The sequence below is a fragment of the Burkholderia sp. Ed8 genome (genome assembly GCF_040761425.1).
GTDB classification, from domain to species: domain Bacteria; phylum Pseudomonadota; class Gammaproteobacteria; order Burkholderiales; family Burkholderiaceae; genus Burkholderia; species Burkholderia seminalis.
On sequence record NZ_CP142886.1, the window covers coordinates 680356 to 737733 of the forward strand.

Sequence of the window (57378 nt, forward strand, 5' to 3'; positions counted from 1 at the left end):
CTCGGGCAAGCAGACGATCCCGTTCTCGTACATCAACGAGCGCGGCCGCACGACGATCCGCGAGCACGTGTTCGAGGGGATCATCCCGAATCTCGAGCGCCGCTACCGCGAGACCGATTCGGTCGCGGTGCGCGAAGAGCTGTCGAAGTACCAGAACAACCAGCCGTGCCCGTCGTGCGACGGCACGCGGCTGCGCCGCGAGGCGCGCCACGTGCGGATCGGCACCGGCGACTACGCGCGCGGCATCTATGAAATCAGCGGCTGGCCGCTGCGCGACGCGCTCGGCTATTTCGACGGCCTGACGCTCGAAGGCGCGAAGCGCGAGATCGCCGACAAGGTGATCAAGGAAATCGTCGCGCGCCTGACGTTCCTGAACAACGTCGGCCTCGACTACCTGTCGCTCGAGCGCAGCGCCGAGACCCTGTCGGGCGGCGAGGCGCAGCGCATCCGGCTCGCGTCGCAGATCGGCTCGGGCCTGACGGGCGTGATGTACGTGCTCGACGAGCCGTCGATCGGCCTGCACCAGCGCGACAACGACCGCCTGATCGCGACGCTCAAGCACCTGCGCGATCTCGGCAACTCGGTGATCGTCGTCGAGCACGACGAGGACATGATCCGCACGGCCGACTACGTCGTCGACATGGGCCCCGGCGCGGGCGAGCACGGCGGCGTGATCGTGGCCGAAGGCACGCCGAAGCAGGTGCAGTCGAACCCGCAGTCGCTGACGGGCCAGTACCTGGTCGGCAAGCGCACGATCGAGTATCCGGACGAGCGGCTCGCGCCCGATCCCGAACGGATGCTGCGCATCGTCGACGCGCACGGCAACAACCTGAAGCACGTCGATCTCGACCTGCCGGTCGGCCTGCTGACCTGTATCACCGGCGTGTCGGGCTCCGGCAAGTCGACGCTGATCAACGACACGCTGTATCACGCGGTCGCCCGCCACCTGTACGGCTCGTCGGCCGAGCCGGCGCCGCACGAGGCGATCGAGGGGCTCGAGCACTTCGACAAGGTGATCAACGTCGACCAGTCGCCGATCGGACGCACGCCGCGCTCGAACCCGGCCACGTACACGGGCCTGTTCACGCCGATCCGCGAGCTGTTCTCGGGCGTGCCGACCTCGAAGGAGCGCGGCTACGATCCGGGCCGCTTCTCGTTCAACGTGAAGGGCGGCCGCTGCGAGTCGTGCCAGGGCGACGGCGTACTGAAGGTCGAGATGCACTTCCTGCCGGACGTCTACGTGCCGTGCGACGTGTGTCACGGCAAGCGCTACAACCGCGAAACGCTCGAAGTGCAGTACAAGGGCAAGAACATCAGCGAAGTGCTCGACATGACGGTCGAGCACGCGTACGAGTTCTTCAGCGCGGTGCCGGTCATCGCGCGCAAGCTGAAGACGCTGCTCGACGTCGGCCTCGGCTACATCCGTCTCGGCCAGTCGGCCACGACGCTGTCGGGCGGCGAGGCGCAGCGCGTGAAGCTGTCGCTCGAGCTGTCGAAGCGCGACACGGGCCGCACGCTGTACATCCTCGACGAACCGACCACCGGCCTGCACTTCCACGACATCGCGCTGCTGCTGGAAGTGATCCACCGGCTGCGCGACCAGGGCAACACGGTCGTGATCATCGAGCACAACCTCGACGTGATCAAGACGGCCGACTGGGTGATCGACCTCGGCCCCGAAGGCGGTGCCGGCGGCGGCCAGATCATCGCGCAGGGCACGCCCGAGCAGGTCGCGAAAACCAAGGCGAGCTTCACCGGCAAGTACCTCGCGCCGCTGCTCAAGCGCCCGACCCGCAAGGTCGCGGCCGGCTGACGCCGGCCCCCTTCCCGCGCGCGGCCGCCCGGCCGCGCGCGCGTCCCGGCGCCCCGCGCAACCCGCTTCCCCTCGTTTTCCCTTCTGCGTTTACACCACGCGCCAAACCGTCCCGTTGCGGACCATAATGGCAGCTATACTTTACGGTCGTAAGGTTCGCCACCCGCACCAATCCGGTGCGGAACCGGGCGAACACGGCTCTGCCTCGCATTCCGCGGCATGACACACGAACGACAGGAATCCACAATGGAGAAGCAACCCGACTCGTCTCGCGATACGCACAATCGCGAACCGCACCTGCGCAGCGTGCGGCTGACGAGTGACTTCAGCCTGCCGAAGCTGTCGGCACTCGAGATCGGCAGCTATGCGTTCGCGATCCTTTCCATGTGGCTCGTGATCGAGCTCAAGCTGCTCGGCGGGCTGCTGGCCGGCCTGCTCGTCTACCAGCTGATCCACACGATCGCGCCCGCGATCGAACGCCACACCACGAGCATGCGCGCGCGCTGGGTCGCCGTCGTGCTGCTGTCGATCGCGATCGTCGGCGCGTTGACGGGCCTGACGATCGGCATCATCGAACACTTCGAGCGCACGGTGCCGAACCTGCAAAGCCTGCTCGATCAACTGATGCAGATCGTCGAGCAGACCCGCGCGCGCACGCCGGCCTGGATCGCGAACCTGCTGCCCGTCGACGTCGAGCAGATGAAGACCAAGGCCGCCGTGCTGATGCACTCGCACATGGACCAGCTCCAGCAGAGCGGCAAGAGCGTCGCGCGCGGCTTCGGCCACGTGCTGTTCGGGATGATCATCGGCGCGATGATCGCGATCGGCGTCGAGCACGGCAAGGTGCGCCGGCCGCTGTCGACCGCGCTCGTCACGCGCGTGTCGCGCTTCGCCGATGCATTCCGCCGGATCGTGTTCGCGCAGATCAAGATCTCGGCGATCAACGCGGCGTTCACGGGCATCTACCTGCTCGTCGCGCTGCCGATCTTCCACCAGCGGCTGCCGTTGTCGAAGACACTCGTGCTCGTCACGTTCATCGTCGGCCTGCTGCCCGTGATCGGCAACCTGATCTCGAACACGCTGATCGTCGCCGTGTCGCTGTCGGTCAGCATGGGCACGGCGATCGCATCGCTCGCGTTCCTGGTGGTCATCCACAAGCTCGAATACTTCCTGAACGCGAAGATCATCGGCGGCCAGATCGAGTCGCGCGCGTGGGAGCTGCTGCTCGCGATGCTGATCATGGAAGCCGCGTTCGGGCTGCCCGGCGTGATCGCCGCGCCGATCTTCTACGCGTATCTGAAGCGCGAGCTGTACCTGCTGCGGCTGATCTGACGCAGCGCCGCCCGCTCGGGCAACAAAAAACGCCGCACCCCGGAAAGGGTGCGGCGTTTTCGTTTCGAGGCCGTCCGGTGCCCGGCCGATCAGCGGAACACGACCGTCTTCGTCCCGTTCAGCACGATCCGGTGCTCGACGTGCCACTTCACCGCACGCGCGAGCGTCACGCACTCGACGTCGCGGCCGATCGCGGTCAGCTGGTCGGGCGTCATGCTGTGGTCGACGCGCTCGACTTCCTGCTCGATGATCGGGCCTTCGTCGAGATCGGTCGTCACGTAGTGCGCGGTCGCGCCGATCAGCTTCACGCCGCGGTCGAACGCCTGGTAGTACGGCTTCGCGCCCTTGAAGCTCGGCAGGAACGAATGGTGGATGTTGATCGCACGCCCGGCGAGCTGCTCGCACATGTTCGGCGACAGGATCTGCATGTAGCGCGCGAGCACGACGAGATCGGCCTGGTGCTCGTCGATCACTTCCAGCACGCGCGCTTCCTGCGCGGCCTTCGCGGCATCGGACGAACCGCCGATCAGCGGGAAGTGATGGAACGGGATGTTGTAGCTCGCGGCGAGCTGGTAGAACTCCTTGTGGTTCGACACGATCGCCGGGATCTCGATCGGCAGCTGGCCGGTGCGATAGCGGAACAGCAGGTCGTTCAGGCAATGGCCGATCTTCGACACCATGATCACGACGCGCGGCTTCACGGCCGCGTCGTGCAGCTCCCAGCGCATCGAGAACTGCTCGGCGAGCGGCGCGAATTCCTTGCGCAGCGTGTCGAGCGCCGTCGCGGCATCCGTGCCGTCGCCGTCCTGCTCGAAGTGCACGCGCATGAAGAACTCGCTGGTGCGGCTGTCGCCGAACTGCGCCGAATCGAGGATGTTGTTGCTGCGCTCGAACAGGAAGCCCGAGACCGCGTGGACGATGCCGTGCCGGTCGGGGCACGACAGTTTCAAGATAAAGCTGTGATCGGTCGGCATGACCGCTACTCCCTTTGTTTCCGTATTCGTCAAATTGCCCGTTCGCCCCGCCTGACCGCGCGCCGCGGCGTGCGTCATGCGGCCGGTACGAACAGCGCGTCGATGCCGGCCGCGTCGGCCGCCGGGATCCAGCGGTGGCGCAGCAGCGTGTCGAGCGTCGCGAGGCTCGCATCCATCGTCGCGCGGCCTTCGCGCAGCCAGCCGATCACCTCGGGCACGCCGGCCAGCAGGTGTTCGGCCACTTCGCCGTCCTGGTTGCGCGGCGCGAAGTCGGGCGGCAGCGGCAGGTCGTACACGAAGATCAGTTCGGACTGGGTGCCTTCCGGCAGCGAGTTCAGCACCTGCACCGCGCGGCCCGCGATCGCGCGCGCGGCCAGTTCGGGCGGAATGCCGGCTTCTTCCCAGCACTCCTTCGCGAGCGTCTCGTGAACGCCCAGCCCCCAGCCGATGCCGCCCGCGACGACGTTGTCGAGCATGCCGGGGTCGGTGGCCTTGGTCGCGCTGCGGCGGCCGAGCCACATCTGCGGCACGGCCGCGGCGCGCGGCGCGCCCGGCGCAACCGCATATTCTACGATGCCGTTCAGATGCACCGCATAGGTCTGCGTGCCGAAGAAGCGCGACGCGGCGCGCTCGATGTACGCGAGCGGCGGGTCGTCGAAGCGGTTGCGGATCGCGTAGATCTCGTCGCGCCAGCCGGGAATCGCGCCGTCGGCCGCCAGTGCGCCGATCGCGCTTGCGAGCGCCATGCTGCGCGCGTCGACCGAGTCGTAGCGCGCCGACAGCACGACGCGCTCGCCGGTCAGCTCGAACACGTCGGGCCAGCGCGCGAGCTTCGCGACGTCCTGACGGCGCACCCAGCCGACCGCCTGGCCGGCGATCTCGAAACGCAGGTGCGCGGCCGGATCGAAACGGCGCGCGGCCGCGATGCACGGAAACGTCATCGCGATCAGTCCTTAAGCGCGACGCGGATGCCGATCGCGATGAACGTCGCGCCGGCAATGCGGTCGAGCCACACGCCGGCCTTCGGGCGGCGCTTCAGCCACGTGCCGATCATGCCCGCGCCGACGCCGAACAGCGAGAAGACCACGGCCGTCTGCAGCATGAACAGCGCGCCGAGCTCGAACATCTGCAGCGTCACGCCCTGCGCGCCGTGCGGATCGACGAACTGCGGCAGGAACACGACGAAGAACAGCGTGACCTTCGGGTTCATCAGGTTGCCGATCACGCTCTGCCGGAAGATCGTGCCGAGCGGCTGCGGCGGACGCGCATGCGCATTCGCGAGCCCCTGGCTGCGCAGCGCCTTGATGCCGATCCACACGAGGTACGCGGCGCCCCCGAGCTTCAGGATCTGGAACGCGACGGGCGACGAACGCAGCACGGCCGCGACGCCGAGCGCCGCGAGCGTCGTGTGGAACAGGATCCCGGCGGTGAAGCCGAGCGCGGCGACGAAGCCGGCCGCGCGGCCCTGGGAGATGCCGCGCGCGAGCACCTGCAGGTTGTCGGGACCGGGCGCGAACGTGATCGCGATCGACGTGGCGAGAAACAGCATGAAATTGGGCATCGTGACCTCGCGGGATGACGGACGCAGACGCTCAGTGGCCGCCGAATTCGGTGACGGTATAGACGGGCAACCCGGCATTGCGCAGCAGCGTCGAGCCGCCGAGATCGGGCAGGTCGATGATCGCCGCGCCTTCGACGACCACCGCGCCGAGCCGCTGCAGCAGGTTGCGCCCCGCCATCATCGTGCCGCCGGTCGCGATCAGGTCGTCCATGATGATCACGCGATCGCCGGGGCGGCACGCGTCTTCGTGGATCTCGACCGTCGCGCTGCCGTATTCGAGATCGTACGATTCCGAGCGCGTCTTGTACGGCAGCTTGCCGACCTTGCGGATCGGCACGAAGCCGACGCTCAGCTCGTACGCGACGATCGGCGCGATGATGAAGCCGCGCGCGTCGAGGCCCGCGACATAGTCGAGCTTCGCGTCGACATAACGTTCGACGAACAGGTCGACGAGGATGCGCAGCGCCTTCGGGCTCTGCAGCAGCGTCGTGATGTCGCGGAACTGCACGCCCGGCTGCGGCCAGTCGGGCACCGTACGGATCTGGCTGTGGATGAAGGCGACCGGATCGAGCGGTGCGCCCGGCGACGAGTGCGGCATGAAACTCTCCGAAAAAAACGGTGCGCGAAGATCGGGCACCGTTTCGAATAAATACGGGTCAGGTTGTGAATCGCGACTCAGGCGGCGGCGGCCGGCGGATCGCGCCGATGGCGCGACAGCCGCTCCTCCGCGAGCGCGAGCGCCTCGGGCAGCCCGCGCAGCACGACGATGTCGCTCGCGCGCAGCTTGGTCTGCGGGTCGGGTTCGACGCCGCGGATGCCATGGCGGCGGATCGCCGTGACTTCCAGCCCCAGCGCATACAGCCCGAGTTCTTCCAGCGAACGCCCGACCGCGTCCGCGCGCGCGTCGACCGGCACCGATTGTAGCCGCACCTGCTCGTGGTCGTCGTCGTCCGCATCGTCCGCCCCGCGGAAATAGCCGCGCAGCAGGCTGTAACGCTCGTCGCGCATTTCCTCGACGCGCCGCACGACCTTGCGCATCGGCACGCCGACCAGCACCAGCGTGTGCGACGCGAGCATCAGGCTGCCCTCGACGATCTCGGGAATCACCTCGGTCGCGCCGGCCGCGAGCAGCTTCTCGAGATCGGCATCGTCGACGGTACGCACGATCGCCGGCAGCGTCGGCTCGAGCTCGTGCACGTGGTGCAGCACGCGCAGCGCCGACGGCGTGTTCGCATAGGTGATCGCGACGGCCGCCGCGCGGTGGATACCGGCCGCGAGCAGCGACTCGCGGCGCGCCGCGTCGCCGAATACCACCGACTCGCCGGCCGCCGCGGCCGCGCTCACGCGATCGGGGTCGAGGTCGAGCGCGACGTACGAAATGCCTTCCTGCTCGAGCATCCGCGCCAGGTTCTGCCCGGCACGGCCGTAGCCGCAGATGATCACGTGGCCGCGCTGCTTCAGGCTTTGCGTCGCGATCCGCGTCATCTGCAGCGACTGCTGCATCCATTCGGTCGACGACAGCCGCATCACGATCCGGTCGGCGTTCTGGATCAGGAACGGCGCGGCGAGCATCGACAGCAGCATCGACGCGAGGATCGCCTGCAGCAGCGTCGAATCGACGAGATGCCGGTCGAGGATCAGGTTCAGCAGCACGAAGCCGAACTCGCCGGCCTGCGCGAGGCCGATGCCGGTGCGCATCGCGACGCCCGGCGTCGCGCCGAACAGCCGCGCGAGCCCCGCGATCATCGTCGCCTTGAACAGGATCTGGCCGACGAAGAAGCCGAGCACGAGGAGCGGGTGCTCCCAGATCACGCGCGGATCGAGCAGCATCCCCGTCGTCACGAAGAACAGGCCGAGCAGCACGTCGCGGAACGGCTTGATGTCCTCTTCCACCTGGTGACGGAACGGCGTCTCGGAGATGAGCATCCCCGCGATGAACGCGCCGAGCGCGAGCGACAGGCCGAAACGGTCGGTGACGAACGCGGCGCCGAGCGTGACGAGCAGCAGGTTCAGCACGAACAGTTCCTGCGAGCGCCGCCGCGCGACGACGTTCAGCCAGCGCGTCATGAAACGCTGGCCGATGACCAGCAGCAGCGTCAGCGCGATCACGATCTTGACCGCCGCGAAGCCGAGCGTGATCGCGAGGTCCTTCGACGATTCGGCGCCGAACGCCGCGATCACGATCAGCAGCGGCACGACCGCGAGATCCTGGAACAGCAGCACGCCGAAGATGTTGCGGCCGTGCTCGGTCTCGATCTCGAGGCGCTCGGCGAGCATCTTCGACACGATCGCCGTCGACGACATCGCGAGCGCGCCGCCGAGCGCGATGCTCCCCTGCCACGTGATGTGCACCCAGCGCTCGAACAGCGCGCCGAGCACGAGCGCGAGCACGAGCGTCGCGACGACCTGCAGCAACCCGAGCCCGAACACGAGCCGCTGCATCGCCCTCAGCTTCGCGAGCGAGAATTCGAGGCCGATCGAGAACATCAGGAACACCACGCCGAATTCCGCGAGGTGCTCGGCCCGTTCGAGATCCGCGGCAACGCCGAACGAATGCGGGCCGACCAGGATGCCGACGGTCAGATAGCCGAGCATCGGCGGCAGGTTCAGCGAACGGAATACGACGACGCCCACCACCGAGGCCAGCAGCAGCAGCAGGGTCATTTCGAGCGGGGAAATCACAGGCGAAGCGTCCTCGTTCGTCGGGGCCACGGCAATGCGGGCGCGGGTGGTGGCGGTGGACAGGCGACCTCGGACGAGTCCGAGGGCCCGGCGCGGCGAACAAACGCCTTTGCTATACTCCGCGCATGATAGCGAAAATCAATGATGATCGGGCGCTCGCGCTCGCCCGCGACGTACTCGACATCGAGGCGGACGCCGTGCGCGCGCTGCGCGACCAGCTCGACGGCGGCTTCGTCCAGGCCGTCGCGCTGCTGCTCGGCTGCCGCGGCCGCGTGGTGGTGTCCGGTATCGGCAAATCGGGGCATATCGCCCGCAAGATCGCGGCCACGCTGGCCAGCACCGGTACGCCGGCCTTCTTCGTCCACCCCGCCGAAGCCAGCCACGGCGACCTCGGGATGGTCACCTCCGACGACGTCTTCATCGGCATCTCCTATTCCGGCGAGTCGGAAGAACTCGTCGCGATCCTGCCGCTCGTGAAGCGGATCGGCGCGAAGCTGATCGCGATCACGGGCCGCGCGGAGTCGAGCCTCGGGACACTCGCCGACGTGAACCTGAACGCCGCCGTCTCGAAGGAAGCGTGCCCGCTGAACCTCGCGCCCACCGCGAGCACGACCGCCGCGCTCGCGCTCGGCGATGCGCTCGCCGTCGCCGTGCTCGACGCGCGCGGCTTCGGCTCGGAGGATTTCGCGCGCTCGCACCCGGGCGGCGCGCTCGGCCGGCGCCTGCTCACCTACGTGCGCGACGTGATGCGCTCGGGCGACGACGTCCCGTCCGTCGGGCTCGACGCGACGCTGTCGGACGCGCTGTTCCAGATCACCGCGAAACGCCTCGGCATGACGGCCGTGGTCGACGCCGCCGGCAAGGTCGTCGGCATCTTCACGGACGGCGACCTGCGCCGCGTGCTCGCACGCGACGGCGATTTCCGCACGCTGCCGATCACCGACGTGATGACGCGCGACCCGCGCACGATCGCGCCGGATCATCTGGCGGTCGAGGCCGTGGAACTGATGGAGCGCCACCGGATCAACCAGATGCTGGTGGTCGATGCCGACGGCGCGCTGATCGGCGCGCTGAACATGCACGACCTGTTTTCGAAGAAGGTGATCTGATGAGCGCAGCGCTGACTGCGGCCGAACGCGCCAGCCGCGTGAAGCTGATGATTTTCGACGTCGACGGCGTGCTGACCGACGGCGGCCTGCTGTTTACCGCGGCCGGCGACACGATGAAGTCGTTCAATTCGCTCGACGGCCACGGCGTGAAGCTGCTTGGCGAAGCCGGTATCGCGACCGCGATCATCACGGGCCGCCGCTCGGAGATCGTCGCGGCGCGCGCGAAGGAAATGAAGATCGCGCACCTGTTCCAGGGCGTCGAGAACAAGCTCGCCGTGTTCGCCGACCTGATCGCCTCGCTCGACCTCGCCGCCGACGCATGCGGCTACATGGGCGACGACTGGCCCGACCTGCCGGTGATGCTGCGCTGCGGCTTCGCGACGGCCCCCGCGAATGCGCACCCCGAGGTGATCGCCCGCGCGCACTGGGTGGCCGAGGCCCGTGGCGGCCAGGGCGCCGTGCGCGAAGTCTGCGACGCGATCCTGCGCGCGCAGCGCCGCTACGACGCGCTGCTCGCGGCGGCCTGCGGAGCCTGACGGATGAATACGCATTTCCGCTGGACCCAGCTGCTGCCGCTCGGCGCGGTCGCCGCGCTCGCGGGCGTCACGTGGTGGCTGCTGCAGGCCACGCTGCCGCCGCCCGGCGAGGGCACCGTGCAGCCGAAGCGCCACACGCCCGACTATTTCGCGGACAACTTCTCGGTCACCGAGCTCGACCAGTCCGGCTCGACCCAGTACCGGCTGACGGCCGCGAAGCTGATCCACTACGAAGACACCGAAAGCAGCGACCTGACCGATCCGGCCATGCGCGCGTTCCAGCCCGGCAAGCCGGTCGTCACGACCACCGCGAAGCGCGGCACCGTCAACGGCGACGTGTCGATCGTCGATTTGTACGACGATGCCCGCATCCTGCGCGCGGCCGGCGGCGGCGATCCGCAGATGCAGGCCGATTCCCAGCATTTCCGGATCTTCGTCAATGACGATGTGATCCAGACCGAAAAGCCGGTTAAACTTCAGCGCGGCCTGTCGCTCGTCAACGCGACCGACGGCATGAAGTACAACAACGTCACCCGGGTCATCGAGCTCTACGGCAACGTGCGCGGCACGATTGCCGCCGCGGACACGTCCGGCGGCTCGAAAGGTCAACCCAAGTGACGCATCCCTCACGTGACTGCATGAACGAACCGTTCCCTCGACAGATTTCCGGCGGCGCTGCGCGCGCCGTCCGCGCCGCGCTTGCCGCGACGCTCGTGGCGCTCCCGCTGGTCGGGCTGGCGCCGCTCGCCCATGCCGAGAAGGCCGACCAGAACAAGCCGATCAACGTCGAGGCCGACAACCTGACCTATGACGACCTGAAGCAGGTCACGGTCGCGACCGGCAACGTCGTGATCACGAAGGGCACGATCATCATCAAGGGCGATCGCGTCGAAGTGCGCCAGGACCCGGAAGGCTATCAGTACGCCACCTCGTTCGGCAGCGGCAAGAAGCACGCGACGTTCCGCCAGAAGCGCGAAGGCCTCGACGAATACATCGACGGCGACGCCGAGCGCATCGACTACGACGGCAAGCAGGACCTGACCACGCTCACGACGGCCGCGACCGTGCGCCGCCTGCAGGGCACGTCGACCGTCGCCGATACCGTGCACGGCAGCGTGATCACGTACGACGGCCAGCGCGACTTCTACACCGCGAAGGGCGGCAAGGACGTGGCCGCGCCGGGCAACCCGAACGGCCGCGTGCGCGCGATGCTGTCGCCGAAGAACGGCGGCCCCGCGCCGCTGAATGGCGCGCCGGCGAAGCTGTCGCCGTCGACCACGATCCAGGGAGCGCCGGGCCAATGAACGCGCTACCGAACCGCCAGCCTGCCGGCACCACGAGCTCGCTCGTCGTCCGCAACCTGAAGAAGCGCTACGGCTCGCGCACGGTCGTCAAGGACGTGTCGCTCGACGTGAAGAGCGGCGAGGTCGTCGGCCTGCTCGGCCCGAACGGCGCCGGCAAGACCACGTCGTTCTACATGATCGTCGGCCTCGTGCCGCTCGACGCGGGCGAGATCTCGCTGAACGGCAGCTCGATCAGCCTGCTGCCGATCCACAAGCGCGCGTCGCTCGGCCTGTCGTACCTGCCGCAGGAAGCGTCCGTGTTCCGCAAGCTGACCGTCGAGGAAAACATCCGCGCGGTGCTCGAACTGCAGCACGGCGAAGACGGCAAGCGGCTGTCGAAGGACGCGATCTCGTCGCGCACCGAGGCGCTGCTCGACGAGCTGCAGATCGGCCATCTGCGCGAGAACCCCGCGCTGTCGCTGTCGGGCGGCGAACGACGCCGCGTCGAGATCGCCCGCGCGCTCGCGACCAACCCGAACTTCATCCTGCTCGACGAACCGTTCGCCGGCGTCGACCCGATCGCGGTGCTCGAGATCCAGAAGATCGTCAAGTTCCTGAAGCAACGCAACATCGGCGTGCTGATCACCGACCACAACGTCCGCGAAACGCTCGGCATCTGCGATCACGCGTACATCATCAGCGACGGCTCGGTGCTCGCCGCCGGCGCGCCGAGCGAAATCATCGAAAACGAAAGCGTGCGCCGCGTGTACCTCGGCGAACACTTCCGCATGTAACTCCCCTCGTGGCTGGCTGCACCCCGCCCGGCATCGCCGCGCGGGGCCGCGCCCTGCTTTGCATCCACGCCCCGCGGGCATGCCCGCGGCCGGGCGGCGCGCCGCGCGTAATCGCGGATGGCTCAATGCGCCTGGGTCGTGGCAAACTGCCGGTATGACTCCCTCCTTGCCATGAAAGCCAGCCTTCAACTCCGCCTGTCGCAACACCTGGCGCTGACGCCGCAGCTGCAGCAGTCGATCCGGCTCCTGCAGTTGTCCACGCTCGAATTGCAGCAGGAAGTCGCGATGGCCGTCGCGCAGAACCCGCTGCTCGAGAACGACGACGAATGGATCGCGAGCCCGCTGCGTGTCGCGGCGGACGGATCGCTGATCGCGCAGACGCCGCCCGCGCAGAACACCGAGCCGGCCTCGGCAAACGGCAGCAGCACGTCCAGCGATCGCGCGGAGCGCGACGAGCCGGCCGGTGCCGACGACTACGACGGTTACGGTTCCGGCGACGGCAACGACGGCCCGCAATGGAATCTCGACGAATTCGGCCGCGCGAGCGGCGCGTCCGACGACGACGACCTCCCGCCGCTGCAGGTGCAGGAAGCCGCGACGTCGCTGCGCGACCACCTGTCCGCGCAGTTGCGCGTCACGCAGGCCGGCCCGCGCGATCGCGCGCTCGTGATGTTCCTGATCGAGTCGCTCGACGACGACGGCTACCTGACCGCGACGCTCGACGAGGTGCTCGCCGACCTGCCGCCCGAGCTGGAGATCGACTGCGACGAACTGAACGCGGCGCTCGCGCTGCTGCACAGCTTCGACCCGCCCGGGGTCGGCGCACGCTCGGCGTCCGAATGCCTGAAGCTGCAGCTGCTGCGCCTCGATCCGTCCCCGACGCGCACGCTCGCGCTCGAGATCGTGTCGCAGCACCTCGAACTGCTCGCGGCCCGCGATTTCACACGGTTGCGCAAGCACCTGAAGGCGAGCGACGACGCGCTGCGCGACGCGCATGCGCTGATCCGCTCGCTGGAGCCGTTCCCCGGCGCCGCGTACGGCAAGGCCGAGGCCGACTACGTCGTGCCCGACATCATCGTGAAGAAGGCCGGCCAGGGGTGGCTCGCGGAACTCAATCCGGAGGTCGTGCCGCGCCTGCGGATCAACAACCTGTACGCGAACATCCTGCGCAACAGCCGCGGCGATCCGTCGGCCGGTTCGCTGAAGCAGCAGCTCCAGGAAGCGCGCTGGCTGATCAAGAATATCCAGCAGCGTTTCGACACGATCCTGCGAGTCGCGCAGGCTATTGTCGAGCGTCAGAAGAATTTCTTTGCGCACGGTGAAATTGCCATGCGCCCCTTGGTTTTGCGGGAAATAGCTGATACGCTGGGCCTACACGAGTCGACTGTCAGCCGTGTGACAACCGGGAAGTACATGCTGACCCCGTTCGGGACGCTGGAATTTAAGTACTTCTTCGGATCTCACGTTTCGACCGACACCGGTGGCGCCGCCTCGTCGACCGCCATCCGAGCCCTCATCAAGCAACTGATAGGAGCTGAAGACCCAAAATCGCCACTTTCGGACAGCCGCATTGCCGAGCTGCTGGCAGAACAGGGTTTCGTGGTCGCGCGCCGCACGGTTGCGAAATATCGCGAAGCCCTCAAGATCCCGGCAGTGAATCTGCGCAAGTCTCTTTAAGCCTGCTGCCTGCCCGGCGGCAGGCGTGTTCCGGCCACCGCGCACACGGGGAACAGGCCGGGCGACTTGTCCGCGATATGCCGCCTCGTGCGGCAGGGGCAAGTCGACCGGAGCGCCGCCTCGATGCGGCCGGGTGGTCACTCGCTTGGAGAAGCACTATGAACCTGAAGATCAGTGGACATCATCTCGAAGTCACGCCTGCCATTCGCGAATACGTGATCACCAAGCTGGACCGGGTGCTACGGCATAGCGATCAGGTGATCGATGGCACTGTGATCCTCTCGGTCGACAACCACAAGGAAAAGGACAAGCAGCAGCGCGCGGAAATCAACCTGCACCTGAAGGGCAAGGACATCTTCGTCGAAAGCGCGAACGGCAACCTGTACGCTGCGATCGATTTGCTGATCGACAAGCTGGATCGCCAGGTCGTCAAGCACATGGAGCGCCTGCAAACGCACGCGCACGACCCGATCAAGCTTCAACCGTCGATCGACCAGATCGAACTGCCGCCGCAATAACCTTACCGCAACACGCACGCCGCCCGGTTCGCCGGGCGTTTTTTTTGCGACTCCGCGCAGGGGTGCAACCGGTCGGTCCGGGCTGCGCCACGCACGCGGCTGTGCTCTATAATGTTCCGGTTATCGCCGGGGGGCGCTGGGTGCGGTAGCTGCGTTGCAGGTTGCCGATGCCACATGCCTTGATATCGCCGAACATGGAAAATCAGTCTGCCGCAGCAAGGAGACCCCAGGCCGCCCAATCGCCTGCCAACATGAATCGCCTAGCCAAAATCCTGCCCATAGAGAACGTCGTCATCGACCTCTCAGTCACCAGCAAGAAACGCGTCTTCGAACAAGCCGGGCTGATGTTCGAGAATCAGAACGGCATCGCCCGCAGCATCGTCACGGACAACCTGTTCGCGCGCGAGCGCCTCGGTTCGACCGGGCTCGGCGAAGGGGTCGCGATTCCGCACGGCCGCATCAAGGGTCTCAAGCACCCGCTCGCCGCGTTCGTCCGCCTCGCCGATGCGATCCCGTTCGAAGCGCCCGACGGCCAGCCGGTCGGCCTCCTGATCTTCCTGCTCGTCCCCGAGCAAGCCACCCAGCAGCACCTCGAGATCCTGTCGGAAATCGCGCAACTGCTATCCGATCGCGACGCGCGCGAGCGTCTGCACAACGAAACGGATATCGCCGAGTTGCATCGCCTGCTCACTCAGTGGCAACCTTGAGTTGATCCGGGCGGAATATTTTCCGGTACGCGGCGGCACACGCCGCCGTCCAGGGCCGCCCGGCGCCGGCTCGGCATGGCGACGCCCGTCGCCGCGCGCATGCACCGGCTCATTGGAGTGACGAGAGTCATGGATACGTCCAGCATCAACGCCCAGAGCATCTTCGACGACAACGCGGCCACGCTGAAACTGAGCTGGCTGACGGGGCATGAAGGCTGGGAGCGCGGCTTTTCCGCCGACACGGTCGGCAATGCGACCTCGAGCGCCGACCTCGTCGGCCACCTGAACCTGATCCACCCGAACCGGATCCAGGTGCTCGGCGAGGCCGAAATCGACTACTACCAGCGGCAGACCGACGAAGACCGCTCGCGCCACATGGCCGAGCTGATCGCGCTCGAGCCGCCGTTCCTCGTCGTCGCCGGCGGCGCCGCGGCCCCGCCCGAACTCGTGCTGCGCTGCACGCGCTCGTCCACCCCGCTGTTCACGACGCCGATGTCGGCCGCCGCCGTGATCGACAGCCTGCGGCTCTACATGTCGCGCATCCTCGCGCCGCGCGCGACGCTGCACGGCGTGTTCATCGACATCCTCGGGATGGGCGTGCTCCTGACCGGCGATTCGGGCCTCGGCAAGAGCGAACTCGGCCTCGAGCTGATCAGCCGCGGCCACGGCCTCGTCGCCGACGACGCGGTCGATTTCGTCAGACTTGGCCCCGATTTCGTCGAAGGGCGCTGCCCGCCGCTGCTGCAGAACCTGCTCGAAGTGCGCGGCCTCGGCCTGCTCGACATCAAGACGATCTTCGGCGAAACCGCCGTGCGGCGGAAAATGAAGCTGAAGCTGATCGTCCAGCTCGTACGGCGCCCCGACGGCGAATTCCAGCGCCTGCCGCTCGAAAGCCAGACCGTCGACGTGCTCGGCCTGCCGATCAGCAAGGTCACGATCCAGGTCGCGGCCGGCCGCAACCTCGCGGTGCTGGTCGAGGCGGCCGTCCGGAACACGATCCTGCAGTTGCGCGGAATCGACACCTTGCGCGATTTCATGGATCGGCAACGACTCGCGATGCAGGATCCCGACAGTCAGTTCCCCGGCAAACTGGTGTAACCCGCACGCGCCGGCCGCGCAACGCCGACGCGTCGAGCCGGTGCTATGATGAAACGTCAGGATTCACTGCTTCCCATGCGCATCGTCCTTATCACCGGCATCTCCGGCTCAGGCAAGTCCGTCGCGCTGAACGCGCTCGAAGACGCAGGCTATTACTGCGTCGACAACCTGCCGCCGCACGTGCTGCCCGAACTCGCCCGCTACCTCGGCCAGAACGGCCAGCGCCGGCTCGCGGTCGCGATCGACGCGCGCTCGAGCGCGTCGCTCGACGAAATGCCCGGCCTGATCCGCGAACTGTCGGGCGAGCACGACGTGCGCGTGCTGTTCCTCAACGCCAGCACCCAGGCGCTGATCCAGCGCTTCTCCGAAACGCGCCGCCGCCATCCGCTGTCCGGCTCGCTGTCGCACGATGCGGACGTCGGCCTGCTGTCGTCGCTCGAGGAAGCGATCGAGCGCGAGCGCGACCTCGTCGCGCCGCTCGCCGAATTCGGCCACCAGATCGATACGAGCACGCTGCGCGCGAACGTGCTGCGCACGTGGGTCAAGCGCTTCATCGAGCAGAAAGACAACGACCTGATGGTGATGTTCGAGTCGTTCGGCTTCAAGCGCGGCGTGCCGCTCGACGCCGACCTGATGTTCGACGTGCGCGCGCTGCCGAACCCGTACTACGACCACGAGTTGCGCCCGCTCACCGGGCTCGACCGGCCGGTCATCGCCTTTCTCGACGCACTGCCGATCGTCCACCAGATGATCGACGACATCCATGCGTTCCTGATGAAATGGCTGCCGCACTTCCGTGATGACAACCGCAGCTACCTGACCGTCGCCATCGGCTGCACGGGCGGCCAGCATCGCTCGGTGTTCATCGCGGAAACGCTCGCCGCGCGCCTCGCGCACGAGGCGAACGTGATCGTGCGGCATCGTGACGCGCCAGTGGATGTCGACGCGTCGTCGCGGCTCGTCTCCGAGGTCGCCCGACCCTAGCGACACCCGCTCCCTTGTCAGCGCGCCATGTCCTCCCTATCGACCACCCTGATCGACCTGCCGCTGTTTCCACTGCACACGGTACTGTTTCCGGGAGGCCTGCTCCCGCTCAAGGTGTTCGAGGCGCGCTATCTCGACATGTCCCGCGCGTGCCTGCGCGATAACTCACCGTTCGGCGTGTGCCTGCTGAAGAGCGGGCCCGAAGTCGCGCAGGACGGCGCCGTGTCGGTGCCCGAGACCATCGGCTGCATGGCGCGCATCACCGAGTGCGATACCGGTGAATTCGGGATGCTGTATCTGCAGGCGGTCGGCACGCAGCGTTTCGAGCTGCTGTCGTATCGCGTCGAAGGCAACGGGCTGCTGGTCGGCATCGCGGAGCCGCTGCCCGACGACATCCCGCTCGAAGGCGAGCAGACGCTCGCGCAGTTCGGCTCGTGCGCCGAGGTGCTCGAGCGCATCATCAACGCGCTGAAGAAGTCCGATCCGGAGAAGATGCCGTTCGGCGAACCGTTCCGCCTCGACGATCCGAGCTGGGTGTCGAACCGCCTCGCGGAACTGCTGCCGCTCGACCTGCGGGCGCGGCAGAAGCTGATGGAGTTTCCGGACGTCGGCGCACGCATCGACGCCGTGCACCACGTGCTCGACCGGCACGGCTGGCTTTAGGCGGCGCCGGCCCGGCGCATTCCCGGGCGCGCGGCGCCCTTTCCCTTTCGTTACAGCAGCGGCCCGCTCAGTGCGTCGAGCAGCTTGCGCACGGGCGCCGGGACGCCGTACGCATCGAGCCGGCTCAACGGCACCCAGGCGGTATCCGCGTCGCGCGCGGACGACGGCAATCCACCGCCGTCCGCGATATCGCTCAGCCGCGGTTCGATCTCGAGCCGGAAATGCGTGAAGGTGTGCGTGAGCGGGGCGAGCGGCACCGTGCCGCCGCCGCCGAAACCGCGCGCGAGTTCCGCGAGCGCGGCGTCGCCGTCCGCTTGCGGCAGGCTCCACAGTCCGCCCCAGATCCCGGTCGGCGGGCGGCGCTCCAGCAGCACGGCATCGCCATCGCGCAGCACGAGCATCCAGGTCCTGCGCGTCGGCACGGCCTTCTTCGGCCGCGCGGCCGGCAGTTCGCGCTGGCGGCCCGTCGATTGCGCGACGCAGTCGCCCGCGAACGGGCAGCGCGCGCAATCGGGCTTGCCGCGCACGCACAGCGTCGCGCCGAGATCCATCAGCCCCTGCGTGTAGGCACTCACGTCGGCCGCGTTCGCGGCATCGGGCAATAGCGATTCGGCGAGCGCCCACATGTCGTTCTCGACCCGCTTCTCGCCCGGAAACCCCTCGACGCCGAACACGCGCGCGAGCACGCGCTTCACGTTGCCGTCGAGAATCGTCGCACGCGCGCCGTAGGCGAACGACGCGATCGCGGCGGCCGTCGAGCGGCCGATGCCCGGCAGTTCGGCCAGCGCGTCGGGCGTCGCCGGAAACGCACCGCCGTGTTCGGCGACGACGGCCTGCGCGCAGCGATGCAGGTTGCGCGCACGCGAGTAGTAGCCGAGCCCCGCCCACAGCGCCATCACGTCGTCGGCCGGGGCGGCCGCGAGCGCCGCGACGTCGGGGTAGCGTTCGAGAAAGCGCGTGTAGTACGGAATCACGGTCGACACCTGCGTCTGCTGCAGCATGATTTCCGACAGCCAGATCCGGTACGGATCGCGGGTGTTCTGCCACGGCAGGTCGTGGCGGCCGTGCTCGCGCTGCCACGCGACCAGGCGCGTGGCGAACGTGCGGTGCAGCGGCGTGACGGGGAACGGAGCGGGGGCGATGCGGGGCGGCTTCAAGTTATCTAATCGTGAAAAAAGGTTTCAACGCTGGCAGGTCGGACAGAAATAGGTCGACCGCTGGCCCTGCACGATCTGGCGGATCGGCGTGCCGCATACGCGGCACGGCTGGCCCGCTCGGTCGTAGACGAAGCAGTCGAGCTGGAAGTAGCCGCTTTCGCCGTTGCTGCCGACAAAATCGCGCAACGTGCTGCCGCCGCGCTCGATCGCGTCGGCGAGCGTCGCGCGCACCGCGTCGGCCAGCCGCTCGTAGCGCGGCAGCGAGACCTTGCCGGCGGCCGTCGTCGGCCGGATGCCGGCGCGAAACAGGCACTCCGACGCATAGATGTTGCCGACGCCGACGACCATGTCGCCCGCGAGCAGCGCCTGCTTGACCGACACCGTGCGGCCGCGCGTGCGCGCGTGCAGCAGCGCGCCGGTGAACGCCGGCGAGAACGGCTCGACGCCGAGGCTCGCGAGAAGCGGATGCGCGTGCACGTCGCCTGCTTCGCGCGGGTGCCACAACACGGCGCCGAAGCGGCGCGGGTCGCGGAACCGCAGCACGAATTCGTCGAAGATCCAGTCGATATGGTCGTGCTTCGCGGCGACCGGCACGCCGGCCGCGGGCAGCACGCGCAGCGTGCCCGTCATGCCGAGATGGACGATGAACCAGCCGGCGTCGACCTCGAACAGCAGATACTTGCCGCGACGCTCGACGGCGAGCACCTCGCGCGCGCGCAACTGCTCGGCGAGCCCCGCCGGCACGGGCCAGCGCAGCATCTCGGTACGGACGTCGACACGCTCGACGCGGCGGCCCGCGACAAAGGGCTCGATGCCCCGGCGCGTGACTTCGACTTCTGGCAACTCTGGCATGTTTTACGGGTCTGAGGCTGGATTCACGATCGTGCGTGTATTGTAGCGAGCGCGTTACAATCGGTTGAAACATCGAACGGATTTCCATGACTCTGCCCTCGAAGCTGCTTCAGAAGCGCCCCGCCGCCGTGCGCGGCGTGCGCGCCTTCCCGGTCCGCCGTGCACTCGGCGCCGCGCTGTTTGCCGCCTGGACCCTCACCGCCTTCCCGGCCCACGCGCAGGATCCGGCATCGGACGACGCGGAGCCGCAGGGTGCGTTCGAGCATGTGATGCCGGACGAGCAGAAGAATCTCCCCGGCGTGCCGCTGACGAGCCAGATCGTCTACCAGGTGCTCGCCGCCGAGGTCGCGCTCCAGCGCAACCAGCCGGCGCCCGCCTACCAGACCTACCTCGCACTTGCCCGCGACACGCGCGATCCGCGCATGGCGCAGCGCGCGACCGAGATCGCGCTCGGCGCGCAGAGCCCGGCCGACGCGCTGTCCGCCGCGAATCTGTGGCGCCAGTACGCGCCGGATTCGAATCGGGCGTCGCAGGTCGATGCCGCGCTGCTGGTGCTCGCCGGCAAGCCGGCCGACGCGCAGCCGATGCTCGCGCGCGAGCTGGCCCGCGCGACCGGCGAGACGCGCGGCCCGGCGATCCTCGCGCTGCAGGCGCTGCTCGTGCGCGGCCCCGACCGCGTCGGCGGCCTCGCGGTGCTGAAGGACATGCTGAAGAACGACATGAACCGCCCCGAGGCCCAGCTCGCGATCGCACGGCAGCAGCTCGCGGTCGACGACAAGGACGGCGCCGCGCAGTCGCTGAAGCAGGCGCTGGCGCTGCGCCCCGACTACCTGCCGGCGGCGCTGATGCTGTCGCAGATGGGCCCGGCGGAACGCGCGGCCGGCATCGCCTCGTTCGAGAAGTATGTTCAGCAGAATCCGAAGTCGCGCGATGCGCGGCTCGCGCTGTCGCAGCTGTATCTCGCCGACGACCGCCTCGACGACGCGCAGAAGCAGTTCGAGACGATGCGCAAGCTCGACGCGAAGGATCCGACGCCGCTGATGGCGCTCGCGCTGATCAAGATCCAGCAGAAGAAGCTCGACGAAGCGACCGCCTACCTGAAGCAGTACGTGCAGCTCGGCAACAAGCAGCCGAACCTCGACGTCGGCCAGGGCTACATCTACCTCGCGCAGATCGCGATCGACCAGAACAACGACGCGCAGGCGTCGCAATGGCTCGACAAGGTCGACCAGACGAGCCAGCACTACCTGCCCGCGCAAATCACGCGCGCGCAGCTGCTGCAGAAACAGGGCAAGACCGACGAGGCGCGCAAGGTGCTCGACGACCTGCCGATCACCGATCCGCGCGACGCGGCCGTGGTCGCGCGCACCGACGCGTCGATCCTGTTCACAGCGAAACGCTATCCGGAAGCCGAGGCGCGGCTCGGCCAAGCGGTCCAGGACTTCCCCGACGATCCCGACCTGCGCTACGACTACGCGATGGCGGCCGAAAAGACCGGCCACTACACGACGATGGAAAAGCAGTTGCGCGAGCTGATCCGCACGCAGCCCGACAACCCGCAGGCGTACAACGCGCTCGGCTATTCGCTGGCCGACCGCAACCAGCGCCTGCCCGAAGCCAGCAAGCTGATCGACAAGGCGATGGCGCTCGCGCCGAACGACGCGTACATCATGGACAGCCTCGGCTGGGTGAAGTACCGGATGGGCGACACGGCCGGCGCGACGAAGGTCCTGCGGCGCGCGTACGAACTGCAGCCGAACGCCGAAATCGGCGCGCACCTCGGCGAAGTGCTGTGGAAGAGCGGCGCGCAGGACGACGCGCGTTCCGCATGGCGCGACGCGCAGAAGCTCGAACCCGACAACGAGACGCTCGTGCAGACGCTGAAGCGCCTCCAGATCAACGGCCTCTGATGCGGATGTTCCCGACGCTTTCCCTGTTCTCCCGCGCGCAGCGCACGCTGGCCGCGGTCGGCGCGGCGCTCGCGCTCGCCGGCTGCGCGAGCACGCCGCCGTCGGCCAGCGCGCCGGCGACCGGCGCGGTGCTGCAAACGGCCGCGTCGCATGCTTACCACGGCCGCTTCGCGGTGCAGTACGACGACCGTCTCGGCAAGCAGCAGCACGTGTACGGCAACTTCGACTGGCAGGAACACGGCGACGACGTGTCGCTCGAGCTGCGCAGCCCGCTCGGCCAGACGCTCGCGATCGTGAAATCGACGCCGCAGGCAGCCTCGCTCGAACTGCCGAACCGTCCGACGCAATACGCGCCGGACGTCGGCGACCTGATGCAGAAGACGCTCGGCTTCGAACTGCCGCTCGCCGGCCTGCGCTACTGGCTGCTGCCGACGGCCGCGCCCGCGACGCAGGCGGAAACCGTGCGCGACCCGGCCGACGGCACGCGCGTCAAGCAGATCCGCCAGGACGGCTGGACGATCGACTACCTTGCCTACGCGGATGCCCCGGCCACGGGCGTCAAACGCGTCAACCTCGTGCGCGCGACACCGCCGCTCGACATCAAGCTCGTGCTCGACCAGTGAGCACCGGCCCAGCCCAGACATACGCATGACCGATTCGACCCGCTCGCTGCGCAACTGCCTTGCGCCCGCGAAACTCAACCTGTTCCTGCACATCACCGGCCGTCGCCCGAACGGCTATCACGACCTGCAGAGCGTGTTCCAGCTGCTGAACTGGGGCGATACGCTGCACTTCACGCTGCGCGACGACGGTCGCGTCGCACGCGTCACCGACGTGCCCGGCGTGCCCGAGGAAAGCGATCTCGTCGTGCGCGCGGCCAACCTGCTGAAAACGCATACGGGCACCGCGCACGGCGTCGACATCGAGATCGACAAGTGCCTGCCGATGGGCGCCGGTCTCGGCGGCGGCAGCTCCGACGCGGCGACGACGCTGCTCGCGCTGAACCGCCTGTGGCAGCTCGACCTGCCGCGGGCCGAGCTGCAGTCGCTCGCGGTCAAACTCGGCGCCGACGTCCCGTTTTTTATTTTTGGAAAAAATGCGTTCGCAGAGGGTATCGGAGAAGAATTAGCTGAGGTAGAATTGCCGACTCGCTGGTTCTTGGTTGTGACGCCAAGCGTTCATGTCCCGACCGCTGAAATATTTTCAGATGAGTTGTTGACAAGAGATACGAAGCCCGTCACAATTGCTGACTTTCTTGCACAGCAAACCAGCGATGCGGGATGGCCAGATAGCTTCGGCCGGAACGACATGCAGGAAGTTGTAACAAGGAAGTACGCGGAAGTTGCGCAGGCGGTCAAATGGTTGTATGATGTGACCCCCGCGAGGATGACCGGCTCCGGAGCAAGCGTGTTTGCAGCGTTTCACAGCAAGCACGAGGCAGAAGCGGCGAAAGCCAAGCTGCCCGCCAGCTGGAAGGGCGCAGTTGCCGAGAGTCTGAACGAGCATCCGCTCTTCGCTTTCGCGTCATGAAGTTTTACTTTGCCGAACGGCCTACACGAGTTCGGTGAAGCAGTCAGTTAAGTGTAGGGGAGTCGCCAAGTTGGTCAAGGCACCGGATTTTGATTCCGGCATGCGAGGGTTCGAGTCCTTCCTCCCCTGCCAAAAATTTTCCCGCATTTCCCGCCCCAAGCCTGAAGCAGGTGCACGATGAGCAGCCACAGCCATGATGGCCTGATGGTCTTTACTGGCAACGCGAATCCCGCGCTTGCCCAGGAAGTCGTCAATATCCTTGGTATCCCCCTCGGCAAAGCAATGGTCAGCCGTTTCTCCGACGGCGAGATCCAGGTCGAGATCCAGGAAAACGTGCGTGGCAAGGACGTCTTCGTCCTGCAATCCACGTGCGCACCGGCGAACGACAACCTGATGGAACTGATGATCATGGTCGATGCGCTCAAGCGCGCATCCGCCGGCCGGATCACCGCAGCCATCCCCTACTTCGGCTACGCTCGTCAGGATCGCCGCCCGCGTTCGGCGCGGGTCGCGATCTCGGCGAAGATCGTCGCGAACATGCTGGAAATCGCCGGCGTCGAGCGGATCATCACGATGGATCTGCACGCCGACCAGATTCAGGGCTTCTTCGACATCCCCGTCGACAACATCTACGCAACGCCGATCCTGCTGGGCGACCTGCGCAAGCAGAACTACTCGGATCTGCTCGTCGTGTCGCCGGACGTCGGCGGCGTGGTGCGTGCCCGGGCACTCGCGAAGCAGCTCAACTGCGATCTCGCGATCATCGACAAGCGTCGCCCGAAGGCGAACGTCGCCGAAGTGATGAACATCATCGGTGAAGTCGAAGGCCGCACCTGCGTGATCATGGACGACATGGTCGATACGGCCGGCACGCTCTGCAAGGCCGCACAAGTGCTGAAGGACCGCGGTGCGAAGCAGGTGTTCGCGTACGCGACGCACCCCGTGCTGTCGGGCGGCGCCGCGGATCGCATCGCCGCCTCGGCACTCGACGAGCTGGTCGTCACCGACACGATCCCGCTGTCGGCCGAATCGCTGGCCTGCTCGAAGATCCGCTCGCTGACGAGCGCGAGCCTGCTGGCCGAGACGTTCTCGCGGATCCGCCGCGGCGATTCGGTGATGTCGCTGTTCGCGGAATCCTGATCGCGAATCGACGGAACAAAGCATGCGCGGAAAGCGAAGCGGCAACGCTTCGCTTTTTGCACAATCGGACGGGATAGACGAAACCCCGGCCGTTTCATCAGGGGCCGCCGTTTGACGGCCCCGTTTTACTGCCTGGTCGCGGGCAGCTATTGGAGAATCATATGAAAGTCGTCGCTTTCGAGCGCCAACAGCAAGGTACGGGTGCGAGCCGCCGCCTGCGCAACGCTGGCAAGACCACGGGTATCGTTTACGGTGGCGAAGCCGCCCCGCAAAAGATCGAACTGGATCACAACGCCCTGTGGCACGCCCTGAAGAAGGAAGCTTTCCACTCGTCGATCCTCGACCTCGAAGTGGCTGGCCAGTCGCAACAGGTTCTGCTGCGCGACGTGCAATACCACCCGTTCAAGCAACTGGTGCTGCACGTGGACTTCCAGCGCGTTGACGCGAAGAAGAAGCTGCACACGAAGGCACCGCTGCACTTCCTGAACGCGGAAGTCAGCCCGGCCGTGAAGCTGTCGAGCGCGATCGTTTCGCACGTCGCGACGGAAATCGAAATCGAGTGCCTGCCGGCCGACCTGCCGGAGTTCCTCGAAGTCGACCTGTCGAAGATCGAAGCCGGTCAATCGCTGCACGCGAAGGACATCACGCTGCCGAAGGGCGTCGCGCTGGTCGCGCACATCGACGCGGAAAACCCGGTCATCGCTTCGGCGACGGTCCCGGCTGGTGCCGTGTCGGACGCAGCCGAAGGCGAAACGCCGGCTGCCTAAGCGGCTGCCTACGTGCCCCATCGATCCGTTTCACGAAACGGTCGACGCAACCCGCCGCGGCTTGCCCGGCGGGTTTTTCTTTTTCTGCGCCCAGGCGGCCGCTGCCGCCTTCGAAACGTCATGATCAAACTGATCGTCGGCCTCGGCAATCCCGGGGCGGAATACACCGCGACGCGCCACAACGCCGGCTTCTGGCTGATCGACCAGCTCGCCCGCGAAGCCGGCACGACGCTGCGCGACGAACGCCGATTCCACGGCTTCTACGCGAAAGCGCGCCTGCACGGCGAGGAAGTCCATCTGCTCGAGCCGCAGACCTACATGAACCGCTCCGGCCAGTCGGTCGTCGCGCTCGCGCAATTCTTCAAGATCCTGCCCGACGAGATCCTCGTCGCGCACGACGAGCTCGACCTGCCACCCGGCACCGTGAAGCTGAAGCTCGGCGGCGGCAGCGGCGGCCACAACGGCCTGAAGGACATCTCCGCGCACCTGTCGTCGCAGCAGTACTGGCGGCTGCGGATCGGCATCGGCCATCCGCGCGACCTGATTCCGGAAAGCGCACGCGCCGGCGCGAAGCCCGACGTCGCGAACTTCGTGCTGAAGCCGCCGCGCCGCGAGGAGCAGGACGTGATCGACGCGTCGATCGAACGCGCGCTCGCCGTGATGCCGATGGTCGTCAAGGGCGAACTCGACCGCGCGACGATGCAACTGCATCGCAACTGATCGCCGCTCGCACCGGCCCGGTGCATCGGGCCGTCCGGCGTCGCCGGGCGGCTGCGCCCGCCCCACTACGACGCGCACATGCGGTAATCTCGACGTTTTGCCCGACAGGAGCCAAGCGGTGAGCCGTTACTGGAGCGACGTCGTTCAGCAACTCGTGCCTTACGTGCCGGGCGAGCAGCCCGCGCTCGCGCACCCCGTCAAGCTGAACACCAACGAGAATCCCTATCCGCCGTCGCCGCGCGTCGTCGCGGCGATCGCACGCGAACTCGGCACGACCGGCGACACGCTGCGTCGTTATCCCGACCCGGTCGCGCGCGCGCTGCGCGAGACGGTCGCGGCCCATCACCGCATCAAGCCCGAGCAGGTGTTCGTCGGCAACGGCTCCGACGAGGTGCTCGCGCACACGTTCCAGGCGCTGCTGAAGCACGACCGGCCGCTGCGCTTTCCGGACATTACGTACAGCTTCTATCCGACCTACGCGCGTCTGTACGGTGTCGAGACCGCGATCGTGCCGCTCGCGGACGACTTCTCGATCCGTGTCGACGACTACCTCGACGATGCCGGCGGCGTGCTGTTTCCGAACCCGAATGCGCCGACCGGGCGCGCGCTGCCGCTCGCGGATGTCGAGCGGATCGCGGCCGCGAACCCGTCATCGGTCGTCGTGATCGACGAGGCGTATGTCGATTTCGGCGCGCAGTCGGCGATTACGCTGATCAACCGTCATCCGAACCTGCTCGTCGTGCACACGACGTCGAAGGCGCGCTCGCTCGCCGGCATGCGCGTCGGCTTCGCGTTCGGCGATGCGGCGCTGATCGACGCACTGAACCGCGTGAAGGACAGCTTCAACTCCTATCCGCTCGACCGGCTCGCGCAGGTCGCCGCGCAGGCCGCGTATGAAGACACCGACTATTTCGACGCGACCTGCCGGCGCGTGGTCGACAGCCGGACGCGGCTCACGCACGCGCTCGACGCGCTCGGCTTCGACATCGTGCCGTCGGCGGCGAATTTCGTGTTCGCGCGCCATCCCGCGCACGATGCGGGCACGATCGCGGCGAAACTGAAGGAACGGGAAATTTTCGTGCGGCACTTCCGGCTGCCGAGGATCGACCAGCACCTGCGCATCACGGTCGGCACCGACGCCGAATGCGACGCGCTCGTCGCGGCGTTGCGCGAGTGGCTGGCCTGATAAGGAAGAACCGGCGCCGGGTGGCGCCGCTCTGAACGCAGGACGCGCGCTCGCCCATCAACGGGCGCGCGTCACTGCCGGATCACGATGCGTCGTCGCCCTTCACGGCGATCAGCGCGTGATACTTCTCCATCAATTGCGCGTGCGATTCGTCATGCTGCGGATCGCGCGGAATGCATTCGACCGGACACACCTGCTGGCACTGCGGTTCGTCGAAATGGCCGACGCACTCGGTGCACTTGTTCGGGTCGATCACGTAGATGTCCGGGCCCATCGAAATCGCGCCGTTCGGGCACTCGGGCTCGCACACGTCGCAATTGATGCACTCGTCGGTAATCATCAAAGCCATACTGATCTCACTTCCTCAGGCCGGCGGCCGGCTTCGCGACGAAACCGGCCGGCGCCGCATCACGCGGCAGGGCCTCCCATCGCCGTCACTTTCTCGGTCAGCCACTTCTCGACGGACGGGAACACGAACTTGCTGACATCGCCGCCCAACTGCGCGATTTCGCGCACGATCGTCCCCGAGATGAACTGGTACTGATCGGACGGCGTCATGAACATCGTCTCGACGTCGGGCAACAGGTAGCGGTTCATCCCCGCCATCTGGAACTCATATTCGAAATCGGACACGGCACGCAGGCCGCGCACGATCACGCGTGCGTTGTTGGTCCGGACGAAATCCTTCAGGAGGCCGGTGAAACTCATCACCTTCACGTTCGGGTAATGGCCGAGCACCTCGTTCGCAATCGTCAGACGTTCTTCGAGCGAGAAAAACGGCTTTTTCGCGCGGCTGTCGGCGACGCCCACGACCAGCGTATCAAAAATGCTCGACGCACGCCGCACGAGGTCTTCGTGCCCGCGCGTCAGCGGATCGAACGTACCGGGATACACGGCGACTACCATGTCGCTCCTCCTGTCATCTCGCAAACGGGATGGCAGCCGTGCGATGCGCACGCCACTGCCGAGATGGGCATGCGTCGCCTTTGCGGCGCGCCGCCTCGTATGGAACGCGCATTATTCATCATTTTCGCGCCGCAGCAAATGATAGTGAACCGCGCCGGCCTTGCCGTGCTTCACCACCTCCCAGCCCGCGAGCGCCTCGTGCGCGGCCGGGTCGAGTTCCGCCCCCGTTTCGACGTACAGCGCGCCGCCCGCCGCGACGAGCGGCGCCGCCAGCGCGATCGCGCGATCGAGCACGGCCGGTTCGCCGAACGGCGGATCGAGAAACACGACGTCGAACGCGCCCGGCGTGAGCCCGGCTGCGAGCCGCAGCGCATCGGCCTCGGCAACCTCGACCGAACGGGCGCCGAGCTTGTCCTTGATCGCCCGCAGCTGCTGCGCGGCGCGCGGGTGACGCTCGACCATCACGACGCCCGCCGCGCCGCGCGACGCGGCCTCGAAGCCGAGCGCGCCGGTGCCCGCGAACAGGTCGAGGCAGCGGCGGCCTTCGAGATCCTGGCCGAGCCAGTTGAACAGCGTCTCGCGCACGCGATCGGGCGTCGGCCGCAGGCCGTCGAGATCGAGCACCGCGAGCGGCGTGCGCTTCCAGTCGCCGCCGATGATGCGGATCGTGTGCGGCTTGCCGCGGGCAGGAGGGGCCGCCGGGCGGCCGGAAGAGGAACGGGACATACGGGATATCGACGACGGAGGGACCGGGCGCGCGCAGGGGCGCACCGCCAAACAGGCGCACGTTACCACAGCGGCGGCGCGCGCTGACGCGAGCGCCACGCCGCACTGATAAAATGCACGGTTTCGGCCGCCGTGCGCCGCGCCCGCGCGAACGCAGAACGGCCCGCCCAGCGCCCCGCCTCTCTCGGCGGGCCTGCCCTCTTCCCGACGTCAGACCATGTTCAGTTTCTTCAAACGATTCAAGAAATCGCAGGAGCCCGATCCGGCGGAATCGCAATCGGCCGACGCGCAGCAAGCGGACGAGCCGTCCGATGCGCCCGCGCCCGTGGCCCCGCCCGCGGCCGACGTGCCGCAGGCACCCGCGCAACCGGCCGCGCCGGCCGTCGTGATGACGGTCACGCCGACCAACGACGGCCGCGACGAGGTCGTCGAGACGGTCGAGATCGTCCCGCCGCCGCTGCAGGACGCGTCCGCGAAGAAGTCGTGGCTCGCGCGCCTGAAAACGGGGCTCGCGAAGACGGGCTCGAGCATCACCGGCGTCTTCGTCAACACGAAGATCGACGAGGATCTGTACGAGGAGCTCGAAACCGCGCTGCTGATGTCCGACGCGGGCGTCGATGCGACCGAGTACCTGCTCGGCGCGCTGCGCGAAAAGGTGCGCACGGGCCGGCTGACCGACCCGCAGCAGGTGAAGGGCGCGCTGCACGACCTGCTCGTCGAACTGCTGACGCCGCTCGAGAAATCGCTGATGCTCGGCCGCGCGCAGCCGCTCGTGATGATGATCGCCGGCGTGAACGGCGCGGGCAAGACGACCAGCATCGGCAAGCTCGCGAAGCATCTGCAGAGCTTCGACCAGTCGGTGCTGCTGGCCGCGGGCGATACGTTCCGCGCGGCCGCGCGCGAGCAGCTCGCGGTCTGGGGCGAGCGCAACAACGTGACGGTCGTGCAGCAGGAAAGCGGCGATCCGGCCGCGGTGATCTTCGACGCGGTCAGCGCCGCGCGCGCGCGCAAGATCGACGTGATGATGGCCGATACGGCCGGCCGCCTGCCGACGCAGCTCCACCTGATGGAAGAGCTGAAGAAGGTAAAGCGCGTGATTGCGAAGGCGCACGACGGCGCGCCGCACGAAGTGCTGCTGGTGATCGACGCGAACACCGGCCAGAACGCGCTCACGCAGGTGAAGGCATTCGACGACGCGCTCGGCCTCACGGGCCTGATCGTCACGAAGCTCGACGGCACCGCGAAGGGCGGGATTCTCGCCGCGATCGCGCGGCAACGCCCGGTGCCCGTCTACTTCATCGGCGTCGGCGAAAAGGTCGAGGACCTGCAGCCGTTCAGCGCGGTGGAATTCGCGGACGCGCTGCTCGGCTGACCCTCGCCGGCACGCATCGCACGGGGCGCCTTCGGGCGCCCTTTTTCATGCGCGCCCGCTCGTCACCAGCGGCGCGCCGCGCTCATTCCGCGTCGGGCTGCGCGCCCGGCTCGGCGGCCTTGAACGCGTCGAGCGCCGCGGCGTGGTCGGCGATCCGCTGGATCGTCGGGAAGCGCGTGGTATCGATCGAGAAGCGGTTCGCGTTGAACACCTGCGGCACGAGGCACACGTCGGCGAGCGTCGGCGTGTCGCCGAAGCACAGCTTGCCGGTGCGCGGATCGCTCGCGAGACGCGTCTCGAGCGTCTCGAAGCCGGCCTCGATCCAGTGCCGGTACCACGCGCTCTTCGCCTCCTCGGGCACCTTCATCGTGTGCTTCAGGTACTTCAGCACGCGCAGGTTGTTCAGCGGATGGATTTCGCACGCGATCTGCAGCGCGATCGCGCGCACGTATGCGCGATCGACCGGCTGCTTCGGCAGCAGCGCGGGCTCGGGATGGATTTCCTCGAGATACTCGATGATCGCGAGCGACTGCTGCAGCGTCGCGTCGCCGTCGACCAGCGTCGGCACGACCGCGTCCGGATTCACTGCGCGGTACGCGTCCTTCAGTTGCTCGCCGCCGTCGCGCAGCATGTGCACGGGAACATAGTCGAACGGCAGCCGCTTCAGGTTCAGGGCAATCCGCACGCGGTACGACGCGGAACTGCGGAAATAGCTGTAGAGCTTCATGGGATGTCTCTGTTGGTCGTATTCGGCCGGCAACGGCACGGGCGCGGCGCAACCGGCGCGCGCACCGCCGGGACCCAGAGTGTAGCGCGGCACGATGCGCGGCCGCGCCCGTGCGATACTCGGGCATTCCTCACCGCTCACCGCGCGGCCCGATGCCGGCCGCCCGCCCCACGCCCCGATGACCGCTTCCCCCGACACCGCCGCCGCTCCGTTCCCTTGCGCCCGCTTCATCAAGGAAATCGGCCGCGGCCCGAACGGCGCGCGCGCGCTGTCCGCCGAGGACACGTTCGCGCTCTACCGCGCGATGCTCGACGCACGCGTGTCGGACGTCGAACTCGGCGCGATCCTGATCGCCTATCGGCTGAAGGGCGAAACCGCCGACGAACTGGCCGCGATGCTCGCCGCCGCGCAGGCGTCGTTCGAGCCCGTGCACGTGCAGGACGCCGCGTTCCGCCCGGTCGCGATCCCGAGCTACAACGGTGCGCGCAAGCAGCCGAACCTCGTGCCGCTGCTCGCGCTGCTGCTCGCGCGCGAAGGCGTACCGGCGCTCGTGCACGGCGTGGAGCGCGATCCCGGTCGCGTGACGAGTGCGGAGATCTTCTCCGCGCTGTCGCTCGCGCCGTCGGCGTCGCACGATGCGATCGAGGACATGCTGGCCGAGCGCCGCGTCGCGTTCGCACCGATCGGCGTCCTGGCGCCGCGCATCGCCCGCCTGCTGTCGATGCGCAGCGTGCTCGGCGTACGCAACTCGACGCACACGCTCGTGAAGATCCTGCAGCCGTTCGCGCCGGCCGGGCTGCGGCTCGTCAACTACACGCATCCGCCGTACCGCGACAGCCTCGCGCAGCTGTTTCGCGATCATCCGGACGCCGCGCTGGGCGGCGCGCTGCTCGCGCGCGGCACCGAGGGCGAAGCCGTCGCCGACACGCGGCGCCAGGTGCAGGTCGACTGGCTGCACGACGGCGTGTGCGACACGCTGATCGAGGCCGAGCGTTCGTCGACCGATGCGCCGCCCGTCGCGCTGCCCGAAGCGCGCGATGCGGCGACCACGGCCGCGTGGACGGACGCCGTGCTGCGCGGCGAGGTGCCGGTGCCGGACACGGTGGCGCGGCAGGTCGCGACGATCGTGGAGATCGCGCGCATCGCACGCTGACGACGCGGCCGCGACCGGCCCCTTTGTCCCGACCATTTGACACGCGCCCGCATCCTGGCATAGAGTGACTGCCATGCGTTCCTTTCCGAACACCCTCCGAATTACCTCCGGCCGCCTAGCGCGGCCGCTATCGCTACGACTAGCCTAAGGCTGTCGTAGCGCCGTGTGCTGTCCGCACGGTCCCTCCCAGCAGTTCCTCGCAGTACCCCTCTCGCAGTTTTTACAACCGAAGTCGTCAGCATTCGTCCGTCTATCCGTCGGCCGATTCGCGAAGATCATCCGCATCCGCGGCGCAATGGCGCGCGGCGATGCGAGGCAGCGCCAACCGTCGCTCATGCCGCCCGTCTTCGCTCGCGACTTGAGACCCGAGGTCCAGAAGATGCAGCGCAATCCGCAAGACAAGTACCGTCCGTTCGAACCCGTCCGCCTCAATGGCCGCCGCTGGCCGTCCCGCACCATCGAGCGCGCGCCCGTGTGGATGAGCACCGACCTGCGCGACGGCAACCAGTCGCTGATCGAGCCGATGAGCATCGAGCAGAAGCTCGAATTCTTCGAGATGCTGGTGGCGATCGGGTTCAAGGAGATCGAAGTCGGTTTTCCGTCGGCGTCGCAAACCGACTTCGATTTCGTCCGCAAGCTGATCGACGACCAGCGGATTCCCGACGACGTGACGATCGAGGTGCTCGTGCAGTCGCGCGAGGACCTGATCGCCCGCACGTTCGACGCGCTCGAAGGCGTGCCGCGCGCGATCGTGCACCTGTACAACGCGGTGTGCCCGTCGTTCCGCCGCATCGTGTTCGGGATGTCGAAAAACGACGTGAAGGCGCTCGCGATCGACGGCACGCGCATCATCAAGGCGCACGCCGACGCGCGCCCCGACACGCAGTGGACCTTCCAGTACTCGCCGGAAACCTTCAGCATGACCGAGCTGACGTTTGCACGCGAGATCTGCGACGCGGTCGCGCAGACGTGGCGCCCGACCCGCGACCACAAGATGATCGTCAACTTGCCGGCCACCGTCGAAGCCGCAAGCCCGAACGTGTTCGCCGACCAGATCGAATGGATGGACCGCAACCTCGCGTATCGCGACAGCATCGTGCTGTCGGTGCATCCGCACAACGACCGCGGCACCGCGGTGGCGGCGGCCGAACTCGCGCTGCTCGCGGGCGCCGACCGCATCGAGGGCTGCCTGTTCGGCAACGGCGAACGCACCGGCAACGTCGATCTCGTCACGCTCGCGCTGAACCTCTACACGCAGGGCATCGACCCGGGCCTCGACTTCTCCGACATCGACGCGGTGCGCCGCGTCGTCGAACGCTGCAACCAGATTCCCGTGCACCCGCGCCACCCGTACGCGGGCGACCTCGTGTTCACCGCGTTCTCGGGCTCGCACCAGGACGCGATCCGCAAGGGTTTCGCGCAGCAACGCCCCGACGCGGTCTGGGAAGTGCCGTACCTGCCGATCGACCCGGCCGACCTCGGCCGCAGCTATGACGCGGTGATCCGCGTGAACAGCCAGTCCGGCAAGGGCGGCGCGACGTTCCTGCTCGAACGCGGGATGGGCTTCACGCCGACGCGGCGCGTGCAGATCGAATTCAGCCACGCGGTGCAGACGCTCGCGGACGCATCCGGCGAGGAAGTGACGGGCGACGCGATCTGCGCGCTGTTCACGCGCGAATTCTTCGAGACCGACGGCCCGGCCGCGCGCCACGGCGGCAGCGCGCGCTGGCAGAACCGCGAGATCGCGGCGGCGCCCGCGGCCGCGACCGAGTCGGCGCCGGAGGACGCCGTGCGACGATTCGCCGCGGCCTTCGCGGCGGCGGCCGGCGCCGCGATCGACGTCGCGTCGTGCGAATCGGTGCGCGCGACGGACGGACGGTTCGCGGTATCGGTCGGCTGCCGGGTCGGCGACGCACCGCTGCGGCACGGCGTCGGCCTGCATGCCGATGCGGCGAGCGCCGCGCTCGACGCGGTCGTCAGTGCGATCAACCGATCGGCGTGGCACTGCACGGACCACCGCGCGGCGGCCTGACGGCCGCGCATCGACCGAGCGTTCAAACGTCAGCGAGCGGAACGACCGCCCGTGCGCCGCGCGATCCGCGCCGCACGGGCCAGCAAAAAGCGGCCCAGAAGGCCGCTCGATTCGGGGGCATGAAAAGGAGCGCGACGCGCGCTCATGTCTCGGTCGCGCACCGCGTCGCCTGCCACGCGAGCAGGCACCAGCGCCCCTGTTCCTCGGTGTGGACGGACGTATAGGCGATCGGGAAGACCAGGCCGCCGTTGTTCGTTTCCATCTCGATCAACGCGCGCCCGGTGACGACGCAGGTTTCGCCGCCGACCGGCAGCACGTCCTGCGACTGGATTTCGATCTGGCGATAGCGGCGGCGGCCGGCGACGATGGCATCGATGAACTGCTGCTTGGTTTCGCGTTTGCCGTTGGTGTGCACGAAGAACACCTTGTCCGACAGCAGCGCGCCGAGCGCCTCGCCGTCCCCGTCCACCATCGCCCGGAACCGATCGCGCTCGAGCGCGCGGATCGCATCGATCACCTTCGCCATCGCCTGACTCCTCGGCAACGCGCCCGCCGTGCGCGGGCGTGCGGATCAGAAGTTGTACTGCACGTAGAACTGGTGGAAATTTATACCAGGATTCGGCTCTTTGATACCCGCGTTAGACACATGTTCAAAACGGTAGCCGACCTGATACTGTTGCCGTTGGCCGAACTGCACGCCGACGCCCCCGGTCGGCGCGAACTGGAACGCGGTCGACAGCGAGAAGTTGTTCGAGATCGTCGGATGGGTCAGGAGCCGGACCCCGCCGCCCGCCTCGATGAACGGGCGAATCTCGCCCGTGCTCTTGATGAAGCGGAACAACGGCGTCACGCCGAATTCGCCGATGCTGCCGTGGACGTTGCCGCCCGTGTGCCAGTATCCGGCGTGCCCTTCGACAACGAACGCGAAGTGCCAGCCGCCGACCTGCCACCAGTTCCAGCCCGGATCCCACACGACGCCCAGGTCGCCCTTGTCGATCCCGCGCCGATCCGAAAACCCGCCGCCCGCCTGGATCCCCCATCGATCCGCGAACGCCGCACCCGATCCGCCCAGCAGGGACGCCGCCAGCAACGCATGCAGCGCAAGCCGGCTGCGGGGCCGGCGATTCTTCTTATTGTTCATCTGACACTCCAACTTTTTGGGTTGAATGGAGCCTGCCGCGACGGCCTGGCCCGAGCGAACTGAATGGTATGGTAAAGGACTTTTCGGATCGGCATCACGAAGCGAAATGGCTTGCTTCCAAAACGGCAAAAATCGAAATCGTCTACTGATTACCATCAGAAACAATGGTTTACGGAACTTCGCGTCGCGCCCCGGGTCGCAGATTAGACTATCGATTCGACTTCTTCGATAGAAAAACGGGAACTCGGATGCCCACGTCCGCTCTAAGGATTAGCACTCGTCTTCCGGGAGTGCTAAGATGGCCCACGGAATCTCATTCGAGACCGGGGGTTTGTCCCTGATTCCAAAGGAGTTTTTAGTGAGCAACGCCCTGACCCTCCCGAACACCCTGAGCCCGACGCCGGCCAAGGCCGAATCGGCAGGCTCGCTGGCGCTCGCAGCCCAATCGATGTTGCCCGGCCAGCTCGGCAACATCGACGCGTACATCCAGGCCGTCAACCGCATTCCGCTGCTGACCGCCGAAGAGGAACGCCGGTACGCAACCGAATTCCGCGAGGACAACAACCTCGACTCGGCGCGCCGCCTCGTGCTGTCGCACCTGCGTCTGGTCGTGTCGGTCGCACGCAACTATCTCGGCTACGGCCTGCCGCACGGCGACCTGATCCAGGAAGGCAACATCGGCCTGATGAAGGCGGTGAAGCGTTTCGACCCGGCGCAAAACGTGCGCCTGGTGTCGTACGCGATCCACTGGATCAAGGCCGAGATCCACGAGTACATCCTGCGCAACTGGCGCATGGTGAAGGTCGCGACGACGAAGGCGCAGCGCAAGCTGTTCTTCAACCTGCGCAGCCACAAGAAGTCCATGCAGGCGATGACGCCCGAGGAAATCGACGGTCTCGCGCAGGAACTCAACGTCAAGCGCGAAGACGTGACCGAGATGGAAACGCGCCTGTCGGGCGGCGATATCGCGCTCGAAGGGCAGGTGGAAGACGGCGAGGAATCGTACGCGCCGATCGCCTACCTGGCCGACTCGCACAACGAGCCGACCGCCGTGCTCGCCGCACGTCAGCGCGACATGCTGCAGACGGACGGCATCGCGCAGGCGCTCGAGGCACTCGACGCGCGCAGCCGCCGCATCATCGAGGCGCGCTGGCTGCACGTCGACGACGACGGCTCGGGCGGCTCGACGCTGCACGATCTCGCCGCCGAATTCGGCGTGTCCGCGGAACGCATCCGCCAGATCGAAGCGAGCGCAATGAAAAAGATGCGCACGGCCCTCGCCGAATACGCGTAAATCCCCGGCGCTCGAGCGCGCCTCGTCGAAAACCGCTGCCCGACCGGCAGCGGTTTTTTTTCGCCCGTCTTTTTCGCGGACTTTCACGCGCTTCCGCATGCGCTTCTCTTCCCGCTTCTCTTCCCGCTTCTCTTCCCGCTTCTCTTCCCGCTTCTCTTCCCGTTTCTCCGCTCGTTTCTCCGCTCGTTTCCCTTCCCGTTTCTCCGCCGATTAATTGAGCTGATTCATCAGGTATTCGGCCATTTGCGGACCCCTTCCGCATAACCTTGATCTGCCTCAACTTTTGCCCCCCGTTTCGCGACGGTCTGCCGCAGCGCAGCACTCGGCATCGGAAAGCAGTCCTTTTAAAATTGGCATGTCAGGCGCAAAAGGATTAAAACAGCTTCACGGCCGTCATAAATCCGACGTAAAGTCGCCCCAAATCCGACGTAAATCGATTCAGGATAATCACCTTGATCTCGATCAATAAAGAGCCTGCGCCGCCTTCCCCGCGGCCGCCCGGCACGATCGGCTGGCGCGCGCGCATCGCCGCGTGGGCACGCGGACCGACCCTCGCCCGCGACATCACCCTGGTGCTGATCGTCAAGCTGATCCTCCTGATGTCGCTCAAATACGCATTCTTCAATCATCCGCAGGCCGAGCACATGTCGCTTCCGCCTGCCGCCGTCGCCGAGAAGCTGCTCTCGGTACCGGCGCCTGCATCTACCGAGGGAGACCACCATGATAAGTAGCGATGTCGTCGATCTGTCACGTCTGCAGTTCGGCATCACGGCGCTCTACCACTTCCTGTTCGTGCCGCTGACGCTCGGCCTGTCCTGGCTGCTCGTCATCATGGAAGCGGTCTACGTGATGACCGGCAAGCAGGTCTACAAGGACATGACGCAGTTCTGGGGCAAGCTGTTCGGGATCAACTTCGCGATGGGCGTGACGACCGGCATCACGCTCGAATTCCAGTTCGGCACGAACTGGTCGTACTACTCGCACTACGTCGGCGACATCTTCGGCGTGCCGCTCGCGGTCGAGGGGCTGATGGCGTTCTTCCTCGAATCGACCTTCGTCGGCCTGTTCTTCTTCGGCTGGAACCGCCTGTCGAAGGTCAAGCACCTGATCGTCACGTTCCTCGTCGCGCTGGGCTCGAACCTGTCCGCGCTGTGGATCCTCGTCGCGAACGGCTGGATGAACAACCCGGTCGGCGCCGAGTTCAACTACCAGACGATGCGCATGGAGCTGACCAGCCTGTTCGACGTGCTGTTCAACCCGGTCGCGCAGGTGAAGTTCGTGCATACGGTGTCGGCCGGCTACGTGACGGCCGCGATGTTCGTGCTCGGCGTGTCGTCGTGGTACCTGCTGAAGAAGCGCGACGTCGACTTCGCGCTGCGCTCGTTCGCGGTCGCGGCCGGCTTCGGCCTCGCGGCGACGCTGTGCGTGATCGTGCTCGGCGACGAATCGGGCTACACGACCGGCGAAGTGCAGAAGATGAAGCTCGCCGCGATCGAATCCGAATGGGAAACGCAGCCGGCGCCCGCGTCGTTCACGCTGATCGGCATTCCGAACCAGGAAGAACAGCGCACCGACTACGCGATCAAGATCCCGTACGCGCTCGGCCTGATCGCGACGCGCTCGATCGACGAGCCCGTGATCGGCCTGCGCGATCTCGCGAAGCACAGCGAGGAGCACATCCAGAGCGGGATGATCGCGTACGGCGCGCTGCAGAAGCTGAAGGAAGGCGACACGAGCGCGGCCACGCGCGCGTTGTTCGACCAGCACAAGCAGTATCTCGGCTACGGGCTGATGCTCAAGCAGTTCACGCCGAACGTCGTCGATGCGACGCCGGAGCAGATCAAGGCCGCCGCGAAGAAGACGATTCCGCCGGTCGCGCCCGTGTTCTTCTCGTTCCGGATCATGGTGTTCCTCGGCTTCCTGTTCCTCGCGACCTTCGTCGCCGCGTTCTGGTTCTGCGCGCGCCGCGAACTGCTGCAGGACAACCGCCGCTGGTTCCTCCGCTATGCGGTGTGGGCGATCCCGCTGCCGTGGCTGGCCGCGGAATTCGGCTGGGTGGTCGCCGAGCTCGGCCGCCAGCCGTGGACGATCGCGGGCATCCTGCCGACGCACCTGTCCGCGTCGAGCCTGCAGCCGAGCGACCTGTACCTGAGTCTCGCGGGTTTCATCCTGTTCTACACCGTCCTGTTCGTCATCGAGATCACGCTGATGTTCAAGTACGCGCGCCTCGGCCCGTCGTCGCTGCATACCGGCCGTTATCACCACGAACTCGCGGCCGCCAGCGAGCGCGCCCCGGCGTGAGCACGCACCCGAAACGGAACAAGGAATCGCTATGGACTATGCAACTCTCAAGCTGATCTGGTGGCTGCTCGTCGGCGTGCTGCTGATCGGCTTCGCCGTCACCGACGGCTTCGACATGGGCGCGACCGCGCTGCTGCCGTTCCTCGGCAAGACCGACGACGAGCGCCGCATCATCGTCAACACCGTCGGCGCGACCTGGGAAGGCAACCAGGTGTGGCTGATCACGGCGGGCGGCGCGATGTTCGCCGCCTGGCCGCTCGTCTACGCGGCGTCGTTCTCCGGCTTCTACTTCGCGATGCTGCTCGTGCTGTTCGCGCTGTTCTTCCGGCCGGTGGGCTTCGACTACCGCAGCAAGCGGCCCGACCCGCGCTGGCGTGCCGGCTGGGACTGGGGCCTGTTCGTCGGCGGCTTCGTGCCGGCGCTCGTGTTCGGTGTCGCGTTCGGCAACCTGCTGCAGGGCGTGCCGTTCAAGTTCGACAGCGACCTGCGCGTGACCTACTACGGCGGCTTCTGGGCGCTGCTGAACCCGTTCGCGCTGCTGTGCGGGCTCGTCAGCCTCACGATGCTCGTCGCGCACGGCGCCGCGTTCATCAAGATGAAGACCGACGGCGTGATCGCGCGCCGCGCCTCGATCGCGCTGCGCGTGGCGTCGTTGCTCGCGGTCGTGCTGTTCGTGCTGGCCGGCGTGCTGGTCGCGTCGACCATCGGCGGCTTCCACATCACGCATGCCGCGCCGACCGACACCGTCGCGAACCCGCTGCTCAAGGATGTCGCCGCCGGCTCGGGCCTGTGGCTCGCGAACTACGGCGAATTCCCGTGGATGATCGCCGCCCCCGTGGTCGGCATCGCGGGCGGCCTGCTCGCGCTGCTGCTCGCCGGCTCGAAGCAGGAGAAGACGGCCTTCTTCTGCACGGGGCTGATGATCACCGGCGTGATCCTGACCGCGGGCTTCTCGATGTTCCCGTTCATCATGCCGTCGTCGCTCGACCCGCGCAGCAGCCTGACCGTGTGGGATTCGACGTCGAGCCACCTGACGCTGCAGGTGATGCTGTTCGCGGTGATCGTGTTCCTGCCGATCATCCTGCTCTACACGAGCTGGGTGTATCGCGTGATGCGCGGCAAGGTCACGCGCCAGACGCTCGAAGAGAACAAGCACTCGATGTATTGAAGAACCGGGCCGGGGCGCGCCGCGCCCTCGCCCATCGTTTCGCAAGGAGTCGGATCATGTGGTATTTCAGCTGGATTCTCGGTATCGGCGTCGCGCTGTCGTTCGGCATCGTCAACGCGATGTGGCTCGAAGCACGGCAGAAGGCGCAGGAAGCACCCGTGCGCGCCCGCCGCGACTGATGCCCGCCTGACCCGCGTGCGGCCGATCGCGCCGCCGCCGTCCGGAACGAACCTCGCATCACGCGAGGTTTTTTTCGTCCCGCCCCCGCCGGACGGGCGCCGTGCATCGATGCCAATTTAGCGCCAGATTGATACCACTTGAATACCAATAAAAGGTTTCATAAGATCGTTGGACACGGCCGCTGACAGGCCGATTCCTTCTTGGGTGGGGGAGACATGCGAATCCCGTGTGGGGCGCGCGCGTGCGCGCCGTGTCGACGTCCGCGTGCGGCGGCGCCCGTCGTGCTCGCGCGCGGCGGGCCGAATCCGGCCGGCTACGCTCGACTCGCCGCCGCGGCAATGGCGGCGCGCCGCCGATGACCCCACGCACACCGCCGCGCCGATCCGATCGGCACGCGTGCCCGCCTCCCGTTCCGTAACGCACGCCCCCGCGTGCAGATTGCGCGTGGTGCGGCCGCATCGCCCCGCGTGCTGGTATCGCCCGCAGCTCCACTGAAAGACCCGATCGCAGCGACGTCGTCCCACGACGCCGCTACGCCTACTTTTTAGGAGTTCGAATGAAAAACATCTTGTCGTCCCTTTTTGCGAGCCTGCCGATCGCGGTGCTGTCGCCGGCCGCGATCGCGGCTCAACCGGCGCCGGCTACCGCCGGCACGACCGTCGGCACCGCGCCAGCCGCCGCGCGAGCGGCCAGTCTCGCGACGCTGCTGTCGAACGGCCTCGCGCTGCGCGTCGCCGTCGACAACAATCACGCGGCCACGGCCGGCGTGCCGTGCGCCGATCTCGGCGCGGACGGCGCGGCCTGCGCGACGGGCCGCCTGATCCTGCAGAACCGTGGCCACCAGGCGATCGCCGACGGCGGCTGGAAGCTCTATCTGCACAGCATCCGCCGGCTGTTGCGGATCGACCGCCCGGGCTTCGCGCTGCGGCGGCTCACCGGCGACCTGTACGAACTGACGCCGCAGCCGGGCTCGGTGCGGCTCGCGCCCGGCGAGCGCATCGAGCTGCCGTTCGTCGCCGAGTACTGGCTGCTGCGCTACAGCGACGTGATTCCGCGCCCGTATGTCGTGGTCGACGGCGCGCCGCCGGTCGTGCTGCGCTACAACGACACCGACGACGAGCTGCGCTACGTCGAATCGCTGCCGGCCGACGCGCAGAACGACTCGACCGGCAATGCACCGCCGGTGGCCGCACGGCCCGACGCGAGCCGCGCGCTGCCGAGCGTGAAACGCGCACAGCCGCTGCCCGGCACGCTCGAGCTGCGCGGCGTCGAACTCGCGCTGCCGGACCTGGCGGACGCGCAGGTCGCGGCACTGCGCGAACGCGCGGCGACACTCGGGCTCGACGGCGCACGCACGCCGGTTCGCGGCGCCGTCGCGCCGCGCCGGCTGCCGGCCGACATCGCGACGCCGGGCGGTTACCGGCTCGCGATCGGGCCGCGCGGCGTGCTGATCGAAGGCTACGATCGCGCGGGCCTCTACTACGGCGTGCAAACGCTCTACTCGCTCGTGCCGGCCGGCGGCGGCCCGGTCCCGGCGATGCTCGTCGAGGATGCGCCGCGCTTCACGCACCGCGGGATGCACGTCGACCTCGCGCGCAACTTCAAGCACCCGGCGACGCTGCGCCGCCTGATCGACCAGATGAGCGCGTACAAGCTCAACCGCCTGCACCTGCACCTGTCCGACGACGAAGGCTGGCGCATCGAGATTCCCGGCCTGCCGGAGCTGACCGAAATCGGCGGGCGCCGCTGCCACGACCCGGACGAGACGCGCTGCCTGCTGCCGCAGCTCGGCTCGGGCCCCGACAACCGCTCGGGCGGCGGCTACCTGACGCGCGACGACTACGTGGCGCTCGTGCGCTACGCGGCCGCGCACTTCGTGCAGGTCATCCCCGAGATCGACATGCCCGCGCATGCGCGTGCGGCCGTCGTGACGATGGAGGCGCGCTACCGGCGGCTGCATGCGGCCGGCCGGGACCAGGAAGCGAACGCGTACCGGCTGCTCGATCCGCAGGACACGACGAACCTGACGACGGTGCAGTTCTACGACCGGCGCAGCGACCTGAACCCGTGCGTGCCGGGCGCGCTCAATTTCGCGTCGAAGGTGATCCGCGAGATCGCGGCGATGCATGCGGACGCGCAGGCGCCGCTGCGCACCTGGCACTACGGCGGCGACGAAGCGAAGAACATCTTCCTCGGCGGGGGCTTCCAGCCGCTGAACGGCACCGACCCGAACAAGGGGCGCATCGATCTCGCCGCGCAGGACAAGCCGTGGGCGCGCTCGCCCGCGTGCACGGCGCTGCTCCAGCGCGGCGAGATCAAGTCGATCGACGAGCTGCCGACGCGTTTCGCGAAACAGGTGAGCGCGACCGTCAGCGCGAACGGGATCGACACGATGGCCGCGTGGCAGGACGGCATCAAGCATGCGAACGGGCCGCAGGACTTCAGCACGCGCCACGTGATGGTGTCGCTGTGGGACACGATCTTCTGGGGGGCGTCGGACAGCGCGCGCGACCTGAGCGGCAAGGGCTACCTGACGGTGCTCGCGCTGCCCGACTACCTGTACTTCGACTTCCCGTACACGCTCAACCCGCGCGAGCGCGGCTACTACTGGGGCTCGCACGCGACCGACGAGTACAAGGTGTTCTCGCTCGCGCCGGAGAACCTGCCGCAGAACGCCGAAGTGATGGGCGACCGTGACGGCAACCCGTTCGAGGCGACCGGCACGGGCCCCGCGCCGCGCATCGAAGGCATGCAGGGCCAGGCATGGGGCGAGGTGATGCGCAACGACACCTTCCTCGAATACATGGCCTATCCGCGGCTGCTCGCGCTCGCCGAGCGCGCGTGGCACCGGGCCGACTGGGAGCTGCCATATGCGGCCGGCGTGCGCTTCAAGCGCGGCGACACGCATCACGTCGACACGGCCGCGCTGCAGCGCGACTGGGCCGGTTTCGCGACGCTGCTCACGCAACGCGAATTGCCGAAGCTCGACCGCGCCGGTGTCGGCTACCGGAAGCCGACCTTCACGCTGACGAATCCGTGACCGGCTGAGCCGTCGGGCGCAGCGCGCGGCAGTCGACTGCCACGCGCCGTCGCCCCGCTCCAACGAAAAACGGCTTGCGACGCATCGCAAGCCGTTTTTCGTTTTACCGCCCGGCCGAACCCGCATCGCGGGTCGGGCCGGTTTCATCGCATCAGGCCGGCTGCGCGGCCGCCCCGCCGCCCGACGGCGGCAGGCGCGCGCCGAGCTGTTCGGCATAACGTGCGGCCGCGTTGCCGCAGACGATGTGGAACGTGTCGAGCGACACCCACGCGACGTCGAGCGCACCGAGGCGATCGCGATCGACCGCCGACGGATCGCGCACGACGACGCGCAGGCGCGTGGTCGCCACCGCATCGAGCGACGCGACGTTGGTCGCGCCGCCGAACACCGCGAGCCAGCGCGTCGGCTCCGGATCGAGCGGGCCGGCGGCCGCGCCCGTGACGGGCTGCGCGGCGGCGGCCGGCGCGGCCGACGCGGCACCGGTCGCGCCGCTGCCGATCGCGGCACGCATTTCGTCGGCGATGATGTCGGCCTCCGGCCCGATGATCACCTGCACGCTGTTGCCGCCGCGCTTGAGCACGCCGCGCGCGCCGATCGACTTCAGTTCAGGTTCCGAGACCTTCTCCGGATCGACGACGGTCAGGCGCAGGCGCGTCGTGCAGGCGTCGACGACCGACAGGTTGCCCGCGCCGCCGAGCGCGGCGATGTAGCGTTGCGCGCGCGGTGCGGCGGCCGTCGCGGCGGCGCCCGCAGCCGGCGCGACGAAGCCGCCCGACGCGTACGATTCGGCAGCCGCATCGGCCGATGCCGGCTCGCGGCCCGGCGTGGCCATGTTGAACTTGCGGATGAAGAAGCGGAACAGCCCGTAGTACGCGACGCCGTACGCAATGCCGAGCGGGATCGCGATCCAGCCCTTCGTCGACAGCCCGTAGTTCAGCACGTAGTCGATCGCGCCGGCCGAGAACGTGAAGCCGAGCTTCACGCCGAGAATCTGGCAGATCGCCAGCGACAGCCCCGTCAGGACCGCGTGGATCACGTACAGCACCGGCGCGAGGAACATGAAGCTGAACTCGATCGGCTCGGTCACGCCGGTCAGGAACGACGTCAGCGCCATCGAGAACAGCAGGCCGCCGACCATCGCGCGGCGCTCCTTGGGCGCTTCGTGCAGCATCGCGAGACACGCCGCCGGCAGGCCGAACATCATGATCGGGAAGAAGCCGGCCATGAAGGTGCCCGCGGTCGGGTCGCCCGCGAAGAAGCGGTGCAGGTCGCCGTGCACGATCTCGCCGCCGGCCGGCGGCGTGAAGTTGCCGAACACGAACCACGCCAGCGAGTTGATGATGTGATGCAGGCCCGTGACGAGCAGCAGGCGGTTCAGGAAGCCGAACACGAACGCACCGATCGCGCCCGCCGTCGTCAGCCACTGGCCGGCCGCGTCGATCAGGTGCTGGACCGGCTGCCACACGTACCCGAACACGATGCCGAGCACCACGCACACCAGCCCCGTGATGATCGGCACGAACCGTTTGCCGCCGAAGAACGCGAGGTAGTCCGGCAGCTTGATGTCCTTGTAGCGGTTGTACAGCAGGCCCGCGACGACACCCGCGATGATCCCGGACAGCACGCCCATGTTCAGCTTGGGATCGATGTCCTTCATGATCGCGGTTTCGATCAGGTAGCCGATCGCGCCCGCGAGCGCCGCCACGCCGTTGTTGTCCTTCGCGAACCCGACCGCCACGCCGATCGCGAACAGCAGCGGCAGGTTGTCGAAGATCGCGCCGCCGGCGTCGGCGATCATCTTGATGTTGAACACGTCCGGCTGGCCGAGTCGCAGCAGGATGCCGGCGACCGGCAGTACCGCGATCGGCAGCATCAGTGCCCGGCCCAGGCCCTGTATTTTCAGAAACGGATTCCCGTTCATTCAGTCCTCCAATCCTTGTCTCTTCGTTAATCGTCGTTGCGCTGATTGCTTTCGTCGTCATACGGGCCACGAACCTGCCGCCGACGTTCAGTCGAGCGGCCAGACCTCGCGGCTTGCTGCCCTTACCGCCTGTGCCGAATCGAGCGCGAGCAGGTCCTGCGCGCGCTGACGGCACAACTGGTAATCGAGACGGCGCACACGCGCCTTGATGCCCGGCACCGATACGGGGTCGACCGACAGTTCGGTCACGCCGAGGCCCACCAGGATCGGCACCGCGAGCGGATCGCCGCCGAGCGCGCCGCACACGCCGACCCACTTGCCGTGCTTCGCCGCGCCGCGCACCGCGATGTCGATCAGGCGCAGCACGGCCGGATGCAGGCCGTCGGATTGCGCGGCCAGGTCGGCCTGGCAGCGGTCCATCGCGAGCGTGTACTGGGTCAGGTCGTTGGTGCCGATCGACAGGAAATCCGCGTGCTGCGCGAGCTGGTCGGCCAGCAGCGCGGCCGACGGCACCTCGATCATCACGCCGACCTCGATCGGCTCGGTGCGGCCCTGCGCGCGCGCGAATTCGTCGATGCGCTTGCGCAGCCGCACGAGTTCGCCGGCGTCGGTAACCATCGGCAGCAGGATGCGCACCGCGCCGAACGGCTTCACCGCGAGCAGGCCCTGCAATTGATCGTCGAGCAGGTCGGGGCGCACCTGCGCGAGGCGGATGCCGCGCAGGCCGAGTGCCGGGTTCGGTTCGGGCGGCAGCGTCAGGTAGTCGACTTCCTTGTCCGCGCCGACGTCGAGCGTGCGGATGATCGCGGTGCGGCCCTGCAGCGCGTCGACGATCGACTGGTAGCTCTGCTGGTGTTCGACGACCGTCGGCGCGGCCTGGCGATGGATGAACATCAGCTCGGTGCGCAGCAGGCCGACCGCGTCGGCGCCGTTGTCGACCGCGGTGTTCGCATCGTCGAGCGTCGCGATGTTCGCGGCGACCTCGATCGCGCGGCCGTCGACCGTCGCGGCGGCCGCACCGGCCAGTTGCCGGTTCGCCTCGCGCACGCCGTCCAGGCGCTGGCGTTCGTGCCGCGCGCGCTCGACGTCGAGTGCGGTCGGCGCGTGTTCGAGCCGGCCCGCGCTCGCATCGACGACGACCTGCGTGCCGTCCGGGATCGCGTACAGCGCATCACCGACCGCGACCAGCGCCGGAATGCCGAGCTGCCGCGCGATGATCGCCGCATGCGACGTCGCGCCGCCGCGCGCCATCACGAGCGCGGTCACACGCTGGCGATCGAGCGACGACAGGTCGGACGGCGTGAATTCCTCGGCCGCGAGCACGGCCTCGTCGGGCAGCGTACGCGCGGCGCCGTTCGTGTGGCCGAGCGCGCGCAGCACGCGCTTCTCGATGTCGCGCAGGTCGGCCGCGCGTTCGGCGAGCAACGCGTCGTCGAGCTTCGACAGCGTGTCGATCTGCGTGCGGATCGTCGCGCGCCACGCGAAGCCCGCGCTCTTGCCTAGGCTGATCAGGTCGCGCGCCGCGTCGATCAGCGTCGGATCTTCCAGCAGCACGCGATGCACCGCGAAGATGCCCGCTTCGCCGACCGCGCCGCGCGCCGACGCATTGCGCACCGTTTCGTCGAGTTCGGCGTCGACCGCCTTCAGCGCCTGGTCGAGCTGGCGACTTTCGGTGGCCGGCGTGCCGGCGGCCTGTTCGGGCGGCACGATGTCCGCATCGTCCAGGCGCACCAGCGCGCCGACCGCGATGCCGGGCGCCGCGCACACGCCCGCGAGCGTGTTCGGGTCCAGCGGTGCGCCGGTGCTGCGCGCGATCGTCCGCGGCACGGGCGACGTCATCCGCGCCGGCTTTTCCTCCACTTCGCCGTGCGCTTCGCGCAGCAGCTCGTGCTCGACCGCGTCGACCGCCTGCTGCGCATGCGCGCCGCGGCCGACCAGTTCGACCGTCGCGCCTTCGCCGGCGCCGAGGCCGAGCAGGCCGACGACGCTCGCGATCGATGCCTTGCGGCCGTCGAACAGCACGTCGACGGTCGCGTCGAACCCGCGCACGGCTTCGCGCGCCCGCGCGGCCGGCCGCGCATGCAGGCCGCCCGGCTGCGCCAGCACGATCTCGCGGCGCACTTCGTTCTGCGCCGCCGCACCGGTCTGCGCGGCCTGCACGGCCGCGTCGCCCTTGCCGCGCAACGTGAGCAGCGGCGTCTCGCCGGCCGTCGCGAAGCCGCTCGCGCGCTCGACGACCTCGAACGCGTCGGAGTTCGCGATCGCGATCACCGACACGAGCGAATGCGCGCTGCGCGCCACCGCATCCTGGTCGAATTCGATCAGCAGCGTGCCCGCTTCGACGCGCGCGCCGGCCTCGACGTGCGCGATGAAGCCCTGCCCGTTCAGCTCGACGGTGTCGATGCCGATGTGCAGCAGCACTTCGGCGCCTTGCGGCGTCGTGATCGTCACCGCGTGGCCCGTGCGCGCGAGATGCGACACGACGCCCGCGCACGGCGCGACGAGCCGGCCCGCGAGCGGGTCGATGCCGATGCCGTCGCCGAACATCCCGCCGGAGAACACCGGATCGGGCACGTCGGCCAGCGCGACGATCGGCCCCGTCAAGGGGCTAAGCAGGACGATCTGATCGGGGGTGGGGCTCTTCAACTGGGACTCCTCGGCGCGTCTCATCGGCTGTCTCGGCTATCAGTGCGTTTCGGTGACTTTGTTCAGGTGGCGCGGCGTGTCGGGATTGCGGCCGCGCGCGACGGCGAGATCCGCCGCCATCACGTAGAACGAAAGAATGGCGGCGATCGGGTCGAGCGCCGAATGGGCGGACTGCGCGAGCGGCAGCGTCGCGCCGGGCGTGCCGGCGGGCGCCGCGAGCAGCACGGCGGCGCCGCGGGCGCGCATGTCGTCGGCGAGCTGCAGCAGGCCGGCCTGCTCGGGCCCGGGCGGGGCGAACACGAGCAGCGGATAATCGCGGTCGATCAGCTCCATCGGGCCGTGCCGGACTTCGGCACTCGAGAATGCCTCGGCCTGGATGCGGGAGGTTTCCTTCAGTTTCAGCGCGGCTTCCTGCGCGATGGCGAGGCCAAGGCCGCGGCCGATGACGATCATCCGCTCGATACCGGCGAGCGTGGCGACGGCCTGCGACCAGTCGAGCCGGCCGGCCTGCGCGAGCACGTCGGGCAGCCCGCGCAGCGCGGTCATCAGCGCGGCGTCGCGCTGCCAGTAGGCGACGATCTGCGCGGACAGCGACAGCATCGCGATATAGCTCTTGGTCGCGGCGACCGACAGCTCGGGGCCGGCAAGCAGCGGCAACTGGTGCTCGCATGCGTCGGCGAGCGGCGACGGCAGCACGTTCACGGCGGCGACGGTGCGTGCGCCGGCTTCGCGCAGCGCGGCCATCGTGTTGACGAGGTCGGGGCTCTTGCCCGACTGGGAGAACGCGATCGCGAGTTGGTCCTGCACCTTCAGCGGCGCCTGCTGCAGCGTCGCGACCGACATCGGCAGCGACGCGACCGGCACGCCGAGGCGGCTCATCGTCAGGCTCGCGAAATAGCTCGCGGCGTGATCCGAGCTGCCGCGCGCGACCGTCAGCGCGACGGCCGGCGGGTGATCGAGCAATTGGCCGGCAAGCGCTTCGACGCGCGTGGTGTCGGCGATCTGCGCGGCGACGACCTGGGCGGACTCGCGCGCTTCCTTAAGCATATTCGACAATCGATTCTCCTTCGACGTAGGTCGCGGTGAGGTTCAGGTCGCGGTCGAACACCGCGAGATCGGCCCATGCGCCGCGCTCGAGGCGGCCGCGATCGGCGACGCCGAGGTAATCGGCCGCGTAGCGCGACATCCGGTTCGACACGTCGGCGATCGGCAGGCCGAGCGACACGAGGTTGCGCAGCGCCTGGTCCATCGTCAGCGTGCTGCCGGCGAGCGTGCCGTCGGCGAGCCGCACGCCGCCGAGGCACTTCGTCACGTGCTGGCTGCCGAGCCGGTATTCGCCGTCGGGCATGCCGGTGGCCGACGTGCTGTCGGTCACGACGTACAGGCGCGGAATCGCGCGCAGCGCGGCCCGAATCGCGCCCGGGTGAACGTGCAGCAGGTCGGGGATGATTTCCGCGTATTCGGCGTGCGCAAGCGCCGCGCCCACGAGGCCCGGGTTGCGGTGATGCAGCGGCGACATCGCGTTGAACAGGTGCGTGAAACCGCACGCGCCGTGCTTGAGCGCGGCGACCGCGTCGTCGTAGGTCGCGAGCGAGTGGCCGAGCTGCACGCGCACGCCGCGCGCGGCCATCTCGCCGATGATCTCGATGTGGCCCGCGATTTCCGGTGCCAGCGTGACCACGCGGATCGGCGCGATCGACAGGTACTTCAGCACTTCGTCGAGCACCGCCGACACGGCCGCGTCGGGCTGCGCGCCGAGCTTGCCGGGGTTGATGTACGGCCCTTCGAGGTGCACGCCGAGCACGCGCGCGCCGCCCGGCGTGCGGGTACGCGCGACGGTGCCGAGGTTCGCGACGACCTGCATCAGTTCGTCGCGCGGCGCGGTCATCGTCGTCGCGAGCAGGCTCGTCGTGCCGAATTGCGCGTGCGTGCGCGCGATGGTCTCGATCGCGTCGCCGCCTTCCATCACGTCGGCGCCGCCGCCGCCGTGCACGTGCAGGTCGATAAAGCCGGGCAGGATGTACGGCGCGTCGTTCGTCGCGGGATCGACGGGCGCGCCGTCGAGCGTGGTGATGCGGCCGTTCTCGCTATCGAGCGAACCGTGAATCCAGCCGTCGGGGGTGAGGATGTTGCCAGTCAGCATGACGTTTCTCTTGATGATCTGGTGACGCGGGCGTCCGCGTCGCGATTTGCCAATTCGTTGCGATTCATCGCGCGCGATTGCGTTCCATCGCGATCGCGCGCGATGCGCGCGCAGTCTCGCGCGTCAGCGTTTCAGTTCGGCGACGAAGTCGTAATAGTCGTCGCGGCAATACGTTTCGGTCACTTCGATCGCGCGCTGGTCGGCACCGTAGCCGATGCGCGTGATCACGAGGAGCGCCGCGCCGGGCTTTACCGCCATCCATTTCGCGATCTCGCGCGTCGCGTTCACCGCGCGAAAGTGCTGCAGCGCGCGCACGACGATCATGCCGCGCGCTTCGAGGTATTCGTACAGCGACGCGCCGAGCGCCTGCGGATCGGGCACCACCGCGGCCGGCAGCGTCGAGTGCTCGACGGCCATCACGATGCCGTCCGCGCGGCGCAGCCGTTCGAGCCGCGCCACCGTCGCACCCGGCGCGAGGCCGAGATGCGTGATCTCGTCGCGGCTCGCGGCGCGCAGCCGGCGCGACAGCCACACCGAATCGGGCACGAAGCCGCGCTGCTGCATCTTCGCGGTGAAGCCGACCAGACGCGACAGCGGATCGGCCACGCGCGGCGTGATGAAACTGCCCGCCCCGCGCGCCCGCTTGATCAGCCCCTGCTCGACCAGCAGCGCCAATGCGCGACGCGCCGTGATGCGCGATACGCCGACCGACACCGACAGCAACCGCTCCGACGGCAGCGCCTCGCCGGCCCGCCACGCGCCGCCGTGGATCGCGCTCGCCAGGTTGCGGGCGAGCTGCAGATAGAGCGGCGTGTCGTCGAGGGGATCGGGCGCCAGTTCGGACCAGCCGGTTTCCATGTGCCTCCGGGTGTCGGACGACGATCTCGGACCGTCGAAAGTGAACGCATTATATAACCACCATAATACCAGTCAACGAACTGGTATTAGCATCGCGGAAATCGCCGGAAGCCTTGCCCGGCAAGCGTTTTAGTGCCGGCAAAGCCTTTGTTTACAAAGCAGTGCGGGATAGGGATTTACCCGAGGTGGTATGCAAGGGGACAGTTCGAGGGCATGACCCGGCGAGATTTCGGACGCGGATATAAGACCGAAATAGAACCAATTAGCCCAACTGGTATGCACCTGCCGAGCAGGCCGGCGCGATGCCGGCCTCAGTGGAATTCGCGGCTCGACGTGCGCAGGCCGCCGAGCAGAGGCGTCAGATCCTCGAAATGCTGCACGACGAGGTGCCGCACGTCGCTCGCGACCTGCCACACGCCGGACGCCGCGAGCAGCCGCGAATCGAGGGTTTCGCGGCGCTGCCGCGCGAGCAGCTCGGGCCGGACGATCAGGTTCACGCAGCCCGTTTCGTCCTCGAGCGTCATGAACATCACGCCTTTCGCGGTACCCGGCATCTGCCGCGCGGTCACGAGCCCGCACGCGCGTGCGAGCCGGCCGTCGGGACGGTCGTGCAGCTCGGCCGCGGACGACAGCCGCCGCGCACGCAGCGCGGGCCGCAGCAGCGCGACCGGGTGGCGGTTCAGCGTGAGGCCGGTGGTGTGATAGTCGGCGAGGATGTCGTCGGCTTCCGACGGCGCGCCGAGCGCGGGCCGCTCCGCTTCGTCGATCGGTGCGGCGGCGAGCAGGTCGCGCTCGGGCGCCGCGGCGACAGCCTGCCACAGCGCGTCGCGGCGATGGCCGGCGAGCGTCGCGAGCGCGTTCGCCGCGGCGAGCGCTTCGAGGTCGCGGCGTTCGAGCTGCGCGCGGCGCGCGAGCGTATCGACGTTGTCGATCGGGCCGGCGGCGCGCGCGGCTTCGATCCGGCGCGCGGCGGCTTCGCCAAGGCCGCGCACGAGCGACAGACCGAGCCGCACGGCCGGCTGGCCGTGCGGCGGCAGCTGGCCGGGGAGCGCTTCGAGCGACGCCTCCCAGTTGCTTTGCGTCACGTCGATCGGCAGAACCTGCACGCCATGGCGTTTGGCATCCTGCACGAGTTGCGACGGCGGATAGAAGCCCATCGGCTGACTGTTCAGCAGCGCGGCGAGAAAGATCGCCGGTTCGTGGCATTTGAGCCAGCTGCTCGCGTACGCCAGTTTCGCGAAGCTGGCGGCGTGGCTTTCGGGGAAGCCGTATTCGCCAAAGCCCTTGATCTGCTCGAAGATCTGCTCGGCGAATTCGCGTGTGTAGCCGCGCGCGAGCATGCCCTGGACGATCTTGTCGTGGTAGGGGCCGAGATCGCCCCTGCGCTTCCACGCGGCCATCGCACGACGCAGTCGATCGGCTTCGCCGGGTGTAAAACCCGCCGCAACGATCGCGATCTGCATCACCTGTTCCTGGAAGATTGGAATACCGAGCGTGCGTTCGAGCACCTCCTTGAGCGCGTCGCTCGGATAGGTAATTTCCCCTTTTTCCTCCCCCGCTTTGATCTTGCGCCGCTTGAGGTACGGATGGACGGCACCGCCCTGGATCGGCCCTGGTCGCACGATGGAGACCTCAACCACCAGATCGTAGTAATCACGCGGTCGCAAACGCGGCAGCATCGACATCTGCGCGCGCGATTCGATCTGGAACACGCCGACCGTGTCGGCACGGCAGATCATGTCGTAGGTTTCCTTATCGTCCGGCGGAATGTGTTTCAGCGTGAACGGCTCGCCGTCCTCCGCCGGCCCGCGCCATGCGGTGCGCAGGTCGAACGCCCGATGCAACGCCGACAGCATGCCGAGCGCGAGCACGTCGACCTTCATCAGCTTGAGCGATTCGAGATCGTCCTTGTCCCACTGAATCACGCGCCGCCCGTCCATCGCCGCGTTCTCGACCGGCACGAGCCGCGTGAGCTTGCCGCGGCTGATCACGAAACCGCCCGAATGCTGCGACAGGTGACGCGGAAAGTTGAGCAATCGCCCCGCCAGCTCGGCCCATGTGCGAATCAGCGGCGTTTCGGGATCGAGCCCGGTCGTCGCGAACTGCTGCAATAGGTCGCGGCTGCCGTCGAACCAGCGATGCCCCTTCGCGACGCGATCGACCAGCATCGGATCGATGCCGAGTGCCTTGCCGGTTTCGCGCAGCACGCCGCGCGGGCGATAGGTCGACACGGCTGCCGCGAGCGCGGCGCGATTCTCGCCGTATTTCCGATAGATATGCTGAATGACTTCCTCGCGGCGCTGATGCTCGAAATCGACGTCGATGTCGGGCGGCTCGCCGCGCTCCGCGCTGATGAAACGCTCGAACAGCATCGTGCTCTGATCGGGACTGACTTCGGTGATCTCGAGGCAATAGCAAACAACCGAGTTCGCCGCGGAACCACGCCCCTGGCACAGGATGTTCTGGCTACGTGCAAACTTGACGATGTCGTAGACAGTCAGGAAGAACGGCTCGTAACTCAGTGTCGCGATCAGCGCCAACTCGTAGTCGATCCGTTCCCGGACGTGCTCCGGCGGTTCCCCGGAATAGCGACGGCGCGCGCCTGCCCGGGTTTCCTGCTCCAGATAACTCGTCGGCGTATGACCTTCAGGCACGATCTCGTCCGGATATTCATAGCGCAGCGAATCGAGTTCGAAATCGCACGCATCGAGCATCGCGCATGTCTCCGCGATCTCGTCCGGCGAAAACAGCTTCGCGATCCGCCCGCGCGAACGCAAATGCTGTTCCGCATTCGGCGCCAGCGCATAACCGCATTCCGACACCGGCATCCCGACGCGAATCGCCGTCATCACGTCCTGCAATGCCTTGCACGAGCGCCGGTGCATCGTCACGTCGCCCAGCGCGACGATACGCACGCCCCGCCGCTCGCCCGCCTCGCGAATCTCGTCGCGCTGCGCGCCGTCCAGCGCACGTTGCAACTGCACGAGCCCGAGCCGCGCGCACGCGCCGAACGTCACGCGAAACCACGCGACCTGCACATCGAGCACGTCCGCGCGTACCGGATACAGGGGTACGAGAATCGCGAAGCAGTCGGGCATCCCGCGCAAATGGGCAAACTCCGCAGGCGGCGCCGACAGCATCCGCGACGTCAGCGTGTAAGTCCCCTTCGGCGACGCCATCCGCCGCCACGAAATCAGCTCCGAAAGATTGCCGTACCCCTCGCGGTTCTGCGCGAGCAACACGAGCCCGAACGCACCGGGGCCCGGATCGTGACCGGGCGCGACGTCGTCCGGCGTGACGTCGAAGTACGAACCGATGACGAGCGGCAGCCCTTTCGCTTGCGCGGCGACATGCATGCGCGGCGCGCCGGCGAGCGAGCACTCGTCGGTGATCGCGATCCCGCGATAGCCGAGTTCCGCCGCACGCTCGACCAGTTCTTCCGCATGCGACGCGCCATGCAGAAACGAAAAGTTCGAGCGGCAGAACAACTCCGCGTAATCGGGCAACCCACTGAAATCCGCAACCATCTCCGTTCACCCGAACAAGCCGTGCAGGAACCAGCGCGGCTCGGCCTCGCTCCCCGCCCGCTCCTTGAACACCCAGTAGCACGCACCGGCTTCGTCCTGCGCGACGTGGTAATCGCGCGCGGCGAACTGACCGTCGAACCAGCCGGCCTCGATCCGCTCCACCGACGACATCATTCTCAGCGGCGTATGGAATACCGGCCGGTTCTCGCGCACCAGCAACGGCAGCGGCTCGGCGAGCAGCCACGCGGGCCTCGGCGGCACCGCCGGCGGCCCGCCGGCCGGCTTGCCCGCCTGCACATCGAGCGGCAGCCAGCGGTTCGCGGCCTCGGGCCGGTGATCGGCGACGGGCGCCGCGCGCAGCACGTTCTCCGCGCCGAGCCGCGCGACCAGCAGCTCGAGCAGCCGCTCGCGGGTTTCCCGCGTACCGCCCGGTTCGGGAAAAAGATCGTCGGCCGGCGGCGCGACCGACTCGACGCGCGTGGCCTTCAGACGCACCGCGATCACCGCGGCCGGCAACTCGACGCGCGCGAGCCGCTCGCCGAGCAGCCGCATGAAGTGCGCTTCGTCGCGCACGGGTGCGGCGAACGCGAGTTCGAGCGGCGTCGGCGGCACGGCCTGGCGGCCGCGCTCGTGCTCGAGCTCGAACGTCATCGCGGCCAGCGACAGTTGCCGCGCGGCCAGCCACCCGCACAGCTGCACGACGAGCCGCCGCGCGGCGAACAGCACGGCTTCCGCGTATTCGACGCGCTCCGGCAATTCGAGCCGCACGTCGAACACGGGCGGCACCGCCATCCACGCGAGCGGCTCGACCGCGTCGCCGTACGCACGATCGAGCGCGGCCAGCAGCGCGGGGCCGCAGCGACGCTGCAACCCCGCACGCGGAAGACCGCGCAGATCGGCGAGCGTGCGGCAGCCGAGGCCGTCGAACCAGCCCGCGTACGGGCGCGCATCGGGCAGCAGCACGCAGGGCAGCCGGTCGAGCGAACGGACGAGCGAAGCCGGGCGCGCAACGCGGCGCCGGAGACGCGCCCGCGCCGACGTGCGCGCGAGCAGCCACGCGCCGCGCCCGGTCGGCGCGGCGGACAGGCGCGCCGCATAACCGAGCGCCGCGAGCGTCGCGCGCACCTGGCGGCACAGCGACGGCAGGCCGCCGAACAGCCGCAGGCTCGGGCCGACGTCGACGATCAGCGTGGCTTCGTCGTCGAGCGCGACGCACGGCGAGAAACGCAGCAATGCGAGCGCGACCGCGCGCAGCGCATCGGCTTCGCGCGCGGGATCGCGTTCGACGAGCTGCGTCTCGGGCGCGAGCGTGAGCACGCCGCCGCGCTTCATGCCCGCGCGCACGCCCCGCCGCTGCGCGGTCGCATCGGCGATCAGCACGATACCCTGCTCGAGCACCGCACAGCCTGCGTCGCCGGCCTCGCCGGCCGCTGCGTCAGACGGCGGCGGGACGCACACGTCGAGCGGCAGGCGCGGCAGATGGATGCCGAGCAAGACGCGCATAGCGGCTCTCCACGATGGGCGACGGCAGGTCGAGCACGAGCGGCTCGCCGCGCGCCGGGCCGCGACGCTTGACGATGTCGAGCGACACGCCGCCCGGCACCGGATACAGCGCGACGCGCAGCACGGCCGGCGACGGCTGCCGCGCGGCCGACAGCGGGCGCAGCATCACGAACAGCGTGTCGCCCGTGCGCGCGGCCGCGAGATGCAGGCGCCGCAGCGCATCGGGCCGCGCCTCCTGCCAGAGCAGCAGCGCGCCGCAGCACCCCGTCCTGAGCGCCTGCTCGGCGGCCCACAGCGCATCGGTGCGGCTGCCGGCGCGCAGCCACAGCAGCGCGTCGGCCGGCACGCCGAGACTGGCGAGCGCGGTCGCATGCGGCGATTGCGGCGGCGCGACGAGCGCGAGCGGACGCCGCGCACTGACGGTACGGGCCAGCGCGGGCGCGAGCAGCCGCATCTCGCCGCAGCCCGGCTGCGCGGCCAGCAGTTCGACGAGCCCGCCGACCGGCCAGCCGCCGCCCGGCAATTCGGCCGACAGCGGCACGAAGCCGGTCTCGATCGTGCGCGGGCCGCCGCGCGCGAGCTGCGAGCCGCGCCAGAGCGACGGATGAAGGGATTCGGGAGAAATGGAGGATGCGAGCATGACGCCACCCACAACTGTATGGATATACAGTATATGGCAATGCGCCCGCGTCGCACAGCACCGGTGCGAAACCGGTTTTCGTCAGAGGAAAGCCGGGAGGAGGCCGGCGCGCGCGTCAGGTCATCGCACGCCGGCCGGCCCCGCCCGTCAGCCGAGCAGCAGCGCGTCGTCGTCGAGCTGCTCGTGACGCACCTTCTCGAACATCTGCAGCAGGTCCGGCACGTCGAGCCCCTTGCGCGCATCGCCCGACACGTCGAGCACGACCTGCCCCTGATGCAGCATCACCGTGCGGTCGCCGTAGTCGAGCGCCTGCCGCATGCTGTGCGTGACCATCATCGTCGTCAGTTTGCTCTCGGCGACGATGCGCGCGGTCAGCTCCAGCACGAACGCGGCCGTCTTCGGGTCGAGCGCGGCCGTGTGCTCGTCGAGCAGCAGGATCCGCGACGGCCGCAGCGACGCCATCAGCAGGCTCACGGCCTGCCGCTGGCCGCCGGACAGTAGCCCGATCCGGTCGGTCAGCCGGTTCTCGAGGCCGAGGTTCAGGAGCCGCAGCTTGTCGCGGAACAGTTCGCGCGACGGCCGGTCGAGCGCGGCGCGAAAGCCGCGCCGCACGCCGCGCGCCATCGCGAGCGCCATGTTCTCCTCGATCGTCAGCGCCTCGCAGGTGCCGGCCATCGGATCCTGGAACACGCGCGTGACGAGGTGCGCGCGGTCCCACGCGGCCTTGCGCGTCACATCCGCGCCGTCGATCGCGATGCGCCCCGCATCGACCGGCTGGTCGCCGCTGACCGCATTGAGGAAGGTCGACTTGCCGGCGCCGTTCGAGCCGATCACCGCGACGAACTGGCCGTCGGGAATCTCGAGCGACAGCCCGCGCAGCGCGCGCGTCTCGATCGGCGTGCCGGGATTGAACGTGAGTTTGAGATCGTGTGCGGACAGCATGTCATGCTCCTCCGTTCTTGCGCGCGAACAGCTTCTTGCGCGTCGCCGGCAGCACCAGCGCGAGCGTGACGAGCGCGGCCGTCACGAGGTTCAGGTCCTGCGCCTTCAGGCCGATGAATTCGCTGTTCAGCGCGAGCGCGATGAAGAAACGGTAGACGATCGCGC

The 57378-nt window shown here is 68.0% G+C and carries 52 protein-coding genes and 1 tRNA gene (2 of these 53 cut by a window edge); 30 read left to right on the forward strand and 23 right to left on the reverse strand.

The annotated features are described in order from the left end of the window. Positions 1-1813: the 3' portion of an excinuclease ABC subunit UvrA gene (uvrA, locus tag VXM69_RS17075; RefSeq protein ID WP_034189285.1), read on the forward strand. The gene continues 1073 nt to the left of window position 1, outside the view; the window shows 1813 of its 2886 coding nt (coding positions 1074-2886); the start codon falls outside the window, past its left edge; the stop codon is at positions 1811-1813. 246 nt (positions 1814-2059) lie between these two features. Next, positions 2060-3145, forward strand: coding sequence for an AI-2E family transporter (locus VXM69_RS17080; RefSeq protein WP_034189284.1), 1086 nt, complete (start codon positions 2060-2062; stop codon positions 3143-3145). Between the two features lie 89 nt (positions 3146-3234). Here VXM69_RS17080 and purU read toward each other — a convergent pair whose 3' ends face one another. From purU to VXM69_RS17105, 5 genes are all read right to left on the reverse strand, one after another. Further along, a complete protein-coding gene (gene purU / locus VXM69_RS17085; RefSeq protein WP_034189283.1) occupies positions 3235-4119 on the reverse strand; it encodes a formyltetrahydrofolate deformylase in 885 nt (294 codons plus the stop codon). 74 nt (positions 4120-4193) lie between these two features. After that, positions 4194-5060: an NUDIX hydrolase family protein gene (locus VXM69_RS17090; RefSeq protein WP_034189282.1), complete on the reverse strand. Its 867-nt coding sequence runs from the start codon at positions 5058-5060 to the stop codon at positions 4194-4196. Between the two features lie 5 nt (positions 5061-5065). Continuing rightward, positions 5066-5680 carry a LysE family translocator gene (locus VXM69_RS17095; protein WP_301742323.1) on the reverse strand — a complete coding sequence of 205 codons (615 nt, stop codon included), beginning with the start codon at positions 5678-5680 and terminating at the stop codon, positions 5066-5068. Positions 5681-5711: 31 nt separating this feature from the next. Then, a complete protein-coding gene (locus VXM69_RS17100) occupies positions 5712-6278 on the reverse strand; it encodes an adenine phosphoribosyltransferase (RefSeq protein WP_034189280.1) in 567 nt (188 codons plus the stop codon). A 77-nt stretch (positions 6279-6355) separates the two neighbouring features. Further along, entirely contained in the window at positions 6356-8362 is a 2007-nt protein-coding gene (locus VXM69_RS17105; protein ID WP_034189279.1) for a monovalent cation:proton antiporter family protein, read from the reverse strand. A gap of 125 nt (positions 8363-8487) precedes the next feature. On the opposite strand from VXM69_RS17105, the gene kdsD reads away from it, so the two are divergent. The 11 genes from kdsD to VXM69_RS17160 all read left to right on the forward strand — a co-directional run bounded on the left by kdsD (position 8488) and on the right by VXM69_RS17160 (position 17731). Beyond that, a complete protein-coding gene (kdsD, locus tag VXM69_RS17110; protein WP_034189278.1) occupies positions 8488-9471 on the forward strand; it encodes an arabinose 5-phosphate isomerase KdsD in 984 nt (327 codons plus the stop codon). Further along, on the forward strand, positions 9471-10007 hold the full coding sequence (locus tag VXM69_RS17115; RefSeq protein ID WP_367189947.1) for a KdsC family phosphatase: 537 nt from the start codon (positions 9471-9473) through the stop codon (positions 10005-10007). The genes kdsD and VXM69_RS17115 overlap by 1 nt, the downstream gene beginning before the upstream one ends. A 3-nt stretch (positions 10008-10010) precedes the next feature. After that, complete coding sequence (lptC, locus tag VXM69_RS17120; RefSeq protein ID WP_034189276.1) at positions 10011-10625, forward strand: LPS export ABC transporter periplasmic protein LptC; 615 nt, start codon at positions 10011-10013, stop codon at positions 10623-10625. Between the two features lie 20 nt (positions 10626-10645). Further along, entirely contained in the window at positions 10646-11311 is a 666-nt protein-coding gene (gene lptA, locus VXM69_RS17125) for a lipopolysaccharide transport periplasmic protein LptA (RefSeq protein WP_006483139.1), read from the forward strand. Beyond that, entirely contained in the window at positions 11308-12084 is a 777-nt protein-coding gene (gene lptB / locus VXM69_RS17130; RefSeq protein ID WP_034189275.1) for an LPS export ABC transporter ATP-binding protein, read from the forward strand. Before lptA ends, lptB begins: the two co-directional genes overlap by 4 nt. A gap of 171 nt (positions 12085-12255) precedes the next feature. Continuing rightward, positions 12256-13761 carry an RNA polymerase factor sigma-54 gene (locus tag VXM69_RS17135; protein ID WP_034189274.1) on the forward strand — a complete coding sequence of 502 codons (1506 nt, stop codon included), beginning with the start codon at positions 12256-12258 and terminating at the stop codon, positions 13759-13761. Between the two features lie 158 nt (positions 13762-13919). Beyond that, the gene (gene raiA, locus VXM69_RS17140) at positions 13920-14279 is read left to right on the forward strand and encodes a ribosome-associated translation inhibitor RaiA (RefSeq protein ID WP_006477786.1); all 360 of its coding nucleotides are present in this window, start codon (positions 13920-13922) and stop codon (positions 14277-14279) included. A gap of 194 nt (positions 14280-14473) precedes the next feature. After that, on the forward strand, positions 14474-14986 hold the full coding sequence (locus tag VXM69_RS17145) for a PTS sugar transporter subunit IIA (RefSeq protein WP_049034209.1): 513 nt from the start codon (positions 14474-14476) through the stop codon (positions 14984-14986). A gap of 129 nt (positions 14987-15115) precedes the next feature. After that, positions 15116-16084: an HPr(Ser) kinase/phosphatase gene (gene hprK / locus VXM69_RS17150; protein WP_011353227.1), complete on the forward strand. Its 969-nt coding sequence runs from the start codon at positions 15116-15118 to the stop codon at positions 16082-16084. Between the two features lie 75 nt (positions 16085-16159). Beyond that, positions 16160-17068, forward strand: coding sequence for an RNase adapter RapZ (gene rapZ / locus VXM69_RS17155; protein ID WP_034189273.1), 909 nt, complete (start codon positions 16160-16162; stop codon positions 17066-17068). A gap of 27 nt (positions 17069-17095) precedes the next feature. Beyond that, positions 17096-17731 (forward strand): LON peptidase substrate-binding domain-containing protein, encoded by a 636-nt coding sequence (locus tag VXM69_RS17160; RefSeq protein ID WP_034189272.1) that lies wholly within the window; start codon positions 17096-17098, stop codon positions 17729-17731. A gap of 50 nt (positions 17732-17781) precedes the next feature. Here VXM69_RS17160 and mutY read toward each other — a convergent pair whose 3' ends face one another. Together mutY and mutM are read right to left on the reverse strand one after the other, a co-directional pair. Next, complete coding sequence (gene mutY, locus VXM69_RS17165; RefSeq protein ID WP_124670203.1) at positions 17782-18888, reverse strand: A/G-specific adenine glycosylase; 1107 nt, start codon at positions 18886-18888, stop codon at positions 17782-17784. Positions 18889-18912: 24 nt separating this feature from the next. Next, complete coding sequence (gene mutM / locus VXM69_RS17170) at positions 18913-19740, reverse strand: bifunctional DNA-formamidopyrimidine glycosylase/DNA-(apurinic or apyrimidinic site) lyase (RefSeq protein WP_367189948.1); 828 nt, start codon at positions 19738-19740, stop codon at positions 18913-18915. A gap of 86 nt (positions 19741-19826) precedes the next feature. Between mutM and VXM69_RS17175 the strand changes: the two genes are divergently transcribed. From VXM69_RS17175 to hisC, 8 genes are all read left to right on the forward strand, one after another. Beyond that, positions 19827-21650, forward strand: a complete 1824-nt coding sequence (locus VXM69_RS17175; protein ID WP_059558731.1) for a tetratricopeptide repeat protein — start codon at positions 19827-19829, stop codon at positions 21648-21650. Further along, a complete protein-coding gene (gene lolB, locus VXM69_RS17180) occupies positions 21650-22273 on the forward strand; it encodes a lipoprotein insertase outer membrane protein LolB (RefSeq protein ID WP_367189949.1) in 624 nt (207 codons plus the stop codon). Before VXM69_RS17175 ends, lolB begins: the two co-directional genes overlap by 1 nt. A gap of 25 nt (positions 22274-22298) precedes the next feature. Continuing rightward, positions 22299-23180, forward strand: a complete 882-nt coding sequence (ispE, locus tag VXM69_RS17185) for a 4-(cytidine 5'-diphospho)-2-C-methyl-D-erythritol kinase (protein WP_069706839.1) — start codon at positions 22299-22301, stop codon at positions 23178-23180. 55 nt (positions 23181-23235) lie between these two features. Continuing rightward, a tRNA-Gln gene (locus tag VXM69_RS17190) sits at positions 23236-23312 on the forward strand. Positions 23313-23357: 45 nt separating this feature from the next. Continuing rightward, entirely contained in the window at positions 23358-24320 is a 963-nt protein-coding gene (locus VXM69_RS17195; protein ID WP_034189266.1) for a ribose-phosphate pyrophosphokinase, read from the forward strand. 161 nt (positions 24321-24481) lie between these two features. Next, positions 24482-25087 carry a 50S ribosomal protein L25/general stress protein Ctc gene (locus VXM69_RS17200; RefSeq protein ID WP_034189265.1) on the forward strand — a complete coding sequence of 202 codons (606 nt, stop codon included), beginning with the start codon at positions 24482-24484 and terminating at the stop codon, positions 25085-25087. Positions 25088-25207: 120 nt separating this feature from the next. Next, on the forward strand, positions 25208-25807 hold the full coding sequence (gene pth / locus VXM69_RS17205) for an aminoacyl-tRNA hydrolase (RefSeq protein ID WP_034189264.1): 600 nt from the start codon (positions 25208-25210) through the stop codon (positions 25805-25807). Positions 25808-25925: 118 nt separating this feature from the next. Further along, positions 25926-26993, forward strand: a complete 1068-nt coding sequence (hisC, locus tag VXM69_RS17210) for a histidinol-phosphate transaminase (protein WP_367189950.1) — start codon at positions 25926-25928, stop codon at positions 26991-26993. A gap of 82 nt (positions 26994-27075) precedes the next feature. Here hisC and VXM69_RS17215 read toward each other — a convergent pair whose 3' ends face one another. The 3 genes from VXM69_RS17215 to rsmD all read right to left on the reverse strand — a co-directional run bounded on the left by VXM69_RS17215 (position 27076) and on the right by rsmD (position 28625). After that, positions 27076-27342 (reverse strand): YfhL family 4Fe-4S dicluster ferredoxin, encoded by a 267-nt coding sequence (locus VXM69_RS17215; RefSeq protein WP_006477774.1) that lies wholly within the window; start codon positions 27340-27342, stop codon positions 27076-27078. Positions 27343-27401: 59 nt separating this feature from the next. Beyond that, the gene (coaD, locus tag VXM69_RS17220; RefSeq protein WP_021163047.1) at positions 27402-27899 is read right to left on the reverse strand and encodes a pantetheine-phosphate adenylyltransferase; all 498 of its coding nucleotides are present in this window, start codon (positions 27897-27899) and stop codon (positions 27402-27404) included. A 111-nt stretch (positions 27900-28010) separates the two neighbouring features. Continuing rightward, positions 28011-28625 carry a 16S rRNA (guanine(966)-N(2))-methyltransferase RsmD gene (rsmD, locus tag VXM69_RS17225; protein WP_049034320.1) on the reverse strand — a complete coding sequence of 205 codons (615 nt, stop codon included), beginning with the start codon at positions 28623-28625 and terminating at the stop codon, positions 28011-28013. Positions 28626-28842: 217 nt separating this feature from the next. On the opposite strand from rsmD, the gene ftsY reads away from it, so the two are divergent. Beyond that, positions 28843-29997 carry a signal recognition particle-docking protein FtsY gene (gene ftsY, locus VXM69_RS17230; RefSeq protein ID WP_034189261.1) on the forward strand — a complete coding sequence of 385 codons (1155 nt, stop codon included), beginning with the start codon at positions 28843-28845 and terminating at the stop codon, positions 29995-29997. 82 nt (positions 29998-30079) lie between these two features. On the opposite strand, the gene maiA is transcribed toward ftsY, so the two are convergent. Then, on the reverse strand, positions 30080-30724 hold the full coding sequence (maiA, locus tag VXM69_RS17235; protein ID WP_034189260.1) for a maleylacetoacetate isomerase: 645 nt from the start codon (positions 30722-30724) through the stop codon (positions 30080-30082). Between the two features lie 178 nt (positions 30725-30902). Between maiA and ybiB the strand changes: the two genes are divergently transcribed. Both ybiB and leuA read left to right on the forward strand, forming a co-directional pair. After that, the gene (gene ybiB / locus VXM69_RS17240) at positions 30903-31877 is read left to right on the forward strand and encodes a DNA-binding protein YbiB (RefSeq protein WP_034189259.1); all 975 of its coding nucleotides are present in this window, start codon (positions 30903-30905) and stop codon (positions 31875-31877) included. Positions 31878-32256: 379 nt separating this feature from the next. Beyond that, entirely contained in the window at positions 32257-33909 is a 1653-nt protein-coding gene (gene leuA / locus VXM69_RS17245) for a 2-isopropylmalate synthase (protein WP_034189299.1), read from the forward strand. A 142-nt stretch (positions 33910-34051) separates the two neighbouring features. On the opposite strand, the gene VXM69_RS17250 is transcribed toward leuA, so the two are convergent. Both VXM69_RS17250 and VXM69_RS17255 read right to left on the reverse strand, forming a co-directional pair. Further along, positions 34052-34435 (reverse strand): nuclear transport factor 2 family protein, encoded by a 384-nt coding sequence (locus VXM69_RS17250; RefSeq protein WP_034189258.1) that lies wholly within the window; start codon positions 34433-34435, stop codon positions 34052-34054. A gap of 45 nt (positions 34436-34480) precedes the next feature. Beyond that, positions 34481-35050: an acyloxyacyl hydrolase gene (locus VXM69_RS17255; protein WP_034189257.1), complete on the reverse strand. Its 570-nt coding sequence runs from the start codon at positions 35048-35050 to the stop codon at positions 34481-34483. A gap of 358 nt (positions 35051-35408) precedes the next feature. Between VXM69_RS17255 and rpoH the strand changes: the two genes are divergently transcribed. The 6 genes from rpoH to VXM69_RS17285 all read left to right on the forward strand — a co-directional run bounded on the left by rpoH (position 35409) and on the right by VXM69_RS17285 (position 43033). Continuing rightward, positions 35409-36344, forward strand: a complete 936-nt coding sequence (gene rpoH, locus VXM69_RS17260) for an RNA polymerase sigma factor RpoH (protein WP_034189256.1) — start codon at positions 35409-35411, stop codon at positions 36342-36344. A 452-nt stretch (positions 36345-36796) separates the two neighbouring features. Continuing rightward, on the forward strand, positions 36797-37075 hold the full coding sequence (gene cydP / locus VXM69_RS17265) for a cytochrome oxidase putative small subunit CydP (protein WP_034189255.1): 279 nt from the start codon (positions 36797-36799) through the stop codon (positions 37073-37075). After that, a complete protein-coding gene (locus VXM69_RS17270) occupies positions 37065-38645 on the forward strand; it encodes a cytochrome ubiquinol oxidase subunit I (RefSeq protein WP_034189254.1) in 1581 nt (526 codons plus the stop codon). The genes cydP and VXM69_RS17270 overlap by 11 nt, the downstream gene beginning before the upstream one ends. Before the next feature lie 31 nt (positions 38646-38676). After that, positions 38677-39813 carry a cytochrome d ubiquinol oxidase subunit II gene (cydB, locus tag VXM69_RS17275; RefSeq protein WP_034189253.1) on the forward strand — a complete coding sequence of 379 codons (1137 nt, stop codon included), beginning with the start codon at positions 38677-38679 and terminating at the stop codon, positions 39811-39813. A gap of 56 nt (positions 39814-39869) precedes the next feature. Beyond that, complete coding sequence (gene cydX, locus VXM69_RS17280) at positions 39870-39992, forward strand: cytochrome bd-I oxidase subunit CydX (protein ID WP_059233151.1); 123 nt, start codon at positions 39870-39872, stop codon at positions 39990-39992. 557 nt (positions 39993-40549) lie between these two features. Continuing rightward, entirely contained in the window at positions 40550-43033 is a 2484-nt protein-coding gene (locus tag VXM69_RS17285) for a family 20 glycosylhydrolase (RefSeq protein ID WP_226253472.1), read from the forward strand. A 151-nt stretch (positions 43034-43184) separates the two neighbouring features. On the opposite strand, the gene nagE is transcribed toward VXM69_RS17285, so the two are convergent. The 10 genes from nagE to VXM69_RS17335 all read right to left on the reverse strand — a co-directional run. Then, positions 43185-44954, reverse strand: coding sequence for an N-acetylglucosamine-specific PTS transporter subunit IIBC (gene nagE, locus VXM69_RS17290; RefSeq protein ID WP_367189951.1), 1770 nt, complete (start codon positions 44952-44954; stop codon positions 43185-43187). Between the two features lie 87 nt (positions 44955-45041). Continuing rightward, positions 45042-47624 (reverse strand): phosphoenolpyruvate--protein phosphotransferase, encoded by a 2583-nt coding sequence (gene ptsP, locus VXM69_RS17295; protein ID WP_175029277.1) that lies wholly within the window; start codon positions 47622-47624, stop codon positions 45042-45044. A 15-nt stretch (positions 47625-47639) separates the two neighbouring features. Further along, entirely contained in the window at positions 47640-48647 is a 1008-nt protein-coding gene (locus VXM69_RS17300) for an SIS domain-containing protein (protein ID WP_367190192.1), read from the reverse strand. Beyond that, positions 48640-49743: an N-acetylglucosamine-6-phosphate deacetylase gene (gene nagA / locus VXM69_RS17305; protein WP_034189247.1), complete on the reverse strand. Its 1104-nt coding sequence runs from the start codon at positions 49741-49743 to the stop codon at positions 48640-48642. Before nagA ends, VXM69_RS17300 begins: the two co-directional genes overlap by 8 nt. A gap of 123 nt (positions 49744-49866) precedes the next feature. Next, a complete protein-coding gene (locus VXM69_RS17310; protein ID WP_034189246.1) occupies positions 49867-50601 on the reverse strand; it encodes a GntR family transcriptional regulator in 735 nt (244 codons plus the stop codon). Between the two features lie 311 nt (positions 50602-50912). Then, a complete protein-coding gene (locus tag VXM69_RS17315) occupies positions 50913-54128 on the reverse strand; it encodes an error-prone DNA polymerase (protein ID WP_367189952.1) in 3216 nt (1071 codons plus the stop codon). Between the two features lie 6 nt (positions 54129-54134). Further along, complete coding sequence (locus tag VXM69_RS17320; protein ID WP_367189953.1) at positions 54135-55631, reverse strand: DNA polymerase Y family protein; 1497 nt, start codon at positions 55629-55631, stop codon at positions 54135-54137. Continuing rightward, complete coding sequence (gene imuA, locus VXM69_RS17325; protein WP_069706694.1) at positions 55564-56271, reverse strand: translesion DNA synthesis-associated protein ImuA; 708 nt, start codon at positions 56269-56271, stop codon at positions 55564-55566. Before imuA ends, VXM69_RS17320 begins: the two co-directional genes overlap by 68 nt. A gap of 147 nt (positions 56272-56418) precedes the next feature. Next, positions 56419-57213: an ABC transporter ATP-binding protein gene (locus VXM69_RS17330; protein ID WP_367189954.1), complete on the reverse strand. Its 795-nt coding sequence runs from the start codon at positions 57211-57213 to the stop codon at positions 56419-56421. Between the two features lies 1 nt (position 57214). Then, a protein-coding gene (locus tag VXM69_RS17335; protein ID WP_059558762.1) for an ABC transporter permease crosses the window boundary here: on the reverse strand, positions 57215-57378 show its 3' portion. Its footprint extends 733 nt past the window's final position; 164 of the gene's 897 nt are visible here — the last part of the coding sequence; its start codon lies beyond the right edge, outside the window; the stop codon is at positions 57215-57217.

Bases quoted from the DNA above. Each gene is read 5' to 3' on its own strand.
- VXM69_RS17080 (WP_034189284.1), top strand. From the start codon at position 2,060: ATGGAGAAGCAACCCGACTCGTCTCGCGATACGCACAATCGCGAACCG.
- purU (WP_034189283.1), bottom strand. From the start codon at position 4,119: ATGCCGACCGATCACAGCTTTATCTTGAAACTGTCGTGCCCCGACCGG.
- VXM69_RS17090 (WP_034189282.1), bottom strand. From the start codon at position 5,060: ATGACGTTTCCGTGCATCGCGGCCGCGCGCCGTTTCGATCCGGCCGCG.
- VXM69_RS17095 (WP_301742323.1), bottom strand. From the start codon at position 5,680: ATGCCCAATTTCATGCTGTTTCTCGCCACGTCGATCGCGATCACGTTC.
- VXM69_RS17100 (WP_034189280.1), bottom strand. From the start codon at position 6,278: ATGCCGCACTCGTCGCCGGGCGCACCGCTCGATCCGGTCGCCTTCATC.
- kdsD (WP_034189278.1), top strand. From the start codon at position 8,488: ATGATAGCGAAAATCAATGATGATCGGGCGCTCGCGCTCGCCCGCGAC.
- VXM69_RS17115 (WP_367189947.1), top strand. From the start codon at position 9,471: ATGAGCGCAGCGCTGACTGCGGCCGAACGCGCCAGCCGCGTGAAGCTG.
- lptC (WP_034189276.1), top strand. From the start codon at position 10,011: ATGAATACGCATTTCCGCTGGACCCAGCTGCTGCCGCTCGGCGCGGTC.
- lptA (WP_006483139.1), top strand. From the start codon at position 10,646: ATGAACGAACCGTTCCCTCGACAGATTTCCGGCGGCGCTGCGCGCGCC.
- lptB (WP_034189275.1), top strand. From the start codon at position 11,308: ATGAACGCGCTACCGAACCGCCAGCCTGCCGGCACCACGAGCTCGCTC.
- VXM69_RS17135 (WP_034189274.1), top strand. From the start codon at position 12,256: ATGAAAGCCAGCCTTCAACTCCGCCTGTCGCAACACCTGGCGCTGACG.
- raiA (WP_006477786.1), top strand. From the start codon at position 13,920: ATGAACCTGAAGATCAGTGGACATCATCTCGAAGTCACGCCTGCCATT.
- VXM69_RS17145 (WP_049034209.1), top strand. From the start codon at position 14,474: ATGGAAAATCAGTCTGCCGCAGCAAGGAGACCCCAGGCCGCCCAATCG.
- hprK (WP_011353227.1), top strand. From the start codon at position 15,116: ATGGATACGTCCAGCATCAACGCCCAGAGCATCTTCGACGACAACGCG.
- rapZ (WP_034189273.1), top strand. From the start codon at position 16,160: ATGCGCATCGTCCTTATCACCGGCATCTCCGGCTCAGGCAAGTCCGTC.
- VXM69_RS17160 (WP_034189272.1), top strand. From the start codon at position 17,096: ATGTCCTCCCTATCGACCACCCTGATCGACCTGCCGCTGTTTCCACTG.
- mutM (WP_367189948.1), bottom strand. From the start codon at position 19,740: ATGCCAGAGTTGCCAGAAGTCGAAGTCACGCGCCGGGGCATCGAGCCC.
- VXM69_RS17175 (WP_059558731.1), top strand. From the start codon at position 19,827: ATGACTCTGCCCTCGAAGCTGCTTCAGAAGCGCCCCGCCGCCGTGCGC.
- lolB (WP_367189949.1), top strand. From the start codon at position 21,650: ATGCGGATGTTCCCGACGCTTTCCCTGTTCTCCCGCGCGCAGCGCACG.
- ispE (WP_069706839.1), top strand. From the start codon at position 22,299: ATGACCGATTCGACCCGCTCGCTGCGCAACTGCCTTGCGCCCGCGAAA.
- VXM69_RS17195 (WP_034189266.1), top strand. From the start codon at position 23,358: ATGAGCAGCCACAGCCATGATGGCCTGATGGTCTTTACTGGCAACGCG.
- VXM69_RS17200 (WP_034189265.1), top strand. From the start codon at position 24,482: ATGAAAGTCGTCGCTTTCGAGCGCCAACAGCAAGGTACGGGTGCGAGC.
- pth (WP_034189264.1), top strand. From the start codon at position 25,208: ATGATCAAACTGATCGTCGGCCTCGGCAATCCCGGGGCGGAATACACC.
- VXM69_RS17215 (WP_006477774.1), bottom strand. From the start codon at position 27,342: ATGGCTTTGATGATTACCGACGAGTGCATCAATTGCGACGTGTGCGAG.
- coaD (WP_021163047.1), bottom strand. From the start codon at position 27,899: ATGGTAGTCGCCGTGTATCCCGGTACGTTCGATCCGCTGACGCGCGGG.
- rsmD (WP_049034320.1), bottom strand. From the start codon at position 28,625: ATGTCCCGTTCCTCTTCCGGCCGCCCGGCGGCCCCTCCTGCCCGCGGC.
- ftsY (WP_034189261.1), top strand. From the start codon at position 28,843: ATGTTCAGTTTCTTCAAACGATTCAAGAAATCGCAGGAGCCCGATCCG.
- maiA (WP_034189260.1), bottom strand. From the start codon at position 30,724: ATGAAGCTCTACAGCTATTTCCGCAGTTCCGCGTCGTACCGCGTGCGG.
- ybiB (WP_034189259.1), top strand. From the start codon at position 30,903: ATGACCGCTTCCCCCGACACCGCCGCCGCTCCGTTCCCTTGCGCCCGC.
- leuA (WP_034189299.1), top strand. From the start codon at position 32,257: ATGCAGCGCAATCCGCAAGACAAGTACCGTCCGTTCGAACCCGTCCGC.
- VXM69_RS17250 (WP_034189258.1), bottom strand. From the start codon at position 34,435: ATGGCGAAGGTGATCGATGCGATCCGCGCGCTCGAGCGCGATCGGTTC.
- VXM69_RS17255 (WP_034189257.1), bottom strand. From the start codon at position 35,050: ATGAACAATAAGAAGAATCGCCGGCCCCGCAGCCGGCTTGCGCTGCAT.
- VXM69_RS17270 (WP_034189254.1), top strand. From the start codon at position 37,065: ATGATAAGTAGCGATGTCGTCGATCTGTCACGTCTGCAGTTCGGCATC.
- cydB (WP_034189253.1), top strand. From the start codon at position 38,677: ATGGACTATGCAACTCTCAAGCTGATCTGGTGGCTGCTCGTCGGCGTG.
- cydX (WP_059233151.1), top strand. From the start codon at position 39,870: ATGTGGTATTTCAGCTGGATTCTCGGTATCGGCGTCGCGCTGTCGTTC.
- VXM69_RS17285 (WP_226253472.1), top strand. From the start codon at position 40,550: ATGAAAAACATCTTGTCGTCCCTTTTTGCGAGCCTGCCGATCGCGGTG.
- nagE (WP_367189951.1), bottom strand. From the start codon at position 44,954: ATGAACGGGAATCCGTTTCTGAAAATACAGGGCCTGGGCCGGGCACTG.
- ptsP (WP_175029277.1), bottom strand. From the start codon at position 47,624: ATGAGACGCGCCGAGGAGTCCCAGTTGAAGAGCCCCACCCCCGATCAG.
- VXM69_RS17300 (WP_367190192.1), bottom strand. From the start codon at position 48,647: ATGCTTAAGGAAGCGCGCGAGTCCGCCCAGGTCGTCGCCGCGCAGATC.
- nagA (WP_034189247.1), bottom strand. From the start codon at position 49,743: ATGCTGACTGGCAACATCCTCACCCCCGACGGCTGGATTCACGGTTCG.
- VXM69_RS17310 (WP_034189246.1), bottom strand. From the start codon at position 50,601: ATGGAAACCGGCTGGTCCGAACTGGCGCCCGATCCCCTCGACGACACG.
- VXM69_RS17315 (WP_367189952.1), bottom strand. From the start codon at position 54,128: ATGGTTGCGGATTTCAGTGGGTTGCCCGATTACGCGGAGTTGTTCTGC.
- VXM69_RS17320 (WP_367189953.1), bottom strand. From the start codon at position 55,631: ATGCGCGTCTTGCTCGGCATCCATCTGCCGCGCCTGCCGCTCGACGTG.
- imuA (WP_069706694.1), bottom strand. From the start codon at position 56,271: ATGCTCGCATCCTCCATTTCTCCCGAATCCCTTCATCCGTCGCTCTGG.
- VXM69_RS17330 (WP_367189954.1), bottom strand. From the start codon at position 57,213: ATGCTGTCCGCACACGATCTCAAACTCACGTTCAATCCCGGCACGCCG.